This window comes from Nonomuraea harbinensis (assembly GCF_019396385.1).
GTDB lineage: Bacteria > Actinomycetota > Actinomycetes > Streptosporangiales > Streptosporangiaceae > Nonomuraea > Nonomuraea ferruginea.
The window spans coordinates 1-55,309 of the sequence record NZ_JAHKRN010000051.1 but is presented as its reverse complement, the minus strand read 5'-3'; the positions used below and the strand labels follow the sequence as shown (position 1 = coordinate 55,309).

Here is a 55,309-nt window from a genome sequence, read left to right as displayed (position 1 = left end):
AGCCGTCGGTCGCGCCGCTGCTCGCCAAGCTGCTGCACACCCTCGACTCGTTCGTGGAGATCGGGCTGGGCTACCTCTCGCTCGAACGGCCCGCCGGCACGCTGTCGGGCGGCGAGGCGCAGCGCACCAAGATGATCCGCCATCTCGGCTCCGCGCTCACGGACGTGACGTACGTGTTCGACGAGCCGACCATCGGCCTGCACCCGCACGACATCCAGCGGATGAACGACCTGCTGAAGCGGCTGCGCGACAAGGGCAACACCGTCCTGGTCGTCGAGCACAAGCCGGAGACGATCGCGATCGCCGACCACGTCGTGGACCTCGGCCCCGGCGCCGGCACGGCGGGCGGCGCCATCTGCTTCGAGGGCACCGTCGAGGGCCTGCGGGCCAGCGGCACCATCACCGGCCGCCACCTCGACGACCGGGCGTCGCTCAAGCCGGAGGTGCGCAGCCCCACCGGGAAGCTGGAGATCCGCGGCGCCACCCGGCACAACCTGCGCGACGTCGACGTGGACATCCCGCTCGGGGTGCTCTGCGTGGTCACCGGCGTCGCCGGCTCCGGCAAGAGCTCGCTGATCCACGGGTCGATCCCGGCCTCCGCGGGCGTGGTCGCGGTCGACCAGTCGGCGATCAAGGGCTCACGGCGGAGCAACCCGGCGACGTACACCGGGCTGCTCGACCCGATCCGCAAGGCGTTCGCGAAGACCAACGGCGTGAAGCCGGCGCTGTTCAGCGCCAACTCCGAGGGCGCCTGCCCCGACTGCAACGGCGCCGGCGTCATCTACACCGACCTGGGGATGATGGCGGGCGTCGCCACCACCTGCGAGGAGTGCGGGGGGAAGCGCTACCAGGCGTCGGTGCTGGAGTACCACCTCGGCGGCCGGGACATCAGCGAGGTGCTCGCGATGTCGGTGACCGAGGCCGCCGAGTTCTTCGGCGCCGGAGAGGCGCGCACGCCGGCCGCGCACGCCATCCTCGGCAGGCTCGCCGACGTCGGGCTCGGCTACCTCAGCCTCGGCCAGCCGCTCACCACGCTGTCCGGCGGCGAGCGGCAGCGGCTCAAGCTGGCCACCCACCTGGCCGACAAGGGCGGCGTCTACGTGCTCGACGAGCCGACCACCGGCCTGCACCTGGCCGACGTGGAGCAGTTGCTCGGCCTGCTCGACCGGATCGTGGACTCCGGCAAGTCCGTGATCGTCATCGAGCACCACCAGGCGGTCATGGCGCACGCCGACTGGATCGTGGACCTCGGTCCCGGCGCGGGCCACGACGGCGGACGGGTCGTCTTCGAGGGCACCCCCGCCGACCTGGTCGCCGCCCGCTCCACCCTCACCGGCGAGCACCTGGCGGCCTACGTCGGCGCCTGATGCGCGTTCGTAGCATGATTGACATCCGCGCGCAGGACAATGCCTCATGGCCGAACGAGAGCAGCGCACCGGCGACCCCGAGCTCGACCGCGTCATGGCGGAGTTCCGGGCGAACTCCACGGAGCTCGCCGACGTCATGGGCGCGGTCGGCGAGGTGACCGGCCACGCGGCCACCCCGGACGACAAGATCAAAATAAGGGTCTCGGCGTCCGGGCAGCTGGCCGCGCTGCACATCGACCCCCGGGCGATGAGGATGGGCTCACGCGAGCTGGCCGACACGATCGTGGACCTGTCGCGCCGGGCCGCCGAGGACGCGGCGCGACGGCTGGTGGAAGTGACGAGGCCCTACCTCGGCGAGGGCGACCGGAAAGTCACTTGAGTCGCGGGATCAGGCTCCGCGTGCCGTGGACGATGAACTTCTGGTACATCTCCTCCTCGGTCAGCCCGTGCTCGGTCCCGGGCAGGGGGTTGTCGCCGCGCTGCGCGTCCAGGGACATCGAGTACGCGGTCGAGCCGGCCAGTCTGGGGACGAAGTTGCCGGTGTTGAGTGTCGTCCCGTTCGGCAGGGTCAGGTTGGCGGTGACGGCCCGCAGCCCGGGCACCTTCGCCATCAGCGCCGCCGTGCCGTCGAGGACCCCGTTGAAGGTCATGTTGGCCACGAAGTGCTCGCGGAACGCGGTGAGGTTGTGGCCGAGTGACCTGACGTCGTTGCCGGACAGGTCGGTCTTGATGCCGCCCGCGTAGTTGAGCGCCAGGGGCAGCGCCACCTCGCCGGTCGCGTACGACACGCTGTCGGCCACCCAGTAGGAGAAGGTGGGCAGCAACAGGGTGACGAAGCGGTGCGCGCCCAGTCGGAGCAGGATCGCCTGTCTCTTCATGATCGCTTGCAGGAGCTTCCAGGTGAAGACCTGATAACCGATGGTGTACATCATGTCCACGGTCAGGATCCAGCACAGCACGTGCAGCGCGTGGTTGACCTTTTCCACGACGTCGGCGTAGGCCCGGCAGGCGTTGGCCGCGTTGCGGTGTTTGAGCGAGACCGCGAGAACCGCGGGGCCGTATTCCTCCTGCCAGAACTTCTTGAACGCGTCGACCGCCTCGTCGGAGCTTTTCTTCCATACCGTTTCCGCGGCCGTGTTCGCCTCCCGGAAACGCAGGTCGATCGCGTCGGCGAGGTCGTCGAGGACGTCGGCCGCCTGGCGGATCCGTTCGGGGTCGCCTTCGAGATAGGAGATGCCGAACAGCACCTCGGGTGCCAGCGCACCGGCCACGCCGGCGCCGGCCATACCGCCCAGGGCGACCTTGGTCGCGAGGCCGACGGGCATGTCAGGCCCTCTCCACCGGGGTGGTGGGCACGCTGACCTCGTCGTTCTCGCGCTCGGCGAAGGCGACCAGGTCGCGCACGGACGCGTTCCGGTCGACCATGCTCGCCCAGTCGGCCGCCTTGACGTTCTTGCTCATGGCCACGACGGCGGACCCGATGTCCCGGTACGCCTTGCCGAGGTTGTCCACGGCGGTGCTCAGGTCCTCGTAGGCGCTGTCGAAACCGGGGTGACCGTCGGCGCCCCTGCGGAAGATCCGCGCGGCCTCGTCGCTCGCCGGGTTTCCGAAGTAGGGAATGAGCGGCTCCAGTTCGGCGTGGAGCCGGCTGATCTTGCGGGCGAAATCACCATCCTCGCCGTGGATCGCCTTGCCGCTGCTCTCCATACTGGAATGGTCGATATCCAAGGTGGTCGCCTCCTCAGACGGCAATCAGCGGCCAGCCTTCACCTCATGTGTTACTCGTGGATGACTTCTCAGTTTCCGTTTGTGCGCTATCGCGCGGGCAGGACTTCGAGGGCGCCGGAATCGCTACGCAGGGTGATCTTGCGCGGGGCGGCGCCGTCGTGCGCGGCGTCGACGCGCCTGCGGCCCGAGTCGGTGGTGGCGGTGATGTCGTACGGGCCCTCCGGCACGCGAACGACGCTGGAGCCGGAGTCCGAGCTGGTCTCGACCTTGTCCGGCGCCGCGGCGAAGGACAGGGAGATGCCGCCCGAGTCGGTCCCGGCGACGACCTGCTTGCCGGTCAGGTCGGTGGCCTCGATCCGGCCGGAGTCGGAGTTCGTCTCGACCTCGCCGGACAGCCCGCGCAGCGTCACGGCGCCCGAGTCGGTGCCGGCCTTGACGCGCAGCCCGCGGGGGATCTCGACCTTGTAGCCGACGTCGCAGTGGAGCATGCCTCCCCAGCCGGTCGGGCAGGTGTACGCGAGCACCAGCGTGCCGCCCTCGACCTCGTGGGTGGGCTGGGGAGGCCGGTCGCCGGTCCAGGTGAGCGTCTCGGTGACGTGCACGCCCTGCCTGTCGGACTCGATCACCTCGATCGCGCCCCCGTCGGCCCCGACGTCGAGCGCGGTCACCGTGCCGGTGACGTCGTAGGAGGCGGTTTCCGTGTTCTCGGGACCGCCGATGCCGCAGCCCGCCGTCACCGCCGCCAGCCCGAGCAGGCCGGCGATCATCGCTGTTCGCCTGACGTCCATGGGCTCAAGTGTCGTGGGTCAGGGGCCGGGGGACCTCAGGTGACTCCCTGAGACTTCCCCTGAATCCGGCTAGGCGGTCGTCAGGGCTCTGGACCGGTCGGTCGCCAGATGGACGGCCATGCCGCCGAGCACGGTGCCCATGAAGTAGCGCTGGACCCGTACCCAGACCGGGCGGCGGGCGAGGAAGGCGGCCAGGCCGCCGGCCGAGATGACGATGAGCCCGTTCACCAGCGTGCCGACGGCGATCTGGGCGGAGCCGAGCACGAGGCTCTGCAGCATGATGTGGCCCATCGAGGGGTCGATGAACTGCGGCAGCAGCGACATGTACAGAATGGCGATCTTGGGGTTGAGCAGGCAGGTGAACAGGCCCATGGCGAAGAGCCGGCGGGCCGGCTCGACGGGGAGCTCGCGGGGCTCGAAGGCGGAGGTGCCGCCGGGCTTGATGGCGCTCCAGGCGAGGTAGAGCAGGTAGGCGGCGCCCGCCAGCTTGAGCGCGGTGTAGGCGGCGGGGACGTACGCGAAGATCGCCGTCAGGCCGAGACAGGTGGCGGTCAGGTAGACGCTGAACCCGAGGAAGACGCCGACCAGGGAGATGAGGCCCGCCCGCCGGCCCTGGGTGATCGACCGGGAGACCAGGTAGATCATGTTCGGCCCCGGGGTGAGGACCATGCCCAGGGAGACCAGTGCAATCCCTACTATTCCGCCCGTCATAGGGGAAGACTAACGGAACAACATAGGGATGACCATCTGCCCAGGGGGAAGCAGTGATCCACCCCCACGGAAGGAACACCGGGCAATGGACTTCAGGGACGACGTCAATCTAGACCCCTCACAGGTGGAGGACCGCGGCGGCGGGGGCGGCGGCGGCCGGTTCCCCGGCGGCATGGTCGTCGGCGGCGGCGGGATCGTCAGCCTGATCGCGCTCGTCCTGGTCTTCGTGCTCAACAATGTGGGCGGCGTGGACACCGAGCCCGGTCAGGGGCAGCCGCCCGCCAACCTGGCCGAGGAGTGCCGCACCGGCAAGGACGCCGACCAGGCCGGGAAGTGCCAGGTCGTCGGCGTGGTCAACAGCATCCAGGACTACTGGAAGACCGAGCTCCCGGAGTACCGCCTGGCCAAGACCGTCCTGTACTCCGGTGGCGTGCGCACCGCCTGCGGCGCCGCCGACTCCTCCGTCGGCCCGTTCTACTGCCCCGGCGACCAGCGGGTGTATCTCGATCTGACCTTCTTCGACGACCTGGAGACCCGGTTCGGGGCCAAGGGCGGCCCGTTCGCGCAGGCGTACGTGATCGCCCACGAGTACGGTCACCACGTGCAGAACCTGCTCGGCGCCCTCGACTCCGGCAGCTCGGTGGCCGTCGAGCTGCAGGCCGACTGCTACGCCGGGGTGTGGGCGAAAAAGGCGTACGAGGGCGGCTTCTACGCCGCCGAGTTCACCGCGGCCGAGATCGCCGAGGCGCTCGACGCGGCGGCCGCGGTCGGCGACGACCGGATCCAGCAGCGCAGCGGCGGCCGGGTCGATCCCGAGTCGTTCACCCACGGCAGCTCGAAACAGCGGACGGCGGCGTTCCAGCGCGGTTACGACACCGGAAATCCGGGCCGATGCGAGGGCGCCGAGCTGATGTGAGGAGTGCGGAGAACACGAGCGTGCGAAATCCAGCCTAAAATCGGGGGGGTGATCTTCAAGATGGTCGGCGACGGACGCCCTTATCCCGAACACGGATTGTCCAACCGCGATTGGGCCCAGATACCACCGCGGCAGGTCCGGCTCGATTCGCTGATCACCACCAAGGCCATGCTCGACCTGCACTCGCTGCTCGCCGCCGATTCCACGTTCTACGGTGATCTCTTTCCGCACGTCGTGCAGTGGCAGGGCGAGCTCTATCTGGAAGACGGCCTGCACCGGGCGTTGCGCGCGGCCCTGCACCAGCGGTCCATCCTGCACGCCAGGGTTCTCGAACTTCACAGCTAGGGGAAAGCGCGCTCTTTTCTTCCGGGCCGCGGCGGCCCGGTCATTTCGCGCGGCCTGAAAGGCGAAGGGGCCCCCGCTCGACGCGGAGGCCCCTTCGGGTGGCGGTGGTGGTGGGATTTGAACCCACGGATGAGTTGCCCCATCACACGCTTTCGAGGCGTGCGCCCTCGGCCACTAGGCGACACCACCGCCGATGAGCTTACCGGATCCGGCGAGTGCCGAAGAACTTCTTGAGGACGGCCGCGGCCTCCTCGGCCAGCACGCCCATGACGACCTCGGGCCGGTGGTTGAGCCTGCGGTCGCGGACGACGTCCCAGAGCGAGCCCACGGCCCCGCCCTTCTCGTCGACGGCTCCGTACACGATCCTGTCGACGCGCGCCAGGACGGCGGCTCCCGCGCACATCGTGCAGGGCTCCAGCGTGACGACGAGCGTGCAGCCGTCGAGCCGCCAGGCGCCCCTGCGGCGGGCGGCGGCGCGGAGCGCGAGGACCTCCGCGTGGCCGGTGGGGTCGGCGGCGGACTCGCGGTCGTTGCCCGCGGCGGCGAGGACCTCGCCCGAAGGGCCGAGCACCACCGCGCCGACGGGCACCTCGCCGCGCTCGCCGGCGGCGGCCGCCTCGGCGAGCGCCTGCCGCATCGCGGCGGTCCAGGTCACCGCAGGCGGTCGAGCTCGTCGGCGAACGACAGCCGCTCGGCCAGCACCGAGACGATGTCGGCCGGGAGCATGTTCTCTTCCATGCTGAGTTCGAGCAGCTCCTCGGAGCTGATGCCGAGGTCGCTCAGCAGCTCGAAGTCGCCGGCCGGGCGCACCCCCAGCTCGTTGCCCTCCTTGTCGGGCGCCACGCCGGCGAACTCGGCGAACAGCTCACCCAGGTGGTCGGACATGATCGCGTGAGCGTCGGAGAGGAACACCCGGGGCTCGTCGTCCCCGCGGTAGCGCACGATCGCGAACCATTCGTCCTCGACCTCGACGCAGAGCAGGGCCAGCTCGTCGCCGACCAGCCCGAGCGCCTCCGTCACGGCGTCGCCGAAGTCGTCGACGATCTCGGTGGCGGACAGGTCGACCTCGGCGCCGCTCCAGCCGTCGGAGGTCCTGACGAAGGCCGCAGAGAAGGTGTTCGCCGCCATGTGCGCTCCAGGGGTCAGTCGAAGACCGATTCGATGGCACGCTCGAACGGCTCGGAGAACCCGAGCCGCGCCGCGATGCTGGACAGGACCTCGTCCGGCAGCAGGTCGACGTCGCCGGAGAGGATGCCGAGCTCCATCTCGTCCAGCCCGAGGTCCGCGAAGATCGACAGGTCGCCGGCCGGAAGCGCGGTGTCCTCGTCCTGGAGGATCTCGTCGAGCTCCTGCTCGTCGGGCACCGGCACGTCGAGGTAGTCGAGCACCTGCGTAGCCAGCGGGAAGTCCCACGAGGCGGCGATGTCGGAAAGGAAGACATCGACCCGCTCACCCAGGACCCGCAGTGCCACGAAGAACTCATCCCCCACGGCCACGAGGCCAATCGTGCCGCTCTCGCTCGGCTGCTGGCGGAGCGCCTTGACGAGCCCCTGCAGATCGGACGTGAGCGCCACGGGGAGCAGCTCGGCGTCCCAGCGCTCGTCCTCTCGATAGACCACGATGGCGAAATCGAGTGCCTCTTCGTCTGTCATCGCGATCCCCCACCCGACCCTGACACCAGAGTCTTCACAGGTTTCCAATCGTTCCAGACCAGGCTGCCCGTCGTGGGCCGCTCCGACCAAATTGTGATCAAAACCAAGACCGGGACGTGCCGGTACGTAACACACAAGATAGCGTTGTCCCTTATGGAAACCCTCGTCGTCGATCATCCGCTCGTGGCCCACAAGCTCACCGCGCTGCGCGATGTCCGCACCGACTCCCCCACCTTCCGCAGGCTGGCGGACGAGCTGGTGACGTTGCTGGCGTACGAGGCGACCCGCGACGTGCGCGTGACCGAGGTGACGGTGCAGACCCCCGTGTCCCCCGCGCGCGGCCTGCGGATGGCCAAGCCCCACCCGCTGGTGGTCCCGATCCTGCGGGCCGGGCTGGGCATGCTCGACGGCATGACCCGGCTGCTGCCCACCGCCGAGGTCGGCTTCCTCGGCATGATCCGCGACGAGGAGACGCTCCAGGCGGAGACGTACGCCACCCGGCTCCCTGACGACCTGTCGGGCCGGCAGTGCTACGTGGTCGACCCGATGCTGGCCACGGGCGGCACGCTCGCGGCGGCGATCAAGTTCCTGTTCGACCGGGGCGCGGTGGACGTGACGGCCATCTGCCTGCTGGCCGCCCCGGAGGGCCTGGCCTACATGGACAAGGTGTTCGCCAACTCCGGCAAGCCGATCCGGGTCGTCACCGCGGCGCTGGACGAGCGGCTCAACGAGTACGGCTACATCGTGCCGGGTCTCGGCGACGCCGGCGACAGGCTCTACGGCGTGGTCTGACCTGCGCCAATCCCCCACCCAGGGTGGCCACTTCGTTACATACTGTGATTGCATGGGTACGTAGAGCCATGAAAGACACTGGGGTGTGGGGGATCACCATGTGCGTTTGTCCGAGCTCCGGAGTGTGCTCGTGAACGGTCACACCGAGTCGGAGCCGAGCCCGTACGCGGAGGTCGAGGCGGCGCTGTGCGACGAGTTCGCCGGCGTCCACTCCGCGGCCACCGTGACGAGATGTGTCGAGGCGGCACATTACGGCGCGCTGGAGGTCACCGGGTTCGCCCACCCCAACCTTGTGGAGCGGATCGCTCGCAAGCATCTCCACGTGCTCGCCCTCGTGGCCAGCGACCGTGGCTAACAAGATCGGAACCAAACCGTCGAGTCACCTTTACCCCCGCATGGGGGTGGGTAATGTATGAGACGGGTGGAGTGGGTAAGTCGGTTCGGAGGCGACAGTGCAGGTCAAAAAGGTCCTCACATACGGCGGCATCGGTTTTGTCGCCTACTACCTGTTCGCACGGCCCGCTGACGCCGCTGACGCGGTCAGAGGGGCGTTCGACACCGTGTTCACCGCGGCCGATTCGCTGGCCCAATTCGTGAACAACCTCGCATGAGACTTGTGACCCACGGGGACTCTGCTCCGTCGTCGGTCAACCGCTACCTTCTCCCCCACGAGCAACAAGTCATCATGGTGCGGCGCCACCCCGCCGTGCTGCTCCGCCCCGTCGCCGAGGTCTTCGGGGGCCTGATCGTCGCCGGACTCCTCAGCCGGTTCTTCAGCGGCGAGGGCAGCGCCGGCACGGCCCTGGTGGTCGTCTGGTGGCTGTGGCTGCTGCTGTTGATCCGTTTTGTCTGGAAGGTGGCTGAGTGGTCGGTTGACTACTTCGTCGTGACTTCCAAACGGATGCTCTTGACCACCGGGCTGATCACGCGCAAGGTCGCGATGATGCCGCTGGGAAAGGTCACCGACATGAGCTTCCAGCGGTCTCTGCTGGGGCGCATGCTCGGCTACGGTGAGTTCATCCTGGAGTCCGCCGGCCAGGACCAGGCACTCTCCACCGTGGAGTACATTCCGTATCCGGAGACCCTGTACCTGGAGGTCTGCTCGATGCTTTTCCCGGGCAAGGACGACGGAGACGATTAATCTCCAGGTAGAGAATTCTTCACGCGGGTATACCCCATTCGGCTACTTCATGCAATCATTGCGGGGTGTTGACCCTTCCCCGCCTTGAGAGATGAGATGCCGAGTCAGGGAACCATCGGTGACCGCGTCCGAGGATTGCGGCTTAACAGGCGGATGTCGCAGGCCCAGCTGGCCGGACCCGACCTGTCGGACAGTTACGTCTCGCTCATTGAGTCGGGCAAGCGCACGCCGACTCCCGTCGTCGCCCGGCTTCTGGCCGAGAGACTCGGCTGCACCACCGAGTTCCTCCTCCATGGCATAGAGCCCCGCCAGCGCATCGACACCGAGCTCGGCCTGCGTCATGCGGAGCTGGAGCTTCACCACGGTGATCCCGCCGTAGCGGCCGACCGATTCACGGAGATCGTCAAGGCCGCCGACGAGGAGAACGCCATGCTGACGGCGCAGGCCCGCTTCGGCAGGGCTCGCGCGCTGGAGGCCCAGGGCAGGCTCGGGCAGGCCGTCGAGGCCTTCGAGCGGCTGCGCAGGGAGGCCTCGGCCCACCCTGAGCGGCTGGCCGACCTGCCGATCACGGTCGCGCTCAGCCGCTGCTACCAGCGGGCCGGCGACCGGCTGCGGGCCCGCGACCTGGCGTCGAAGGCGCTGGAGCAGGCCGAGCGGATGTCGATCGTGCAGGGCGAGCTCGCCGTCGACCTGGCCTGCGCGCTGGTGGCGCACGCCGGCCGCGAAGGCGACTCCCCCGAGCTCGTCTACGTCAAGAAGGTGCTCGACGTCGCTGGCTTGTCTGATGTTATGGACCGTTCCGGAGAGGTTCGCGCTCTCTGGCGGGCGAGCGGCGAGGCGGCCGCGGGCGAGGACTCCGCGCTGGCGGTGCGCCTGGCCGACGACGCCATCAGCGCAGGTCGCGACGGCCGGATCGCGCTTCAGCTGGCTCGCCTGGGCATGCACTGGGCGCGGCTGGAGTGGGCTCCGGCGGACGAGGCGGAGCGGTTCGCCGCCGCGGCCGCCCGCACGTTCGCGTCGGCGGGCCTCGGTCACGAACGGGGCGAGGCCCTCATCGTGCTGGCCCGGGTCATGCTGCGCGCGGCCGATCCGGACCGCGCGGCCGAGCTCGCCGCCGAGGCGCTGGGGCTGCTCGGCGGCGGCAGCGCCGTGGCCGAGGCACACCTGGTGAGCGCCACGGTGGCCGTCAGGCGCCAGGCCGACCCGGCCGACCACCTCACCGCCGCCCGCGTCGTCCTCGACGGAGCAGGCCGCCAGCCGTACGGCGCCGACCGGGTCTCCGCCCGGTGCTGGCGTGAGCTGGGCGACCTGTTCGGCCAGGTCGGCGACCGGGCCGAACAGACGGCCGCCTACCGTAAGGCCCTGGAAGCCGCCGGGGTGCGCTCGATGATGGCGGGGCTGACCGTCGACACGACGATCGCCCGCTGACCGCCGAGGGGGGTTCCAGACTCGGGCATTCCCGGGTCTGGAATACACTGGGGTTCCAGTCATTGACTCATAGGATGATTGGTTTCCCCAGAGGAGGCGGACTGTGAGTCTGCGTACGGCGCAGCGGGCTTCGCTCGTCGACCAGGTGATCGATCAGCTCAAGGAGCAGATCACCACAGGGTCGTGGCAGATGAACGGCAAGATCCCGACGGAGACCGTGCTCGCCGAGCAGCTCGGTGTCGGGCGCAACACCGTTCGGGAGGCCGTGCGCGCGCTCACCCATGCCGGCCTGCTGGAGTGCCGCCAGGGCGACGGCACCTACGTGCGCGCCACCAGCGAGCTCTCGGGGGCCATGCTCAGGCGCCTGCGTCAGGCCGAGCAGCTGGAGATCTTCGAGGTCCGCCGCGCGCTGGAGGTCGAGGCCGCCCGGCTGGCCGCCACCCGCCGCACCGACGAGGACATCGCGCTCATCGAGGCGGCGCTGGCCGAGCGCGACCATGCCTGGGAGCAGGACGACCCCGCCCGGTTCGTGGAGACCGACCTGGCCTTCCACATGGCCGTCGCCTACGCCACGCACAACCGGGTGCTCATCGACCTGTACGAAGACTTCTCCGCGGCGCTGCGGGCCAGCATCACCGCGGCCGGCACGTCGCTCAACAAGACCTACATCCCGCACGACGCGATCGCCCGCGCCATCGCCGCCGGCGACGCGTCCGCCGCCGAGCGCGCCGGACACGCGTGCATGGAGCACATCCTCATCGCGCTCACCGAGGGCTGAGGCCGGCCCGAGGGCCGGGTCAGCCGCCGAGCCGGTCGGCGTGGTCGGCGGCGAACGCCTCGAACGCGCGGGCTTGGTGTCCCATCACCTCGGCGAAGTCACCGGTCGTGTAGTCCCCCCAGCCGCTCGCGTACGCGCGGGCGTACTCGACGTTGACCGCCGCGTCCCACTCCGGCAGCCCTGCCTGGATCATCGCCTGGCGCGCGTCCTCGGGGCCGACGGGCTGATAGCCGGCGCCGATCCTGGCGGCGGCCTCGCGCAGCGAGATGCTCTCCGGGCCGGTGATCGTGTAGGTCCTGCCGTGGTGTGGCCGCGCGTCGGCGAGCACGCGGGCGGCGAAGGCAGCGATGTCGCGCACGTCGATGAGGCCCATCCTGCCCTCACCCGTCGGGCCGTACAGCGTGCCGGCGTTGACCGACCCGAACAGGTTCTGCATGAAGAAGGCCGGCCGGATGACGGTCCAACTCAGCCCGGAGGCGGCCAGTTCGATGTCGGACAGCACGTGCAGGCGGCCGTTGCGGGTGGGCGCGTCGTGCCCGGCGCCGATGGCCGACATCCGCACCACGTGCCGCACCCCCGCCTCGCGGGCCGCCCACACGGCGTTGGAGCCGGCGTGCGGCGCGTCCGGCCCCATCGCGGTCAGCAGCCATACGGTTTCGACCCCCTTGAAGGCGTCTTCGAGCGTTTCCGGCCTGTGCAGGTCGCCCACCGCGACGTCCACCCCTCGCGGCGCCCGCGCCGGGTCACGGACGAGCACGCGCACGTCGTCGGTGCCGGGCAGGGCGTGCAGCAGCGCGCCGGAAACGGTGCCGGTGGCACCGGTTATCAGCAGAGTCATGTCAGCTCTCCTTCTTCGGTGGAAACCAGGTCGTCGATCAGATCGAAGAAGGCTCGGATGCCGGGCAGGTCGCCGCCCTTGGCGCGCGAGGCGGCCAGGTCGGCGGGGCTGCGCCACTCCACGATGTCCAGCCATTCTCCGCCGGGCAGCCGGACGAGGCGGGCGCCGAGGAAGCCGGTCCGGCCTGTCCGAAAGCCGGCCAGCATGCCGGGGCGGGCGGCCAGCAGTTCGCCGGTACGCTCCGGGGCCACACGGAATCTCGTCAGTTCCACTGTTGCGGTCATGCCGGAAGCCTAATAGTAAAAAATAATGACCGTCAATATTAGTGACTAATTGGAGGATGGCATGCGCCGGAGCGAGCGCAAGAGAAACGAACCCGACCTCGGCATCCTGAGCAGCCGCACCCTCTTCAGCCTGCAGAAGGAGTTGTTCGCGGCGCTGGCCGAGCAGGGGCACCCGCGGCTGCGGCCGCGCCACGGCGCCGTGCTCGCGTACCTGGACGAGGAGGGCAGCCGGGCCACCGACCTCGCCGCCCGCTCGGGGCAGCACAAACAGGTCATCGGCACGCTCGTGGACGAGCTGGAGGAGCTCGGTTACGTGGAGCGGCGGCCCGACCCGGCCGACCGGCGGGCGAAGCTCATCGTGCCGACCGGCAGGGGCCTGGACCAGATGGCGCGTTCGGAGGAGATCCTGGCCGCCATCGAGGAGCGGCACGCCGAGGCGGCGGGCGCGGCCGACTACGCGACGTTCAAGCGGGTCTTCAGGCTGGTCGCCGAGCGCCAGTCAGGTCAGGCGGAGTGACATCACGAGATAGCGGAAGTCGGGGCCGGCGTCGCCGGGCACGTCCTGGACGAGGGCCGGCCGGGTCGTGGACTCCATGTTGATGCGGGCCAGCTCGGTCTCGATGCCGGTGAGCCCGTCGAGCAGGAACTGCGACTGGAACGCGATCTGGATGTCGTCGCCGCGCAGCTCGCAGTCCACCACCTCGGCGCCGCGGCCGATGTCGCCGCCGCCCGCCTGGATGAGCACCTGGCCCTGGCTGAACGACAGCCGGATCGCGGTGTTGCGCTCGGCCACCAGCGCCACCCGCTTGATGGCCGCCACGAACGGCGCCACCCGCACGTCGGCCCTGATCGACCACTGCGAGGTCAGCCTGCCCCGGTAGTCGATGAACTGCTCGTCGAGCAGCCGCACGGTGGTGCTGCGGCCCACGCTCTCGAACCCGGCCACCCCGTCGCCGAGCGCGACCTGCACCTCGCCGCCGCGCAGCGACCTGGCCACCTCCACCAGCACCCGGGCGGGCACCATGGCGGAGACGGCGGCGTCGGGGCTGACAGGCCGCCAGCCGAACTCGCGGGCGGCGATGCGGTAGCGGTCGGTGGCGGCCATCGTCACCGACTCGCCCTCCACGTCGACCCGGATGCCGGTGAGCATGGGCAGCGTGTCGTCGCGGCTCGCCGAGGGCGCCACCTGGCCGACGGCGGAGGCGAACACGCCACCGCCGATGGCGCCGATGGCGGGCGGCATCGTCGGCATGGTCGGGAAGTCTTCGACCGGCATGGTGATCAGGCCGAACTCGGCGCTGCCGCAGGTCAGCACCGCCTCCTGGCCCTCGGTGAGGATCTCCACGTCGTCTTCGGGCAGGCTCCGGCTGATCTCGGCGAGCAGCCGGCCGGGGATCAGCACGCGGCCGGACTCGGCCACGTCGGCGTCGACGGCGGCCCTGGCCGAGACGTCGTAGTCGAACGCGGACAGGCTCAGCTCCTCGCCCGCCTCCAGCAGCAGGCCGGACAGCACGGGGGTCACCGGGCGGCTGGGCAGAACCCTGGCGGCCCAGGCGACGGCGTCGGCCAGCACGTCACGGTTAACCCGGATCTTCACCTGATCGACCCTTTCTTCTCGGCATGCCCTTAGAAGGTATCCGAGGCCACCGACAAAGCCCGCCTAGCGGTTGTTGAGGTAGGCGAGGACCGCCAGCACCCGGCGGTTGTCGTCGTCGGACGGGGCCAGGCCGAGCTTGCCGAAGATGCCCGCCGTGTGCTTGGCCACGGCGCTCTCGCTCAGGTAGAGCCGCTGGGAGATGGCGGCGTTGGAGCGGCCCTCGGCCATCTGCTCCAGCACCTCGCGCTCGCGCGGGGTGAGCGCGGCCAGCGGCTCGTTCTTGGCGTTGCTGGCCAGCAGCTTGGAGATGACCTCGGGGTCCATCGCGGTGCCGCCCGCCGCGACCCGGCGCACCGCGTCGATGAACTGCTCGGCGTTGAACACCCGGTCCTTCAGCAGGTAGCCGATGCCGCCCGAGCCGTCGGCCAGCAGCTCGCGCGCGTAGAGCTGCTCGACGTGCTGCGACAGCACCAGGATCGGCAGCCCCGGCACCTTCTTGCGCGCCTCCAGTGACGCCTGGAGCCCCTCGTCGGTGAGCGTCGGCGGCAGCCGCACGTCCACCACGGACACGTCGGGACGGAGCTCCAGCAGACCCTTCAGCAGCTCGGGGCCGCTCTCCACGGCGGCGACCACGTCGAACCCGTGAGCCTGCAGCAGGTGGACCAGCCCGTCTCTGAGCAGGTAGAGGTCTTCGGCGACGAGCACCCTGTTCATCAGCAGAACCCTACGCCCTCAAGCGGGTTGCGGGGCGCCAAGGGGTGGTCCTTGTGGTGGGCCGGGATGGCGACCGCGGTCGCGTACATGGCCGTGCCGAGCAGGATCATGAAAGCGATGCAGGGCCACTGCCACGCATCGGGCAGGTGCAGCGCGAGGAACCAGGCCTTCTCGTCGAAGCCGACCAGTTTGAAGATGCCGGCCACGACGCCCTGTGGGAACAGCGGGCACCAGGCCGTCCCGTACAGGGCGATCACGGTGGCCAACTTCCAGCGAGGCAACTTGGCCACGTCTCCGGCCCAGTGCTGGGGCAGCACCTTCGGCAGCTCCAGGGTCACCGTCGTCGGCCCGCCCGCCGGGCTGTGGATCGCCATCACGCCGTCGAAGGCCGCCAGCCGGCGCTCGATCCCGGTCAGGCCGCTGCCCTTGGACGGGTCGGCGCCGCCCCAGCCGTCGTCGGTGACCGTGATGCGCAGGTTGGCTCCGCTGGTGCTGATGTCGATCTCCACCGACTCGGCCCCGCCGTGCCGGGCGGCGTTGGACAGCAGCTCGCTGACCGCGAAGTACGCCGCCGCCTCGACCGGCGCCTCGGGCCGGTGCGTCAGCTCCACCTGGACCGACACCTTCAGGGCGCTGTCCATCGCCAGCGCCCGCACCGCGTCGCCGAGGCCGCGCTCGGCCAGCACCGGCGGGTGGATGCCGCGGATCACCCGGCGCAGCTCGGTGAGCGTCTCCGCCGACGCCTCCCTGGCCTTGGCCATCAGCGCCCTGGCCGCCTTCGGGTCGGACTCCATGAGCTGCTCGGCGGCCCCGATCGTCATGCCGAGCGCCACCAGTCTGGCCTGCGTGCCGTCGTGCAGGTCACGCTCGATCCTGCGCATCTCGGCGGCCTGCGTGTCGACGGCGAGGTTGCGTGCCCGGTTGAGACTGCTGAGCTGGCCGGCCATCCGGCTGGACGCGGTCGCGGCCAGCAGCAGCTCGCACCAGAGCCCGTACACGCGCAGCCCTCGGCCCGGCAGCAGGATCAGCAGCGGCAGCAGTACCATCTTGACGCCCGGATCGAGCAGCAGCCAGAACCCGTCGCGCCAGGTCGCCGGGTCGGTGAGCATCCACTTCCAGCGGTCGTTCCAGGCCGGCATCCGGGGCGTCTTGTAGAGCGTGCGGTGCGACCGGTAGAGCCCGTCGGGCTGCGGCTGCGGAGGCGGCGGCTTCGGCAGGTACGGCGGCTCGATCACGATCCCGGACGAGGAGCGCACCAGGTAGCGCGTCATCCCGGTCACCCATCTGATCATCCGCACCTGCGGCGGGAACAGGAACACCATGCCCAGGCCGAAGCAGAGGACCAGGCACAGGAACGCCGACACGAGCGTCAGGAGCTGCACGACGACGAGCGCGAGCAGCGCGAGGACGTGACCGATCTTCCGCACCATGACAACCAGTGTGCGCGATGGAGCGGGATGCGCACACTGCACCTAAGTACACCTATGCCCGGCAACCAGCTCGATTCCCCGGCAGAACCGGCGTCCCTAGCGTCGTAGACATGAACGTCATCGAGGTCAAGAACCTCCACAAGCGCTACAAGGACCACGTGGCGGTGGAAGACGTGTCGTTCGAGGTCCGGGCCGGTGAGATCTTCGGCATCCTCGGCCCGAACGGCGCGGGCAAGACCACCACCGTGGAGTGCGTGTCGGGCCTGCGCGTGCCCGACGGCGGCACCCTGCGTGTCGCCGGCATCGACCCCGTACAGGACAGGGACGGGCTCCGGCGCGTGCTGGGCGTGCAGCTGCAGAGCTCCGCGCTGCCCGAGAAGATCAAGGTGTGGGAGGCGCTCGACCTGTACGCGTCCTTCTACCAGGACCCGGCCGACTGGCCGGAGTTGCTGGAGCGGGTCGGCCTGGGCGCCAAGCGCGACGCCATGTTCGGCAAGCTGTCCGGCGGGCAGCGCCAGCGGCTGTCCGTCGCGCTCGCGCTCGTCGGCAAGCCGCGCATCGCGGTGCTCGACGAGCTGACGACCGGGCTCGACCCGCAGGCCCGCCGCGACACCTGGGAACTGGTCGAGCAGGTGCGCGACTCCGGCGTGACGATCGTGCTCGTCACCCACTTCATGGAGGAGGCCGAGCGGCTCTGCGACCGGATCGCGCTCATCGACTCCGGCCGCGTCGCCGCGATCGACTCGCCCGCCGGGCTCGTCGCCCGGGTCGGCGGGGAGCAGAAGGTGCGGTTCAGGCCGTCCGCGCCCGTGGCCGACTCGGTGCTGACGTCGCTGCCCGAGGTCAAGGAGATCAGCCGCACGGGCGACCAGGTGGTCGTCACCGGCATCGGCAACCTCGCCCCCGCCGTCACGCTCGCGCTCGCCGAGCAGCGGATCGTCCCCAACGACCTGCGCATCGAGCAGGCCACCCTGGACGACGCGTTCCTCGCACTCACCGGAAGGAAGCTGGCATGAAGAAGATCCTGCTCGTCGAGACCAAGCTGCTGGCGCGTGACTGGCTCGGCGTCGCGCTCTCGCTGGCGCTCCCGGTCGGCCTGCTGCTGGTCCTGGGGCAGATCCCTGACCTGCAGAAACCCGACCCGAACCTGGGCGGTCAGCGGTTCGTCGACGCCCAGCTGCCGGCCCAGATGATCCTGCTCGCCCTGCTGACGACCGCTTTCACCATCCTGCCCGGCGCCATGGCCACGTATCGGGAGCAGGGCGTGCTGCGCCGGATGTCCACCACGCCGACGCACCCGGCGCGGCTGCTCGGCGCGCAGCTCCTGCTCAACCTGATCATCGCGCTGTGCAGCGCCGTGGTGGTGATCCTCGCCGGGTGGCTGGTGTTCGGCTCGCAGATCCCCGGGCAGCTCTTCGGGTTCCTGCTGGCGTACCTGCTCGGCGCCGCCGCGATGCTGGCGCTCGGCCTGGTGATCGCCGCCATCGCGCCGAACAGCAAGACCGCGCCCGGCATCGGGTCGGTGGCGATGTTCCCGCTGCTGTTCGTGGCCGGCATGTGGATCCCGCGCGAGATCATGCCCGACACGCTGCGCACGATCAGCGACTTCTCCGTGGTCGGGCCGTTCGTCAACGCCATGCGCGACACCTGGGCGGGCGACTGGCCGCAACTGCCGCACCTGGCCGTCATGGTCGGCGGGCTGGTGCTGTTCAGCGGGCTCGCCGTGCGCCTGTTCAAGTGGGAGTAGTTTGTTCCCATGGTGGCCTTCGCACAGATCAGCGACATCCACATCGGCGGCTCGCCGGCCAGCGAGGAGCGAGCCGCCGCCGTCCTGCGCCATGTCGACTCCCTCGGCCTCGACGCGATCCTGGTCACCGGCGACATCGCCGACCACGCGCTGCCCGAGGAGTACGACACCGCCGCCGCGCTGATGCGCGTCGGCACCCCGCTGATCGTCTGCCCGGGCAACCACGACTCGGTGCCCGAGTTCGACAAGCGGATCGGGCCGGCCAACCAGGTGCTCAGGCTCGACGCGGTGACGCTCGCGCTGGCCGACTCCAGCGTCCCCGGCGAGGCGTACGGGTTCCTCGCCGACGAGACGCTGGCCTGGCTCGACGAGGTGCTCTCCGAGCGGCCGGGGGTGCCGGCCTTCGTGGGCCTGCACCATCCGCCCGTCCCGCTCGGCATCCCGTTCGTGGACAGGATCGGCCTGCGTGAGCCGGAGCGGCTCGCAGACGTGCTGGCCCGCCACCCGCACGTGACGGCGGTGCTGGCCGGGCACGCGCACACCGCCGTCCAGGCCCGGTTCGCCGGGCTTCCGCTCGTCGTCGCGCCCGGCGTCGTCTCGACCTGCCTGACGAGCGTGGAGACCGCCGACACGTTCCCTGTCTCGTACGAGCTGCCACCCGCGTTCGCGCTGCACCTGTTCGACGGCGGGAACCTGGTCACCCACTTCAGGCCGGTCGTCCTCAAGTAATGTCGAGGTCGTGACCAAGGTTGCCTGGAACTCCAAGGAACTGACCGTGGGCCAGCTCGCCGAGCGCAGCGGCGTCGCCGTCTCGGCCCTGCACTTCTACGAGGCCAAGGGTCTCATCGCCAGCCGGCGCACGGCCGGCAACCAGCGCCGCTACACCCGCGACACCCTGCGCAGGGTCGCGTTCATCCGGCTCTCCCAGCGCCTCGGCATCCCGCTCAAGACCATCAAGGACGCCCTCACCGAGCTGCCCGAGGGCCGCACCCCCACCAGGGACGACTGGGCCCGGCTGTCGGCCGCCTGGCGCGGCGAGCTCGACGACCGCATCGAGCAGCTCCAGCGGCTCCGCGACGACCTCACCGACTGCATCGGCTGCGGCTGCCTCTCGCTCGACCGCTGTGTGCTCGCCAACCCCCACGACCGGCTCGGCACCGAAGGGCCGGGCGCCCGGCGCATCGACACCCGGATCTGTCCCCCCAGCACCTGCCGCTAGCCCGGCCGGGGACGATACGGCAGGGGACGGCAAAAAGGTCAAATACCTCCTGTCCGGATTATGGGGTGAGGCCGAGGAGAAAAACCGAGAGGTACCGGCATTCACGCCCAAGGAGGAGTCATGGCTGATACCCAGACGCAGCCGTCCACAGCCCAGGACAAGAAGGTCACGCTGGACCTGCCCATGATGTCCATCCAGCTCCACAAGCCCGACATGAAGCTGCCGCACGTCCCGATGCCGCACATCAGCAAGCAGGAGATGGGCCACGCGGTCGACGTCGCCAAGTCGATCCTGCCGCCGCCGGAGCGCGTCGCCTACTACGGGGCGCTCGGCGCGCTCGCGGTGTTCGGCGTCGTCGAATGGCCCGTGGCGGCCGCCATCGGCGTGGGCACCGTCATCGCCCAGCGCGCCCGCAGGAACGGCAACGGCAAGCCCACCTCGGCCCGCAAGCCCGAGAAGCCCAAGCAGAACGAGATGGAGACGAGGCAGAAGACGGCGAGCAAGGCGGCCGAGGCCGCCACCGCGAAGAACAAGGCCGCGGCGGTCAAGAACGCCTTGACCCGGCAGAAGGAAGCGGTCGAGCGCACCCGTCCGAGCAAATAGGCCGAACCAGCCGAGAGAACAGGGGGCGGCATGCCGGCGTTCGGCCTGTTCTCCGCTGACACCTTGCTGGACCTCCTTCCTGAGCCGGTACGCGGCCTCGTCCCACGTCCCCGCCGGGTGCGGGCGTGCCCCGGCGGGACCCGCGTGGAGCTGCGCCACCTGGGCGGGCCGGGAACGGAGGAGCGCGTCCGCGAGCTGGAAGGGCGGCTGCTGGCCCACGGCGCGCGCCGCGCCGAGGTGAACGGGGCGCTCGGCTGCGTGTTCGTCGACTGCCCGCCTGGCGGCGAACTGGACGAGCTCATCGAGCTCATCGAGGAGCACGACACCGAGGGCCCGCCCCCCGCCCGGGTGCTCGACGGTGCGGAGCAGCAGGCCAAGGCCGCCGTGAGCCTCGGGCTCAACCTCGTCGGCGCCGCCCTCGCGCTGACCGGCCAGGTCGCCCGCGTCCCCCGGCTGTCCGACGCGGTGCCCAGCTTCGCCGCGCTGGCCGACGAGATCCCCCGGGTGCGCCTTGAGCTGGAGCGGCGCCTCGGCGCGTCGGCCACCGACGCGATACTCGGCACGACCAGGATCGTCGCCAACGCGCTGGCCGCGCGACCCGTGACGCTGCTCGTCGACTCCGCCGCCGCCGCGGGCCGGTACGCCGCCGCGCACACCGGCCGCCGCGCCTGGGAACGGCGCGAAACGGCGCTCGCCGGCCACGACGGCTCCTACCGGCACATCAGGGCCGAGGAGTCCGAACGGCCCGCCCCGCTGCCCCGCGGCCCGCTCGAACGCTACGCCGACCTCGCGGGCCCCGGCGCGCTGGCCGCGCACGGCGTGACCACGTTCCTCACCCGCGACCACCGGCGCGGGCTTCCCCTGCTCATCTCCGGCACGCCCAAGGCCGGCCGGCTCGCCAGGGACGGCTACGTCAGCGCGATCATGGCCGCTCTGGCCGGACGCGACGCGATGGTGCTCGACCGCCGGGCGTTGTCCCGCATGGACCGCGTCGACACCGTCGTCTTCGACGCCGCCGTGCTCACCTCCGGCCGGTGGGCGATCGAGAGCGTGCTCCCCCTCGTACCCGACGTGGACCTGGACGAGCTGCACGCCTGCCTCTACACGCTGCTCGACCTCACCGACCCGGACGCGCGGCGCGAGCAGGACGGCTGGACCGCCGCCCCCGCCGGCCTGGACGTCGCCCGCTCGGAGTGGGTCGACCAGGGCATCCGCCCCGTCACCGTCTCGAAGGACGGCGCGGAGGTCGCGCTGGTCGGGCTGGCCAGGGAGCCGCATCCGATGGCCGAGGCGCTGGTCTCCGCGGCCAGGAGCGCCGGCACCGTGATCATCGCCGGCGACGAGGACGGCCTCGCCCTCCGGCTCGGTGTCGATCCGTCCCCAGAGTCCGAGCCGGCTGAGCTGGTGCGCGAGCTGCAGGCTGACGGGCACGGCGTCGCCGTGGTCTCGCGGCGCTCGCGGCGCGCGCTCCGCGGGGCCGACCTGGGCATCGGCGTGCTGGAGCCGTCCAGGCGCTTCCCCTGGGACGCCGACGTGGTGGGCGGGCTGGACGCGGCGCACCTGGTGCTGCGATCCCTGCCGGTCGCCAGGAAGGTGAGCACCCGCGGCGTGTGGCTCGCCGCCTCCGGCGCGGTCGCGGGCTCGGGGCTGGCGTTCATCGGCCCGGAGGCGGCCGCCCCACAGCGTGCCGGCTGGGTGCGGGACGCCGTGTCGGCGGTCGCGCTGTTCTTCGGCTACTGGTCGGGCCGCGCCACCGGGCGCGGCACCCCGCCTGTCCAGGCCGACCCCACGCCCTGGCACGCCATGGCCATACCCGACGTGCTCGCCCGGCTCGACACCTCACGCAAGGGACTGACCGAGGAGGAGGCCGCCCGCCGCAGGACCCCGCCCGCCGCGACGGAGGAGGCGCCGGTGTCCCTGACCGGCGCGGCGGTCCGGGAGCTCGCCAACCCGCTGACACCGGTGCTCGCCGCCGGCGCGGGCGTGTCGGCCGCCGTCGGCTCGGTCCTGGACGCCGGGCTCATCGGCGGCGTGATGCTCATCGACGCCTTCCTGGGCGGCGCCCAGCGGACCGGCGCCGACCGGGCGCTCAACCGCCTCTCCGAGATCACCGCGGTCACCGTGCGCGTACGCCGCCCCGGCGGCACGGTCGACTGCGACGCCGGCGTCCTCGTCCCGGGAGACGTGATCGAACTGCGCGCGGGCGACGCCGTGCCGGCGGACGCCAGGCTGATCAAGGCGTCCGGGCTGGAGCTCGACGAGTCCACGCTCACCGGCGAGTCGCAGCTCGTCACCAAGACCATCAGCCCCACGGCGGCGCCCGCCGTCGCCGAGCGCAGCTCGATGGTGTATCTGGGCACCACCGTCGCGGCGGGCAGCGGCCGCGCCGTGGTCGTCGCCACCGGCGAACGCACCGAGGCCGGCCGGACCGCCGCGCTCGCCGCCCTGGAACCGCCACCGAGCGGCGTGGAGCTGCGGCTGCGCGAGCTGAGCCGCAGGATCCTGCCGGCCGCCGTCGGCTCCGGCGTGGTGCTCATGGGCATCGACCTGCTCCGCGGCTCGCCGCTGGCCACCGCGCTCGGGCCCGCCGTGAGCATGATGGTGGCCGCGGTGCCCGAAGGCCTGCCGTTCGTCGCCACCATCGCCGAACTCGCCTCCGCCAAGCGGCTCTCGCAGCGCAACACGCTGGTCCGCAACCCGTCCACGATCGAGGCGCTGGGCAGGGTCGGCGTGCTCTGCTTCGACAAGACCGGCACCCTCACCGAAGGCCACATCAGCCTCGGCCGGGTGTCGGACGGATGGCACCAGAGGTCGCCTGACGAGCTGACCGACGAGATGCGGGCCCTCGTCGGCGCGGCGCTGCGCGCGGGGCCCAAGTTCGGCGACGACCGCAGGATCGCCCACCCCACCGACCGGGCCGTCATCGAAGGCGCGAACGCGCTCGGCATCACCCTCGACGAGGGCCTGAAGTCCTGGAAACGCGTCGACGAACTGCACTTCGAGCCCGCCCGCGGCTACCACGCCGTGCTCGGCACCTCCGGTCCCGGACACCTGCTCAGCGTCAAGGGCGCCCCCGAGGTCGTGCTCGGCCGCTGCTCCACCGTCCTGCGCGACGGCCACCACGTCCCGCTGGACGACCGGATCAGGCTGGAGCTGGGACAGGAGGTGGAGCGGCTGGCCCGGCAGGGCTACCGCGTGCTCGCCGTCGCCGAGCGGTCCGCCTCCAGCCGCGCCGACCTGGACGAGTCCCGCATCGAACGGCTGTGCTTCCTCGGCTACCTCGGCCTGGCCGACCCCATCAGGCCCACGGCCAAGGCGAGCGTGCGGCAGCTCATCGGCGCGGGCGTCCGGGTCATCATGATCACCGGCGATCACCCCAGCACCGCCGAGGCCATCGCCGCCGAGCTGGACGCGATCAACGGCCGGCGGATCATGACAGGGCCCGAGATCGACGCGCTCGACGACGAGCGGCTCGGCGAGGTGCTCTCCGACGTGGCCGTCTTCGCCAGGACCACCCCGGAGCACAAGGCACGCATCGTGACCGTCCTGCGCGACACCGGCAAGGTCGTCGCCGTGACCGGCGACGGCGCCAACGACGTGCCGGCCATCCGCCTCGCCGACGTGGGCGTCGCGCTCGGCTCCACGGCCACCCCGGCCGCCCGGTCGGCCGCCGACATCGTCGTCCTGGACAACCGCATCGAGACCATCATCGACGCGATCGTCGAGGGCCGCGCCATGTGGGGGTCCGTACGCGACGCGCTGGGGATCCTGCTCGGCGGCAACGTCGGCGAGATCGCCTTCACCCTCGGGTCGAGCCTGCTGACCCGGCGCAGCGCGCTGAACGCCCGCCAGTTGCTGCTGGTCAACCTCCTGACCGACATGCTGCCCGCACTGGCCGTGGCCGTGCGGCCGCCCAGCGCCGCCAGCCCGGAGAAGCTGCTGGCCGAAGGGCCGGAGGCCTCGCTCGGCACCGCGCTCACCCGCGAGATCTACCTGCGCGCCGTCACGACCGCGGCGGCGGCCGCCGCCGCATGGCTGCTGGCCAGGATGGGCGGCACCCGCGGGCGCGCCGACACCGTCGGGCTCATCGGCCTGGTCGCCGCCCAGCTCCTGCAGACCCTGGCGCTCGGCCGGCGGGACCGCCTGGTCGTGGCGGCGTCCGTGTCGTCGCTGGCCGCCCTCTTCGTGGTCGTGTCGGTGCCGGGCCTCAGCCAGGTCTTCGGCTGCCGCCCGGTCGGCCCCATCGGCTGGGGGATCGGGCTCACCAGCGCGGCCGCGGCCACGCTGGCCGCCGTCGCGGTCGAGAGCCTCGGTATCAGATAGACATCGATCGTTCACCTTCCGGTCACTCGGACTACAGTTCCCGGCGTGTTTTGTGGTTAATTATGCGAGGAAAGACATATTCGTCCCCGCGAGGTACCTAATGTCCGAATTCCTGGCGTCTCTGCTGGCCAAGGCGGCGGTCATGCTGCTCGAAGCCCTCATCATGCGCCTCGTCCAGTCGATCGTCACGTCGCTCGTGAGCCCTGCCGGAGTGCGCCTGGCCTAGTGTTGCGCCATGTCGACGAAGCGGCTGTAGTGACCCTGGAAGGCCACGGTCACGGTCGCCGTCGGCCCGTTACGATGCTTCGCCACGATCAGGTCGGCCTCGCCCGCCCGTGGCGACTCCCTCTCGTAAGCGTCCTCACGATGCAGCAGGATCACCATGTCGGCGTCCTGCTCGATGGAGTTGTGCAGGCTGATCCCGTTCGCGATGAAGTTGTGCGTGCCCAGCACCGTGGCGTCGAAGACCGGCTGCTCGCCCAACGACTCGACTGAGGCGATCTCATCCCAGAAGACGTCGTTGGTGGCCAGCAGTTCGAGGTCCGAGGCGTCCAGGACCGCGGCGACCCGTCCGAGGCGCTCCCGGCTCGGCGCGTGTTTCCAGAGCGTGGTCCCGCAATAGCTCGTCCCCATGCCGGCGGCGAACTCACGCTGTGACATACCTCGTTCCACCAGCGCTGTGCGGACGCGCGTCCAAACCTCCTTCGGCACCGTGTCGATGTTGGTGTTACCGGTGATCAGCCGTAGGCGCCCGGCGCACTGACGCGCAGCCGTCTCGCGCCCGCCGTGGACACCGATCTCGTCGAGGAAACGCAGCTGGTTCTCCGCTCCGTAGACGAACAGCTGGTAAGAAGGGCGGTGATCGCCCTTGCGGGACTCCTTCACCCGAGTCATCACGTTGAACCGCAGCAGGAGCCGCGCCACGTCGTCCACCAGGCGCCTGCTGGTGGACGCGTAGTAGATGCGCGCCTGCCCGGCCTTCTCGTCCCACCACACGCACCCGTCGGTGGCCCACAGATGCCTGAGGAAGAGCGCGGCCTGCCGCTTCGGCAGCGCGAACAGGCCGTCCGGCATGAACTTCTCATGACTGCGCAGACCGAACAGGCCCAGCCCGTCGAGCCAGGCGGCGATGGGGTTCCGCTTGCCATGGGTCAGCCGATACGGCGCGGGCAGCCGCAGGGAGGTGCACCGAGCCGCGGCGTGCTCGTCCCGCACGGCGGTGATGTGGAAACGCCGGGCGGCCGCCTCCGTGACGACGGCCAGGTTCGCCTCGTCGGTGCTGCTGTAGCGGATCGGCTGCCCGCGTACGAACGAGCCGTCGCCGATCAAATGGGCGAGCAGGACCAACTCGTCCTCGTCCCAAGACTCGACGTCCAAGGGAGCGGGGACGTGTCGCGGCACGGCCACCCGCGCCCCGGCGGCGAGATCCGCCAGGGGACGCCAGCCGTCGTAGGTGAGGAACGGGTGGCTGGCCGTCGCCTCCACCTCTCTGCCTGACCGGAGCCGGACCCGGTAGACCTCCCTGACCCCGCTCGGGAAGACGTGCGTCATCGTCCGGGGCACGAGCTTCAGCCGGTCGTCGAGGGACCAGACCGGGATGTCGCGCGCACCCGATGCGAGCAGATCTCCCAGCGAGACCTCGGCGCCCGTGTCGGCCCGCATGACGCGGGTGGCGGCGGTCAGGCAACCGGACTCACGCAGGTCGCTCACCTGGGGGCGTTTGTCCGTACGCTGCTCCGGGCCTCGGTTGAGCTGGGAGATGGCGATGACGGGGACCTCCAGCTCCTTGGCCAGCAGCTTGATGGCACGGGAGATCTCCGACACTTCGTTCTGACGGCTCTCGGTCTTCTTCGGCGAGCTCATCAGCTGCAGATAGTCGATGACCACGAACCGCAGGTCGTTGCGCTGCTTGAGGCGGCGGCACTTGGCCCGGATCTCCATCATCGACATGTTGGGCGAGTCGTCGATGAACAGCGGCGCCTCCGCCACCTCGCTCATCCGCCGCGCCAGGCGTGTCCAGTCGTCGTCGGTCATCATGCCCGAGCGCATGGCGTGCAGCGCCACCCGCGCCTCGGCCGACAGCAGTCGCATGGTGATCTCGTTGCGCGACATCTCCAGCGAGAAGATGACGGTCGACATGCCGTGTTTGATCGCCGCCGACCGGGCGAAGTCCAGGCCGAGCGTGCTGTTGTGGGTCGGGATCCAGGACCGGCTCGCCAGGTAGAGGTGGTCGGCGTTGTCGACCTGCACGCAGCGTACGGGCCGGGACGGGACGGGGCGCACGTCCACGATGTGGCGGGCCGACGCCTTCGGGTCGGCGCCGCCGACCTGCCCGACGGCCTTCCCGGGGAGCCGGAAGACCTGGTCAGGCGTGGTGAAGCCGATCACGTAGGTGGATGACGCCTTCATCCGCTCGATGCGGACGGCCGGCTGGTAGCCGAGGCTCAGGATCAGCTCGCGCGCGTCGCCGGCGAGGCGCCGGTCCGTCACGGCGAACCGGATCCGGCCTGCGGCGTCGACGCGTCCGCCGGAGTCGAGCAGCCCTGCCAGCAGGGCGCGGCGCTGCCGCTCCGACGCGCGCAGGTAGCTCACGGGGATGTGCCTGTCGTCCAGGACGCCGAGGGAGCGCAGGACACCCTGGAGGCCGGGGCTCACGCTCGCGCCCCGGCCGTCACCCAGCCAGATCCCGAGGGCGTAGGGCGGCAGGGGAAGGTCCGCCTCCTCCCCCTGGAGAGCCGCGGCCACCTCGACGGCGTGGTGGGGCCGCTGATCGGCGGGACACCGCAGGGTGGCGGCGATCTCCTCGGTGGTCACGACCGAGCGGACGGCCGCGCGCGTGCCCCCCTCTCCGCCAGGCCGGGAGAGCGATCGGCGGGAGGCACGGGTCGTGGTGCGCCACTGATGGCCGGCGTCGGCCACGATCACCGTGCCGTCGCTGAACTCCAGCTCGTAGCAGGGCCTGCCGTGCATCACCTCGGTGGCCGCGACCACGCGGGTCGGCCTGCCGTCGGCGCCGATCAGGTCGTCGCCGACCCGGACCTCGCCCATCGTGGTCCAGCCCGTCGGCGTGGGCAGGGGGGTGTCGAGGGCGAGAGCCTTCCCGATGGCCGGCCGGGCGGCGACGACGATCATCTGGCCCGGGTGGAGGCCGTTGGTGAGCTGGTCGAGGTCGGCGAAGCCGGTCGGGACGCCGACCATCTGACCGCCGCGGCTGCCGATGGCCTCCAGCTCGTCGAGGGCGCCGGGCATGATGTCGGCCAGGGCCGCGTAGTCTTCGGACGTGCGGCGCTCGGTGACCTTGTAGATCTCGGCCTGGGCGCGGTCGACGAGGTCGTCGACCTCTTCGTTCTGGCCGCCGTAGCCGTAGGAGACGATGCGGGTGCCGGCCTCGATGAGGCGGCGCAGCACCGCCTGCTCGCGGACGATCTTGGCGTAGAAGTCGGCGTTGGCGGCGGTCGGGACGACGGCCGTGAGGGTGTGGAGGTAGGCGGCACCGCCCACGCGGGCCATCTCGCCGCGTTTCTGCAGCTCGGCGAAGACCGTGACCGCGTCGGCCGGCTCGCCGCGGCCGTAGAGGTCGGTGATGATGTCGAACACCATCTGGTGGGCGGGGCGGTAGAAGTCGTCGGAGCGGATGATCTCGATGACGTCGGCGATCGCGTCCTTCGACAGCAGCATGCCGCCCAGCACCGACTGCTCCGCCTCGATGTTGTTGGGCGGTGTGCGCTCGAACCCCGGGCCCGCACCGATCTCTTCGTCAATGCTCACCGCGCCCCCTCAACTGCTCGCAGCGGTCGAGCCACCCCCAGTTGTAGCCGACCGGTCTGACAGTTTCGCGGCTCTGCGGCCCATCAGCAACGCGGCCTGTGGACAAGGTTGTGGTCAAGCTGTGTACGCAGCCCGCTCAGGGTGTGAAAGGCCTGTGGACGAGCCTGGGGATAACTGTGGACATCATCATCCACATGCCCTCCGACCTGCGGATACGATGTCCACCGGCTGTGGAGGGAAGAAAGTTGGCAACCTGCGTCCCGTAAGGGGCATAATCGATGAATGCCCATTACGCCCCAGGATAGGGAGATATTGCGGCTGGCCGTGCCCGCATTCGGCGCGCTGGTGGCCGAGCCGCTCTTCCTGCTCTCCGACTACGCGATCGTGGGCCACGGGCTGGGCACCACCGCGGTGGGCGCGCTGGGCGTGGCCGGCACGGTCCTGACGACGCTGGTGAACCTCTGTGTGTTCCTCGCGTACGGCACGACCGCGTCGGTGGCGCGGCAGACCGGGGCGGGCCACCACGAGCGGGCGATGCGCCACGGGGTGGACGGCATCTGGCTGGCGCTCGGCATCGGCGCGGCGCTGATCGCGGTCATGTGGCCGCTCGCGCCGCCGGTGGTGGACCTCTTCGGCGCCGCCCCGGACCAGGCCGAGCAGGCCGTGACGTACCTGCGGATCAGCCTGCTGGGCACCCCGGGCATGCTGGTGGTGCTGGCCGGTACGGGAGTGCTGCGCGGCCTCCAGGACACCGTGACGCCGCTGGTGGTGGCGGTCGGCTCGTTCGCGCTCAACGCGGTGCTGAACGCCTGGTTCGTGCTGGGTCTGGACTGGGGCATCGCCGGGTCGGCGTGGGGCACCGTACTGGCGCAGACGCTCGGCGCGACCGTGTACGTGGCGGTCGTGGTCAAGGGCGCGCGGCGGCTGCGCGTCCCCCTGCGGCCGGACCCGGCGGGGGTGCGCCAGGCGGGCACGGCCGGGTTCGCGCTCCTGGTCAGGACCGTGTGCCTGCGGGTGGTGCTGGTGGTCGCCATGGTGATCGCCACCAGGATGGGGCAGGCCGAGCTGGCCGCGTACGCGATCGCCACGCAGGTGTGGACGATGCTGGCGTTCGCGCTGGACGCCATCGCCATCGCGGGGCAGGCGATCACCGGGCGGGCGCTCGGCGCCGGGGACGTCGAGGCCACCCGGCGGGCCACGCGGCGGATGGTGACGTGGGGCGTCTGGTCGGGTGCGGTGCTGGGGCTGCTGGTGCTGGCGGCGCGGCCGCTGCTGCCGGGCCTGTTCGACGCCGACCCGCAGGTGACCGAACAGCTGCTCGCCGTCCTCTGGCCGGTGGCGCTGTTCCAGCCGATCTGCGGGGTGGTGTTCGTGCTCGACGGCGTGCTGATCGGCGCCGGTGACCAGCGTTACCTGGCGTGGGCAGGGGTGTGGACGACGCTGGCGTACCTGCCCGCCGCCGCCCTCGCGTCCGGGATGGACATCGTGGCCCTGTGGTGCGCGCTCGGGGTGTGGATGGTGGCCAGGCTCGTCACCCTGGCCCGTCGCGCCGCCGGCTCCGCCTGGCTGGTGGTCGGGGCTTAGCACCGTGACGCTTCCGTGCTTGCTGTCGCCGGAAGTGGTGAGGCACTGTGGGCGGGTCTCATGAGCGGGGTGTGTCACTTTGTCCGCAATGATGCGACGGCTGCCACCAGCCGAGGCGACCGGCCTCCGCACCGGCGCGCGCCATGCGCTGGCCCAGGTGTACCGGACCTCCGACCTCGTGGTGCTCGGACTCGGCGTGATGATCGGCGCCGGGATCTTCAGCATCGCCGGGCAGATGGCGGCGACGAAGGCCGGTCCCGGCGTCATCCTGTCCTTCATGATCGCGGGCATCGCCTGCCTGCTGGCCTGCCTGTGCTACGCCGAGCTGTCGTCGACGATGCCGACCTCCGGCAGCGCCTACACCTTCACCTACGTCATCTTCGGCGAGATCTGGGCGTGGATCATCGGCTGGGCGCTGATCCTGGAGCTGCAGCTGGCCGCGGCCGTGGTGTCGCGGGCGTGGGCGCAGATCACCGTGGGCGCCATCGGCAACTTCGGCGTGCGGGTCCCCCGGCCCGAGGTGGTCGAGAACGTCCTCGTCCTGGTCATCCTGGTGCTGCTGACCGGGGTCGTGGCGGCCGGCGCGCGGATCGGCCTGCGCGCGCTGTGGGTGATGGTGACCGCGAAGCTGCTGGCCATCGGCGCGGTCATCGTGGTCGGCGCGACGTACGTGGACGTGGCGAACTTCGGCGACTTCCACGCCGAGCCGCAGCCGGTCACCACGCCGACGGCGACCGTGCTGGACCTGTTCGTCGGCCAGGGCCAGACGTTCGGCTGGTCAGGAGTGTTCGCCGCCGCCCCGGTGATCGCGTTCGCCTACATCGGGTTCGACATCGTCGCGACCGCGGCCGAGGAGACGGTGAACCCGCGCACGGTGGTGCCGAAGGGCATGATCCGCAGCCTGGTCGTGGCCACGGTGATCTACATCGCGGTGGCCGCCGTCATGGTGGGGATGGTCCCGTACACGAGCATCTCGGTGGAGGCGCCGCTGGCGAGCGCGTTCCAGGCGGTGGGCGCCGGGTGGATGACGCACGTCATCGACGTGGGCGCGGTGCTCGGGCTGACCACGGTGATCCTGGTGCTGCTCGTGGGGCAGACCCGGGTGCTGTTCTCGATGGCGCGCGACGGGCTCATCCCGCGCCGGTTGGCGGTGATCAGCCGGGCCTACCACACGCCGTCGCGGGTGACGCTGGTGATCGGCGCGGTCGCGATCGTGCTGGCCGAGTTCGTGCCCGTGCTCACGATGCAGGAACTCGTCGTCATGGGGACGCTGTTCGCGTTCATGTTCGTGGCGGCCGGGGTGATCGTGATGCGGCGCAGGATGCCGGAGCTGGAGCGCGGCTTCCGGGTGCCGCTGTCGCCGCTGCTGCCGATCCTGTCGCTGGTCGCCACGTTCTGGCTGATGGTGAACCTGCAGGTGCACACCTGGGCGTGGTTCGCCCTGTGGATGGCCTTCGGGGTGCTGGTCTACCTCGGGTACGGCAGACACCGCAGCCTGCTGGCCGACCCCGGCCGGGCCGCCGCGGCGACGCCCGGACGGGGCAGGCACCGGCGTTAGAACCGGCCCGACTCCAGCACGCTGCCCAGGAAGGCGCGGGTGCGGTCGTGCTCCGGCTCGGTGAAGATCTTCTCCGGCGGGCCCTTCTCCAGCAGCACGCCGCCGTCGAGGAAGCACACGGTGTCGGAGATGTCGCGGCAGAAGGACATCTCGTGCGTCGTCAGGATCATCGTCATGCCCGACTCCTTGAGCTCCCTGATGACGGCGAGCACCTCGACGACCAGCATGGGGTCGAGCGCGGAGGTGACCTCGTCGAGCAGCATCACCCGCGGCTTGGTGGCCAGGGCCCTGATGATGGCCACCCGCTGCTGCTGGCCGCCGGAGAGCCGGTCCGGGTAGGCCCCGGCCTTGTCCGCCAGCCCGAACCTCCGCAGCAGCTCGTGCGCCTCCTCCTCGGCCTGCGCGCGGCCGACCCGGTGGACCTGGCGCGGGGCCAGGGTGATGTTGTCCATCACGGTCATGTGCGGGAACAGGTTGAACGCCTGGAACACGGTGCCCAGGCGCCTGCGCACCGCGTCGACGTCGACCCGCGGATCGGTGATCTCCTCGCCGTCGAGATGGATGGTGCCGTCGTCGGCCGTCTCCAGCAGGTTGACGCAGCGCAGCAGCGTCGACTTGCCCGAGCCGGACGCGCCGATCAGGCTCACCACCTCGTGCTGCTCGACCTCCAGGTCGATGCCGCGCAGCACGACGTTGCCGCCGAAGCTTTTCCACAGGTTGTGGATGGTCAGCACGCTCATGAGCCCTGCCTCTTACGCGCCTTCGCCGACAGGTGGTCGGTGTACCGGGCCAGCGGAATCGTCAGCAGGATGAACAGCAGCGACGCCACCAGGTAGGACGTGTAGTCGAACTCCCGCGAGGCGATGATCTGCGCCTGCCGGACCGCCTCCATGAGGCCGAGCGTGGCCACGAGCGAGGTGTCCTTCTGCAAGGAGATGAAGTCGTTCAGCAGCGGCACCACCACCCGGCGGGCGGCCTGCGGCAGCACCACGAAACGCATGGCCTTGCCATGGCTCAGACCCAGCGAGCGCGCCGCCGCCACCTGGCTGGGGTGGATCGACTCGATGCCCGACCTGAACACCTCCGCGACGTACGCACCGTACGAGAGCGTCAGGGCGATGACGCCGAGAGTGACCAGATCGTTCGGGATGCCTTGCAGCTTCAGTGCCGGGAGTCCGAACCCGACCATGAGGATGACCAGCAGCGTGGGCACGCCACGGAAGACGTCGACGTAGAGCGTGGCCAGCGCCCTGATCGGGAAGAGCGCGGGGCTCCTGGTGCCGCGGGCCAGCGCCACGAGCAGGCCAACGACCAGGATCAGCGGCTCCGCGATCAGGAAGATCTTGATGTTGATCAGGAAGCCATCGGCGACCGCCGGCACCGATTCGAGGAACATCTCCGGATCGAAGAACGTCTCCTGCACCCGGGGCCAGCCGGGTGCGCTGATCACGACGGTGACGACCAGGGCGACGAACAGGATCGTGGAGATCGTCGCGACCGAGGCCGTGCGGCGGCCCTGTGACGCGAGAACCCGCTCGCGTTCGCGCTGGCGTTCGCTCTTGACCCAGACCGGGTCGGCGGTCACTTCAGCTCCGGCGCGCCCGCGGCCTCGCTCAGCCACTGCTGCTCGATCTTGTCCAGGTCACCGTTGGACTTGAGCTTGTCGACGGCCTTGTCCACGCAGGACTTGAGCCCGCTGCCCTTCTCCATGACCAGCCCGAACTCCTCCGGGGTCTCGCCGGTCGCGCCGAACTGGCCGACGATCTTGGAGCCCTCGACCTGCGCCGCCGTCACGTAGAAGGCCGTCGGCAGGTCGAGCACCAGAGCGTCGATCTGCTCGTTCTTCAGCGCGTTGATGGAGTCGATCTGCTCGTTGTAGACGTTCGGCTCCGCGCTGGGCTGGATCACGCTCTTGACGGCGTCCAGCGCGGTGGTGCCGACCTGCACGCCGATCTTGGCGTCCTTGAGCTCGGCCAGCGAGGCGGCGCCGGCGAACTTGCCGTCGCCCAGCGTCACCACGGACTGCTTGACCGTGTAGTAGCCGTTGCTGAAGTCGACGGCCTTGGCCCGGTCGGGCGTGATCGAGACCTGGTTGATGTCGAAGTCGAACCGCTTCTCGCCCGGGGCGAACGCGGTGTCGAACTTGACCGTCTCCCACTGCACCTCGTCGCGGTCGAAGCCCAGCTCCCCCGCGACCGCGTACGCGACGGCGCTCTCGAACCCCTGTCCGTTGGCCGGGTCGTCGTCCTTGAACCACGGCTCGAAGGCGGGCTTGTCGGTGCCGATGGTCAGCTTGCCCTGGTTGACGAGCGTGAGCTGGTCCTTGGTGCACGCCGTGGACGAGGTAGGAGAGGCCGCCGCCGTCGTCGCCGTTTCGTCGACGGGCGCGCAGGCGACGGTCGCGGCCGCCAGCGCACCGAGCGCGATCAGCATCGAGGGACGGGCCATGGGGAGCCTCCAGGGGGAACGCGAGAGGAAGAACGTGAGAATTCTACGCGGCCACGGTGGGGATCAAGTCCCCCCACCTGCGCGTACAGGGCCGCGCGAGCGGCATAGTACGGACACGACCCTACGAGCGCGGCCCTGGCTGCGGCAAAAGGGGGCAAAAGGCAGGCCCCCTCCCCGCCGGAACGGGAAGGGGGCCGGTGAGGCCGGGGCCTGGTGTCAGCCCGCGACGACCTCGACGTCGACGGACGCCGAGACCTCGGGGTGCAGCTTGACGGTGACCTTGTGGGCGCCGGTGCTCTTGATCGGGTTGACGATCTCGATGCGACGGCGGTCGAGGATCGGGCCGCCGGCGGCCTTCACGGCGTCGGCGATGTCGCCCGTGGTGACCGAGCCGAACAGCCGGCCGGACTCGCCGGCGCGGGTGGCCAGGCGCACGCGCAGGGCGCCGAGCTGGCCGGCGACCTCCTTGGCGGTGCCGAGGTCGCGGATCTCGCGGGCGTCGCGCGCCTTCCTGATGGACTCGATCTGGCGCTCGGCGCCACGGGTCCAGCGCATGGCGTAGCCGCGCGGGATGAGGTAGTTACGGCCGTAGCCGTCCTTGACCTCGACGATGTCACCGGGGGTGCCGAGGCCGGAGACCTCGTGGGTGAGGATGAGCTTCATGTCGACAGACCTCCTTAGCGCGCGGTGCTCGTGTAGGGCAGCAGAGCCACCTCACGGGCGTTCTTGATCGCGGTCGCCACGTCGCGCTGGTGCTGGGTGCAGTTTCCCGTCACCCGGCGCGCACGGATCTTGCCGCGGTCGGAGATGAACTTCCGCAGCAGCGCCGTGTCCTTGTAGTCGACGTAGGAGATCTTGTCGTGGCAGAACAGGCAAACCTTCTTCTTGGGCTTGCGCAGTGCCGGCTTGGCCATCGTGGTGCTCCTCTCAGAGCCCCGCTGTCAGAAGCGGGAATGGACTCGGACTGGATTTCTGGTGGGTTAGAAAGGCGGTTCGTCGCTGAAGTCGCCACCGCCGCCGAAGCCGCCGGAGGAGGACCCGCCGCCCTGCTGCTGGCCGCCGCCCTGGTAGCCGCCGCCACCGCCGAAGCCGCCGCCCTGGGGCGGGGCGGGCGTGGCGGACGCCCAGGGGTCGTCGGCCGGGCCGCCGCCGAAGCCGCCGCCGCCACCCTGCCGGGAGGTGCGGTTGACCTTGGCGGTGGCGTTGCGCAGGGACGGGCCGACCTCGTCGACCTCGACCTCGTAGACGGTGCGCTTCTCGCCTTCCTTGGTCTCGTAGGAGCGCTGCTTGAGCCGCCCCTGGACGATGACCCGCATCCCGCGCTGGAGGCTCTCGGCGGCGTTCTCCGCCGCCTGGCGCCACACGTTGCAGGTGAGGAAGAGGCTCTCGCCGTCCTTCCACTCGTTGGTCTGGCGGTCCATAAAGCGCGGAGTGGACGCGATGCGGAACCGGGCCACCGCTTGCCCCGTCGGGGTGAAGCGCAGCTCGGGGTCGTCGACGAGGTTGCCGACGAGGGTGATTACGGTGTCGCCTGCTGCCATGGCTTGCGCTCGCCTTCCTGCACGTCTTCGCTTGGGATTACGGCTCAGACTACGGTCGCGGCCCGACAAAAAGCCGGGCTACGAGCGGCTCCTTCAGTGGTTGTCCGGACGCAGGACCTTGGTGCGCAGAATGCCCTCGTTGAGGTTCATCTGCCGGTCGAGCTCCTTGACCGTGGCCGGCTCGGCGGACAGGTCGATGACGGCGTAGATGCCTTCGGACTTCTTGTCGATGTCGTAGGCGAGACGGCGACGGCCCCAGACGTCGACCTTCTCCACGGTGCCGCCGTCGTTGCGGACCACGGTGAGGAACTGGTCGAGGGACGGTGCCACGGTGCGCTCATCGAGCGAAGGGTCCAGAATGACCATTACTTCGTAACGACGCATGCGGGACTCCTACCTCCTCTGGACTGTTGCGGTCACGACGCTCTGCCGTGACAGGAGGACGCTGACGTCTGACCCGGACGCCCCCTTCGGCGCTCCGGGGTGACGGGTCTCCCATCACAACGCAGCCTGACCAGGTTACCAGCAGCCCGCTGATGGGAAAGCCTGTCAGAAAGCCAAGGAGGTGCTCCGCAGTGCCACACTTCCTCCAGCCCGCCCAGACCGAGCGGTTCCGGCTCACGCTCAACACCGACGGCCGCCGGCATCCGGTGGAGAACACCCTCGCCGTGGCCGCGGTGGTGTGCGGGCTCGTCGCGTTCGCATCCCTGTTCTTCCCCGGCGGGCACGTCGTCGCTTCCTGGGCGGGCACGCTCGGTCTCGGCATCGGCTTCTACTCGCAGTACGTCTCGGTGACCACGCCGCAGCGTTCGCTCAACATCGTCGGCATGGTGTCCGCGTTCGTCGGCGTCGCGCTCGGCATCGCGGGCGGCGGCTACCTTCCGTAAAGCGAACGGCCCGGGCCGGAGCCGGGGCCGTTCGGTGATATCGGTCATCCTCCGATGTGCAGGTCCACGCCGAGCAGGACCAGGAACCAGAGGAAGATGGCGAGCAGCGCCTCGGCGACGTCCCTCAGGATGGCCGGGGTGATGTAGTCGTACACCCACGCCACGTAGATGCCGATGATCACGTAGACGAGCAGGATCAACGACCGCCAGCGCCAGCGGGTCATATCGTCTCCTCGGGGTAGGGGGTGCAAGCCGACTGCCCCGCCGCAGGTCAGTCAAACGGATAGGCTCCATGACATGGTGCGCATCGGAGCTCACGTCCACCAGGACGACATCACGGCCCACGCCGAGGCCGTCGGCGCCGAGGTCGTGCAGTTCTTCCTCGGCAACCCCCAGGGCTACAAGAAGCCCGTGCTGCCCGCCCAGCCGGTCGAGGGCGTCGACATCTACATCCACGCCCCCTATCTGGTCAACGTCGCCACGACCAACAACCGGATCAGGATCCCCAGCCGCAAGCTGCTCGCCCAGCACCTGGAGGCGGCGGCGAGCATCGGCGCCAAGGGCCTGATCGTGCACGGCGGCCACCTCGGCAAGGACGAGGACCCGCAGGTCGGCTTCGACAACTGGCGCAAGGTGTTCGAGCGCATGGAGTGCCCGATCCCGGTGCTGATCGAGAACACCGCGGGCGGCGACAACGCGATGGCCCGCAGGCTGGAGAGCATCGCCCGGCTGTGGGACGCGCTCGACGGCTTCGACGTCGGGTTCTGCCTCGACACGTGCCACGCGCACGCGGGCGGCGAGGAGCTGCTCGGGCTGGTCGACCGGGTCAAGGCGATCACCGGCCGGATCGACCTGGTCCACTGCAACGACTCGCGCGACGACTTCGGCTCGGGCGCCGACCGTCACGCCAACATCGGCAACGGGCGGATCGACCCGGAGCTGATCCTGGAGGTGTGCCGGATGGCCGGGGCCCCGGTCGTGGTGGAGACTCCGGCGGAGGGCCAGGCGGACGACATCGCGTTCCTGAGGAAGAATCTGTAGACGATGTACACAACCTGTGGATAACTTCCCTGGATTACCGATGCCGTCTAACGGGTATAGAGATCAGCCCGCCCAGGCGCCTTCCAGGAACCGGGCCGTGTTCAGCACCATCAGCGGCCCCGAGACCAGCGCGTACGCCACGATCACCCACCGTCTCCTGGTGGCGAGCAGGGCCAGCGCCACCCAGAGCGGAAACCACAGCAGCAGCGAGCGCGGCACCGACAGGTAGTACGCCGACGTCATGAGCGCGGCCGCCTGCAGCCCCGTGTAGACGGCCTCGCTCCACCTGCGCAGCGCCAGCAGCCAGATCAGCCCGATCACCGCCACCACGGCGCCGGCGATCTCCATCCGGAAGGCCGGCGCCATGTCGCCGCCGCCCATCGCGTTGTTCCAGGTGACCGCCCAGGCGTCCCAGGGCCACACCATCTCGCGCCCCCAGCCGGCCTCCTGCGCGTGCTTCCACGCCAGCCAGTCGCCGGTACGGGTGTAGTGGTAGAAGGAGTAGCCGGCCAGCGGCAGGAACGGCACGGCCAGCCAGGGCGCGCGGCGCAGCGGGGCCCTGCTCAGGGCGAACTCCGCGATCAGCGCCGCGGCCAGGAACAGCCCGGTGATACGTACGCACGAGGCGCCGGCGGCGAGGGCCGCGGCCGCCGGCCAGCGGCCCTGCCGGGCGGCCAGCCAGGCGGGGATCGCGAAGGCCAGGAACAACGACTCGCTGTAGCCGGCGCTCAGGAACACGGCGGCGGGGAAGAGCACCAGCCCCAGCACCGCCATCCAGCCCTGCGCGCCCTCGTGCTCGGCCAGCCTGGCCAGCGCCACCATGGCCACCGCCCCGGCGACGAGCGAGACGATCAGCCCGGCCGCCGACCAGTCGGGCACCACCAGGTGGACCAGGCGCAGCGCCGCCGGCAGGCCGGGGAAGAAGGCGGGCAGCCCGTCGTCGGCCGGCCGGGCCGGGTCGCCGTCGTAGCCGAAGCGCGCGATGGTGACGAACAGGTGCGCGTCCCACCGCTCCCACCGGCCGAGATACTCGTGCAGCGACACGCCCAGCAGCGTCGTCACGAGCAGGCCGATCCGCGAGCCGAACCAGATCAGCAGCGCGTCCCGGCCGGCCGAGCGGGTGATCATCGGAAGGCTAGGCTCCGCAGCGTGAACCGGTCAGGCGCCTCGTCGAACACCCCGCCGATCTGGTCGTCCACACCTCCCTGGCGCACCAGGTCCTTGTCCGGGCGCAGGATGTCGCGTACCACGAACGCCATCATGATCCCGATGGTGATGACCCGTCCCCACACGGCGGTGAAGTACGTGTCGTCCCCGATGCCCAGGTCGGTCCGGGAGAGCGGCGCCTGGTTGAGCAGGTAGAGCCAGATCGCGAAGAAGTACCAGACCTCGGCCACCTGCCACAGCGCCAGCGGCTTCCAGTTCGGCCTGGCGAGCACCGCGAGCGGCACCAGCCACAGCACGAACTGCGGCGACCACACCTTGTTCGTCATCATGAACGCGGCCAGCGCCAGGAAGCAGATCTGCGCCAGCCGGGGCCGGCGCGGCGCGGTCAGCGTGAGCACCGCGATGCCCAGGCAGAGCAGCGCCAGCGAGACCATGCCGAGCGTGCTGACGTCGGTCTCGCCCAGGATCGGCCAGCCCTTGTTGTGGAAGAACAGCCACGGCGAGCCCCAGTCGACGCCACGCTCCTGGGAGAAGACGTAGAACCGGCGCCAGCCGTCCCAGGCGAAGACCATGAAGGGCAGGTTGACCGCGAGCCACACGCCGGCGGCGTAGCCCATGGTGACCAGGAACGGCCGCCATCGCCCCGTACGCCAGGTGAGCAGGAACAACGCCCCCACGAACATCAGCGGGTAGAACTTCGTGGCGATGGCCAGCCCCAGCAGCACGCCGGCCAGCACCTGCCGCTTGCGCGCCCAGGCCAGGAGCATGCCCACGGACAGCGCGCCGGCGACGAGGTCCCAGTTGATGTAGGCGGCCAGCACGACCGCGGGCGCGAGCGCGTACCAGACGGCGTCCCAGCGGCGGGTCGGCCCGGCGGCGGCGGCCATCAGCAGCACGCCGGCCACCAGGCAGAGGCCCATGAGCACGACCGTGATGTCGTAGAAGCGCGCGGCCTGTGCCGCTATCGCCTCCTGGGTCACGCCCGGCTCCAGCCACCGCGCGATCCAGGCGACCACCTGCATCACCTCGCCGAGCACCACGGGGTACTCGACGTGCTTGTCGAACGGGACGTCGGCGAAGTAGGGGTTCTGGGTCGCGAGCTGCCGGTCGAAGTAGAGCGGGTAGATGTCGGTGTAGCAGAAGTTGGTGTACGTGGCGGTCTGGTCGTTCCAGCCGCCGTTGCGGCACGGCAGCCGCATCACGTACGCGAGCGTCGCCCCCAGGACCGCGAACAGCCCCAGGGGGAGATACGGCACGACCCGCGCCATGGACGGGCCGCGCCTCAGTATCGCCGTCACCGTTCCTCGCGCCTGCCCGGCGGGGAGTCCTGCCCGTTCCTGCTCCCGCCCATGAAGCCGTCGTCCACCGGGATCTCGTCGTCCTGGTTGGGGTCGACCGACACGTTGCCGTCGTCGTCGGAGCACGGCCCGATGACGCAGTCCTGCTCGGTGCCCTGCTGGTCGTTGTCGAACGGGTCGCCGGTGTCGAGCTCCAGCGAGTCCTCCGTGGGCGTCGGGGTCGGGGTCGGCTTGGGCACGAGGTCCTCGGTGACACCGGTGTCGGCCCGCTCGGGGAACGGCACGACCTTCTGGCCCTTGGTGGCCTCGGTCATGAACGACTTCCAGATCGCCGCCGGGTAGGTGGCGCCCTGGAACCCGGAGCCCAGCGGGATCTCGTACGGCCTGGAGTACGGGTTCTCCATGGTGTACTTCTTGCTCTTGCCGCGGGCCCAGGGGCAGTTGTCGTTCACCGGCTTGACGACCTTGCCGCTGTCGGTACGGCACTGCTGCCTGAACAGGCCGACCGCGGTCGACACCTGCGGGGTGAACCCGACGAACCAGGCTTCCTTGTTCTCGTTGTTGGTGCCGGTCTTGCCGGCCACCGGGCGGTCGTAGAGCGCGGCGTTGCGGCCGGTGCCCTGCTTGACCACGGCCTCCAGCGCGATGACGGCGTCGGCGGCGGCCTCCGGCGAGATGACCTGGGCGTAGCTCTTCTTCTCGGTGAGCACGGTGTCGCCGTGCTTGTCCTTCACCTCGATGACGACGTGGTTGTCGTAGTGCCTGCCCTGGTTGGCGAAGATCGAGTAGCCGCCCGCCTGCTCCACCGCCGACACCGTGCCGCTGCCGATGGTGATCAGGTAGTGGTGCTGCTCCATGGCGGCCTCGAGCCGCTTCTTGCTGAGGCCCGACTTGCTCGCGATGTCGATGACCTTGTCGAGGCCGACCTTCTCCCCCATCTTGGCGTAGGCGGTGTTGACGGAGCTGGCCGTGGCGCTCACCACGTCGACGCCCGGAGCCTTGAACGCGTGGTCGTTGTCGATCGGGGTGGTGCCGGGCAGCTTGACCGGGCCCTTGGTGGGCACGTAGCTGCGCAGGCTGTAGCCGGCGTCCAGCCAGGCGGCCAGCACGTACGGCTTGAACGCCGACGCGGCCTGCTTCTGCGACTGGAAGGCGTCGATCCACTGGTCCTTGGCGTAGTCGGCGCCGCCGTAGAAGGCGAGGACCTGCCCGTTGCGCGGGTCGACGGCCGCCAGGGTGGTGTTGATCTCCGGGTCGAGGCTGCCGGTGTGCTTGTCCACCGCGGCCTTGGCGGCGCGCATGAGCTTGAGGTCGAGCGACGACTTGATCCTGTAGCCGCCCTTCTCGACGTCCTCCCTGGGGATGTCCAGCGACTCCAGCTCGTCCAGGACCACCTGGACCATGTAGCCCTTGATGCCGTTGAACGGGTTCTTCGGCTTGTACTTGGTCCGCTTGGGAGCCGTGGGCGACTTGGCCGGGAGTGCGCCGTAAGCCTGCGGGTCGAGCTTGGCCATCTGCCCGAGCGCGTAGTCGTAGCGCTCCTCGGTCGGGGCGAGGTTGCCCGCCTTCTCCTCGCGGTCGAAGCGGTCCGGGTTCTGGATGCGGCCGGCGAGGTAGGCGCCCTGCTCGGGCGTGAGCTTCTCCACCTTCTTGCCGAAGAACGCCTCGGCTGCCGCGCCGATGCCGTGGGCGCCCCGGCCGAAGTAGATGGTGTTGAGGTACTGCTCCAGGATCTGCTCCTTGGAGATCTTGTCGCTCAGCTTGACCGCGACGAAGATCTCCTTGACCTTCCGCTGGATCGTGCGCTCCTGGGACAGGCCGTCGTAGTAGGCGCGGGCCATCTGCTGGGTGATGGTGGACGCGCCCTGCACCTGCTGGCCGCTGACCGTGCTGTAGAGGGAGCGGACCATGCCGCTGAAGGAGATGCCGGAGTCATCCCGGAAGGTGTCGTTCTCGGCGGCGATGACCGCGTCCTGCACCGCGCGCGGCACCTGGTCGTAGGTGACCGGGATGCGCTTGGTGCCGAGCCTGGCCAGCTCGGTGCCGTGCCGGTCGACGATGATGCTCTCCTGGTCCTCCACACCGTCTTGGACCTGGTCCTGGGTGGGAACGGGAGTGTTGGCGTACGCGACCGCGATCATGCCGAAGACGCCCGCGGACAGCACCACGAAGCTGGCCACGACGAGCTTCCAGCTCGGCAGGAACTTGCGCCACTTGGGGCGGTCGTCGCCGCCCTTCGGCGGGCCGTCCGGCGGCTCCGACGGGCCGCCGGGCCCGCCGCCGCTCCTGCGCGCGCGCCGGGGCGCGTCGCTGACCATCGTCTCCTGGTTGCTGCGGGCCCGGGTCTCCTGCTCGGGAGCCCGGCGGCGGGAACCGGCCGCGCGCCTGCGACCGGGCTGGCCCGGAGCGCCCGGCTGCTGACCGGGCTGAGGGCTCGGCTGGCGGCTGGGCTGCTGACCGGGACCGGGCACGCCCGGCTGGGCGGGCGGCGCCGAGCGCGGGTTGGCGCGGGTGGGCGGGTCGTTGTACGGCTGCGCGGCCATCGCGCCGGTCTGCTCGTACGCGGCCTCGGGACGACGGGCGGGCGGCCCGCCCCAGCTGGACTCGCCGGTTTGCGGCGGCGGCTCCTGGGGCACGGAACGAGTTGAGCCGGAGCGGCGGCGCCTCCCCGGACGGGCCGTCCCTTCGTTGCTGCTGTAACTCACGCGTCCTCGCATCGTCGTCGGATAGCACGGCGGATTGGGGCGTGACTCCTCGCCGTCCTCGGTTCTGTCGTGCGGCCGTTTGCCCTAGCTCCGGCCGACGAGGCCCGGCGGCCCGTTCCCGAGGACGAACGAGACCGTCAGGTGATTCCAGGAACAACCTTGGCAGACCTCGACCACGTACACCCGGAACTCGTCGTAATCATGAGCCATCTCGGTCAGGTCTGAGGTCACCTTTGCCTGACCGGCATGGCGTCCGAGCGAGTCCCCGTACACATAGGTCACGTTGGTGACGTTCTCCCGCTCGCACATCGGGCAGAGGCGATCGGTCGGCTCGCCGAAGTGGCGGGCCGCCCGGAGGAGGTACGGCTGTGCGTCGCAGACGTCGCCGGGCGGAGTCCGCCCCGCGCGCACGGCGTGGACGACCGCCCGCTTGGCGAGCCCGTAGTCCACCACCCTTCGCTGTGACCACATGGGCGCCAGACTACGGCTTTTTTCCGATTGATCCCAACGACTTGGGGAAGTCGTCAATTGCTCGATATAGCGGCGCGACGTATCCTCTGGATGTATCGGCTCGATACATCGACGCGAGAGGAGGGCGGTTCCCATGGCCGGCGGACAACGCAGGGTGCTGGAACTGGCCGTGCTCGGGTCGCTGCACGAGACGCCGCTTCACGGCTACGAGCTGCGCAAACGGCTCAACACGCTACTCGGCATGTTCCGCGCGTTCTCCTACGGGTCGCTGTATCCCTGCCTGCGCTCTCTGCTGGAGCAGGGGCTCATCGCGGAGGAGCAACCGGCCCAGGCCACGATCGTGGGCGGCCGATCGAAGATCGTCTACAAGCTCACGGCGGAGGGCAAGGAGCGACTGCAGGAGCTGCTCACCCAGGCCGGCCCGTCGGCCTGGGAAGACGAGAGCTTCGGCGTCCACTTCGCGTTCTTCCGCCACACCGAGGCCGAAGTCCGCCTGCGCATCCTCGAAGGCCGGCGCAGCCGGCTGGAGGAGCGCCTCGACAGCGTGCGCACCGCCCTGGCCCGCACCAGGGAGCGGCTCGACAGCTACACCCTCGAACTCCAGCGTCACGGGCTCGAGTCCGTCGAGCGCGAGGTGCGCTGGCTCAACGAGCTGATCGCCACGGAAAGACGGGCCTCAGAGCGGGGCCCGGCAACAGACACCACATCAAGTGATGAGTAAGGGAGCGAGTGCGATGGGTTCGGTTCGCGTGGCCATTGTCGGTGTCGGCAACTGCGCGGCGTCACTGGTCCAGGGCGTTCACTACTACAGGGACGCCGACCCGGCCGCGCGCGTGCCGGGCTTGATGCACGTGAAGTTCGGCGACTACCACGTGGGCGACGTCGAGTTCGTCGCGGCCTTCGACGTGGACGCCAAGAAGGTCGGTCGCGACCTGTCGGAGGCGATCGTCGCCAGCGAGAACAACACGATCAAGATCACTGATGTGCCTCCGACGGGGGTGATCGTCCAGCGTGGCCACACCTACGACGGCCTGGGCGAGTTCTACAGCGAGATCATCGAGGAGTCCGACGAGACTCCCGCCGACGTGGTCCAGGTGCTCCGCGACAACCGGGTCGACGTGCTCGTCTCCTATCTGCCCGTGGGCTCCGAGGACGCCGCCCGGTTCTACGCGCGGTGCGCCATCGAGGCGGGGGTGGGCTTCGTCAACGCGCTGCCCGTGTTCATCGCCTCCGACCCCGAGTGGGCGGAGAAGTTCACCGAGGCGGGCGTGCCGATCGTCGGCGACGACATCAAGTCGCAGGTCGGCGCCACCATCACGCACCGCGTCATGGCCAAGCTGTTCGAGGACCGCGGGGTCGAGCTGCTGCGCACCTACCAGCTCAACTTCGGCGGCAACATGGACTTCATGAACATGCTGGAGCGCAAGCGCCTCCAGTCGAAGAAGATCTCCAAGACGCAGTCGGTGACCTCGCAGATCCCGCACGAGATGGCCAAGGCCGACGTGCACATCGGGCCGTCCGACCACGTGCCGTGGCTCGACGACCGCAAGTGGGCCTACGTGCGACTCGAAGGCCGCTCGTTCGGCGACACGCCGCTCAACCTGGAGTACAAGCTCGAGGTCTGGGACTCTCCCAACTCGGCCGGCATCATCATCGACGCCGTGCGCGCGGCCAAGATCGCCCTCGACCGCGGCATCGGGGGCCCGATCCTGAGCGCTTCTTCGTACTTCATGAAGTCGCCGCCCGTGCAGTACTCCGACGACGAGGCCCGCGAGCAGGTGGAGAAGTTCATCCGCGGCGAGGTCGAGCGCTGACCCCGGTCTTCGCGGCGCGTTTCTAGGGGGCGTACGGCTGGCGCGCGGCGGGCGGCAGCTCGTCCTCCGAGGCCGTCGGCCACTGGAGCGGGTCGGGGCCGAGCGCCGACAGCAGCGGCATCTGCTCGCGGCACCACGGCGAGATGGAGATCAGCTCGCTGAGCACGCCCTCGGCGAACTCGGGCCACGGCATCCACCTCGTCTCCCCCACCTCGTCGGGGTTGGGGCTGGCGGAGCCGTCGACCAGCACGCGGTAGACGGGGCACAGCTCGTGCTCGACGATGCCGTTGCCCATGACCGCGCGGTAGGAGAAGCCGGGCAGCACCAGGTCCGCCCGCTCGACGGACAGGCCCAGCTCGAAGGAGAGCCGGCGCAGGACCGCCTGGTCGAGCCGCTCGCCCGGCAGCGGGTGGCCGCAGCAGCTGTTGGTCCACACCCCCGGCCAGGTGAGCTTGTGGCCGGCGCGCCTGGTCAGCAGCACGCGGCCGTCGCGGTCGAAGGCGTAGCTGGAGAAGGCCAGGTGCAGCGGAGTCTCCCGGCCGTGCACGGACAGCTTGGGCGCGGTGCCGAGCGCGTGGCCGGAGCCGTCAACGAGTACCACGTGTTCCACAGTCGTCACGCTATGAAGCGTATGTGATCACGTGCTTCCCCTGAACCCGTTCGCCCACCTGATGCGCCAACCTCTTGTGTCCCCGCGCATCACAGGCTCAGGGCTAGGCTGACGGGGTGTCATTCGTCGCCGATCTGCGCGTGGTCCTCCGAGGCCGGGATTTCCGGCGGCTTTTCGGCACGAGACTGGTCTCCCAGTTCTCCGACGGGATCTTCCAGTTCGGCGTACTCGGGTTCGCCTTCTTCAACCCGGAGAGCCAGACCACCGCCCTGGGCGTCGCGGCCGGTCTGGCGGTGCTGCTGTTGCCGTACAGCGTGCTCGGGCCGTTCGTCGGGGTGTTCATCGACCGGTGGTCGCGGCGGCAGATCCTGATGATCGCGCCGATCGTGCGCGGCGCGCTGCTGCTCGGCGCGGCCGCCCTGGTGGCGGCCGACGTGCCCGACCCCGTCTTCTACATGGCGGCGCTGGCCGTGCTGGGCGTCAACCGGTTCTTCCTTGCGGCGCTGGGCGCCTCGCTGCCGCACGTGGTGCCGAGAGACCAGCTGATGGCCGCCAACGCGGTCACCCCGACCTCCGGGACCGTCGTCACCTTCGTCGGCGTGGGCGCCGGGTTCCTGCTGCGCGAGCTGTTCGGCATCGGCGACACGGGGGTGGCGTGGCTGCTGGCGACCTCCGGCGTGGTGTTCGGGCTCAGCGCGCTGATCGCGCGCACGATGGAGCGCTCGCTGCTCGGCCCCTCCCACGACCCGGACCGGCCGCAGACGCGCGAGGCGCTGCGCAACGTGGTGGCCGGGCTCGCCGACGGCGCCCGCCACCTGGTCGGACACCGGGTCGCCGCCGCCACGATGGGCGCGATGGCCGCGCACCGGTTCTTCTACGGCATGGCGACCGCGCTGGGCATCATCCTCTACCGCTACTACTTCACCGACGGCGATCCGGAGGCGGCGCTGAACGGGGTCAGCCTCGTGGTGGCCACCTCCGGCGTCGGCTACTTCCTCGCCGTGATCATCACCCCGTACGCGACCGAGTGGTTCACCATCACCCGGTGGGTGCCGATCGCGCTGACGTCCGCGGGCGTGCTCGCGGGCGTGCTCGTGGTGCCCTTCCAGGAGTGGGGGCTCCCGGTGGCCGGGTTCGTGCTCGGCCTGGCCGGGCAGAGCGTCAAGATCTGCGCCGACACGACCGTGCAGCGCGACCTCGACGACGTCTATCTCGGCCGCGCGTTCTCCGTCTACGACATGCTCTTCAACGGCATGTACGTGCTCGCGGCGGCCCTGTCGGCGGCCATCCTGCCGCCCGACGGCAAGTCGTACGCCGCCGTGGTGATCATCACGGCCGGCTACCTGGCGAGCGCGCTGGCCTACCGGATGATCACCCGGACGCGCGAGACGGTCAGCCCGTGACGACGCCGTTGGATTCGGCCCAGTCGAGCAGCGCGGCCGTGGCCTCCTCCTTGCCCAGCACGCCTTTGTCGAGCCGCAGGTCGAGCAGGAACTTGTAGGCCTTGCCCACCACCGGGCCGGGGCCGACGCCGAGCACCCGCTGGATCTCGTTGCCGTCGAGCTCGGGGCGGATCTTGGCCAGCTCCTCCTCCTCGGCCAGCCGGGAGATGCGCTCCTCCAGCTGGTCGTACGTGCGCGACAGGGCGGCCGCCTTGCGTTTGTTGCGCGTGGTGCAGTCAGCCCTGGTCAGCTTGTGGAGGCGGGTCAGCAGGTGGCCGGCGTCGCGCACGTAGCGGCGCACCGCGCTGTCGGTCCACTCGCCGGTGCCGTAGCCGTGGAAGCGCAGGTGGAGCTCCACCAGCCGCGACACGTCGGCGACGACGTCCTTGGGGAAGCGCAGCTCGGTCATCCGCTTCTTCGTCATCTGGGCGCCCACGACCTCGTGGTGGTGGAACGACACCCTGCCGCCGGGCTCGTGACGCCTGGTCTTGGGCTTGCCGATGTCGTGCAGGAGCGCGGCCCAGCGCAGGATGCGGTCGGGCTGGCCGTCGTCCTCCTGGGCGATCGCCTGGTCGAGCACGGTCAGGCTGTGCTCGTAGACGTCCTTGTGGCGGTGGTGCTCGTCGATCTCCAGGCGCAGCTTGGGCAGCTCGGGCAGCACGTGGGCGGCCAGGCCGGTGTCGACGAGCAGGCGCAGGCCGTCGCGCGGGTGGACGCCGCAGACCAGCTTGTCGAGCTCGTCGCGGATCCGCTCGGCCGAGACGATCTCGATGCGCCCGGCCATCTCCGTCATCGCGGTCACCGCCGCCTGGTCGACGGTGAAGCCGAGCTGCGAGGCGAACCTGGCGGCGCGGAGCATGCGCAGCGGGTCGTCGCCGAAGGAGCGCTCCGGCGGGCCGGGGGTGCGCAGCCGCTTGGCGGCCAGGTCGGGCAGGCCGCCGTAGGGGTCGACGAACTCGTTGGAGGGCAGCCGTATCGCCATCGCGTTGACGGCGAAGTCGCGGCGCTCCAGGTCGGCGTCCAGGGTGTCGCCGTACATGACCTCGGGTTTGCGCGACTTGGGGTCGTAGCTCTCGCTGCGGTAGGTCGTGATCTCGATCAGCCAGCCGCCTTTGCGCAACCCGACCGTGCCGAAGTCGATGCCGATCGTCCAGACGGAGTCGGCCCAGTCGCGCACGATGTCGAGCACCTGTTCGGGCCGCGCGTCGGTGGTCAGGTCGAGGTCCTTGCCGACGCGGCCGAGCAAGAGGTCGCGCACGGGACCGCCGACCAGGGCCAGCTCGTGGCCGTGGTCGGCGAACACGCGGCCGAGCTCGTCGGCCACGGGGGCGATCTTGCGGAACAGGTCACGCATGGCCCGCTGCTGCGTTTCGGTCAGATTTGAGTCGGACAAGCTGGGTAGGTCCTTCGATTCCGGAACATATCCCCCGAGCCACACCGGGTCCGGGTTACCTTCGGTCAGGGGACCGACGGCGCGATGGAACGAGGCAAGGAGGTCTCATGAAGGACGCCCTCGCGATCCACCGCTGGCTCCTCGCACACCAGGTCCACCATGAGATCGTACGCCTTCCGCGCCCCATCACTTGCGCGGACGAGCTTCCCGAGACGATCTCCGCCGCGCCCGAGAGGTGCGTGACGGTCACGGTGTTCGAGGTCGCTCCGAGGATAGGGCGCGAGTTCGTCGTCGCCGTCGTCCACCCTCTCGCCACTCCCCCGGGACCGGCCGCCGTCGGCGGCCTGCTCGGTGTCCGTACGGTACGCCTCGCGCGCGCGCACGTCGTCAACAGGGCCACGGACTACGCGGCCGGGCTGGTCGGCCCGCTGCTGCTGCCCGACGAGCTGCCGCTGTTCATCGACGACCGCCTGAGCGCCGACACCGAGCCGGTCTTCTCCGCCACCGGCGAACGCCACGCCGTGCTCAGCATGCGCGCCCTCGACCTGCTCACACTCGTGTCGGGGAAGACCGTCGACCTCCGCGTGCCGCAGCCCCGCGGAAGCCTGGAGGCGGTCGCGCCGGGGCACTGAGCCCGTACCATTGCGGGCGTGTGTCGTAATCCAGCCAGGGCGCAGGCGTGATCCGGAAGGCCACGCTGCTCGCCGTGCTCTCGGCCGCGCTGCTCGTCCCCTCCACGGTGGCGGCGGCGCCGGGCGCGGCTGCCGCGAGCGCCGCCGCGCGGCAGGGCATCGACCTGACCCTCACCTCCGTCACGCCCGATTACGCCACCGAGCGGGCGACCGAGATCAAGATCACCGGCACGGTGCGCAACAGCGGCTCCGTCGCCACGCCGGGCCTGCGGGTCAGGGTGCGCTACTCCTCCCAGCGCTTCGCCGACCGGGCCGCGATGGCCGCCTACGCCGACGACACCACGACGGCCACCCAGCCGCCCAACGTCTCGACCCAGTCGAGCATGGTCATCTCCGAGCTGGCCGCCAGCGCCTCCCAGGACTTCGAGCTGACCATGACGCCCGCGCAGTTCGGGCTGACCTCGTTCGGCGCCTACCCGCTCGCCGTCGAGGTGGTGCAGTGGGACGCCGTGCAGCTCGCCTCCCAGCGCACCTTCCTCACGTACGCGCCCGCGACCGGCCAGCAGCAGCCGGTGCGCAACCGGCTGGCGCTCGTGCTGCCCGTGATCGACCAGCCGCGCCGGTCCGACGACGGCACGTTCGTCGACGACGAGCTGGGCGCCGAGCTCACCGGCAAGGGCCGGCTGGCCGACCTGGCGCGCATCGCCGAGATCTCGCCCTCCAGCGTGACCTGGGTCGTCGACCCGGCGCTCTTCGACGACGTCCAGGCCATGACCAAGCCGTTCCGGGTCAAGACCGGCGACGGCAAGCCCGAGGAGCGGCCCGCCGACGCCGCGGCCTCCCAGTGGCTCGTCGGGATGCGCGCGGCGCTGGCCGACAATCCCGTCATCGCCACCCCGTACGCCGACCCCGACGTGACCGCGCTGGCCCACCGGGGCCTCGACCGGCAGCCGGGGCGCGCGCTGGAGCTGGCCGCGAAGAAGGCCGCGCTCATCAAGAGCGACGTGTCGACCTCGACCTACTGGCCGGTCGGCGGCATGCTCGACGCCGACGCGCTCGACCTGCTCGCCGTCGGCGCGCCCGGCGCCACCCGGGTCGGCAAGGTCCTGCTCGACCCGGCCAGCCTGCCGACCCAGCAGGCCGCCTCCGCGGCGACCGTGCTCCCCGCCGTCACCCCCGACGCCGCCACCACGCTCGACACCGTCATGGGCCCCGTCACCGCGCTGGTGGCCGACGCCGAGCTGAGCCACGTGCTCGAACCCACCCCCGGCACCCGCGGCTCGATCCTGCTGAGCAGGCAGCGGTTCATCGCCGAGACCGCGATGATCTCCGTCGAGCCGGGCCAGACCCGCGCGCGTTCCCTCGTCATGGCCCCGTCCCGGCGCTGGAACCCCAGCCCGACGCTCGTCTCGACGCTGCTGAAGACCGCGGGCAAGCTCCCGTGGCTGTCGCTCACCCCGCTCGACTCGATCAAGGTGCCCCGCGACCGGGTCCCGCGCGCCGGGCTGACCTACTCCGACCGCGACCGCAAGCAGGAGCTCAGCGGCAAGTACCTGGAGCCGGTCCGCGAGGTCGCCGCGCAGGCCCAGCTGGCCGCGGAGGTCACCGGCCAGCAGCAGTCGTCCTTCGACGCCGCGGTGCTCAGGCTCGCCTCCTCCGCCTGGCGCGGCGACACCAAGGCCGGCCGCGCCGTCACCGAGCAGGTGAGCGAGGCGGTCAAGGACCGCATCGGGAAGGTGTCGATCACCGGCGCCGGCCCCGACCAGCCGCGCACCCTCGCGGGCAGCGACGGCGAGGTCCCGATCAGCGTGAAGAACGAGCTGAGCACCCCCGTCTCGCTGTACGTCGACGTCAAGTCCGACGACCCGGGCCTGCTCGAAACCCATCTCCCGCAGCTGGAGCCGCTGCAGATCGACGGCGAGCAGAGCGGCACCGTCCAGATCCCCATGACCGTGACCTCCTCCGGCGGCGGCGACGCCTCGGTGACCGTCCAGCTGCGCACCGCCGACGGCCGGGCCTACGGCGAGCCGGTCAAACTGATCGTGCGCACCACCGGCTACACCGGCATCGCGCTGGTCATCGTGGGCGGCGCGCTGACCGTCATGCTGGCGGCGGTGGTCACCCGGATACTCCGGCGCAGGTCGCAGCGGCGGGTCGCACGGGCCGCCCGGACACGTGAGAGTGAGGCCATATGAGCCGCCTGCTGCGTGCCAGCGCCATCATGGCCGCCGGCACGATGGTTTCGCGCGTCACCGGGTTCGTCCGCACCATGGTGCTGGCCTACGCCATCGGCACGGCCGCGCTGGGCGACGCCTACAACGTCGCCTACGCCATCCCCTACAGCATCCTCGACCTGCTGCTGCTCGGCGTGCTCAGCAGCGTCGTGGTGCCGATGATCGTCAAGGCCCAGCAGCGCGACGCCGACGGCGGCCGCGCCTACGAGCAGCGGTTGCTGACGCTCGCCACCATCGCGCTCATCGTCGTGGCCGCGCTGGCGGTGCTGGCCGCCCCGCTGATCATCGACCTCTACACCGACTGGGACCGCGGGGAGCGCAAGTTCGAGGTGGCGGTGCGGCTGGCCCAGTTCATCCTGCCGCAGCTCGCCTTCTTCGGCATCGGCGCGGTGGCCGGGGCGATCCTCAACACCCGTGACCGGTTCGCCGCCCCGATGTGGGCGCCGGTGGTCAACAACCTGGTCGTCATCTGCGTCATGGTCGCCTACGCGATCATCGTCACCAACGGTTCCGACGTCGACGCCGTCACCAACGGCGAGCTGGCCCTGCTCGGCCTCGGCACCACGGCCGGCATCGTGGCCCAGGCAACGGTGCTGGTGATCGCGCTGAAGCGGGCCGGGTTCCGCTTCGTCGCCCGCTTCGACCTGCGCAACGCCCGCCTCGGCGAGATGGCCAAGATGGGCGTCTGGACCATCGGCTACGTGGTCGTCACCCAGCTCGGGTTCCTGCTCACCACCAACCTCGCCAGCGCGGCCGGCGACGTGGTCAGCGGTCACGGCGTCTCCCCGTACACCCTGGCCTTCCAGCTCTTCCAGCTTCCGTACGGGGTCGTCGGCGTCTCGGTGATCACCGCGATGCTGCCCAGGATGAGCCGGGCCGTGGCCGAGGGGCGCTTCGACGAGGTGCGGTCCGAGTTCGGCTCCAGCGTGCGGCTCGTCGGGGCGGTGATGGTGCCGGTGTCGCTGCTGCTCATGGTGCTCGGGCCGGCGATCGCCGTGCCGCTCTACGGCCACGGCGCCAACACCGTCGCCAACGCCGTCTACATCGGCAACGTGCTGCAGGTCTACGGCCTCGCGCTGGTGCCGTTCGCGGTCTTCCAGCTGCTGTTGCGGGTCTTCTACAGCTTCGGCGACACCCGCACGCCCGTCTTCGTCGGCGCCGGCACCACCGCCGTCAACGCCGCCCTGATGGTGCTGCTCTACAACCTGCTGCCGGCCCGCTACGCGGTCATGGGGCTGGCCCTGGCCTACGCGATCGCCTACGCGCTCGGCGCGCTGCTGGCCTGGGTGCTGGCCTCCCGCCGGGTCGGCGGGCTGGGCGGCTGGCAGGTCTGCATGTCGATGACCAGGATGTATCTCGCCGCCCTGCCCACGGCGGTGCTGGCCCTGGCCACCGTGTGGAGCATGCAGGAGATCTTCGGGATGCCCGGCTTCCTCGACTCGGTGATCACTTTGGCCGTCGGCGGCGGGCTCGGGATGATCCTTTACCTGTGGGTCGCCCACCGCGCGCGCATTCCCGAGGTCAGCTCGGTCGTTGGGATGGTCGCCGGGCGGGTACGCCGCTAAAGAGCGCGGGGAGCAACCGGCTCGGGCACTAGCATGGTGCCGACACGCGCGAATGGAAGCAGGAGGGGCGTGGGCGGATCCATCCGGCATAGCGTGCCTGCGCAGGACACCGCCAGGCAGGCACGTCGAGCCGTGACCAGGGATGATCGGGCGAGCGAGGTGAGCCAGTGAGCACATCGGCGATCGAGCCCGGCACCCGCCTCTCCGACCGGTTCCGGCTGGAGGACCGGGTCAGCGAATCCGACGGCGCCACCTACTGGAAGGCCATCGACGAGATCCTCGCCCGCCCCGTCGCGGTGCTGACCTTCGCGCCCGACTTCCCGCGCGTGCAGGAGGTCGTCACCGCCGCCCGGGCCGCGAGCAGGCTCACCGACCCCCGACTCACCCAGGTGTTCGACGCCGCCCAGGACGACGATCGCGCTTACGTCGTCAGCGAGTGGGTGACCGGCGACACCCTCGCCGACCTGCTCTCTTCCGGTCCCCTGGATCCCGAGCGGGCCGCAGGGCTGGTGGCCGAGGCCGCCGAGGCGCTCGCGCACGCCCACGAGGCCGGCCTCTACCACCTGTGCCTGCGCCCCGGCAACCTGGTGTGGACCACCGGAAACACGGTCAAGGTGCTGGGCGTGGCCGTCGACTCGGCGCTCTACGGACTGACCACCGACCAGCCCGGGCTCGACGACGCCGAGGGCCTCGGCCGCCTGCTGTACGCGGGGCTGACCGGCCACTGGCCCGGCGACGAGGAGGAGGGCACGCTCCCGGCCGCGCCGATGACCGACGGCCACTTCTGCACCCCCCGCCAGGTGACCGCCGGCGTGCCCGGTTATCTCGATACGGTCACGATCCGGGCCTGCCTTCCCGAGTCGCGCCGGGGGCAGGGCGCGCTGTCCAGCCCCGCCGAGATCGCCGAGGCGCTCGCCGACGTGGCCAGGCCGATGCCGATCTCGATCCCGTACGGATCCGCGCCGTCGGTGACGACGTCGGCCTCACCCAGTGAGGGCCTCGACACCGACCGGCGCAGGCTCACGGCGCCGCAGCACCTCCAGCCGGCCGTCCAGACCGGGCCGCAGGGCGGCGGCAACGTGCTCAACCGGGCGCTGATGACCGCGGTCGTGCTGCTGGTGATCGTCGCGGTGGGCGTCGGCGCCTGGACGATCGGCCGCAGCCTCGGCAGCCCCGACGGCCAGGAGGCGCAGCCCACGCCGACCACCGCCACCACGTCGCCGCCCGCCCAGGCGCAGGCGGTCAAGGCCGAGAAGGCGACCGGGTTCGACCCGCTCGGCGACCAGGAGGAGAAGGCCGAGCTGGCGGCCCTCACCATCGACGGCAAGCCCAGCACGTTCTGGAAGACCGACAACTACAACAGCGCCGCGCTGGGCAATCTCAAGGACGGGGTGGGCCTGCTCCTCGACATGGGCAAGTCCATGCAGATCAGCGACGTGGTGGCTACGCTGGGCGAGGCCCCCGGCGCGACCGTCGAGCTCAAGGTCGGCGACCAGGCCGACCTGTCGTCGCTCAAGACCGTCGCCCGGGTGAAGGGCGCCTCCGGCAAGACGACCTTCAAGCCGGAGCAGACTGCCAGCGGACAGTACGTTTTGATCTGGTTTACCCGTCTTCCGGCGGACGCGGGCAAGTTTCATGGCACCATCTATGAAGTAGTCGTGCACTCTCCAGGATCGGCATAACCAGGAATCCCTCTTGTGAACTCCCCACCCGAGACCCCCTCACCAGCGGATCGGCCTGCGGTCAGCGACGCCGATCTGCTGGCCGCGCACATCACCGGGGATCCTCACGCCTTCAGCGAGATCGTCAAGAGGCACCGCGACCGGATGTGGGCCGTCGCGCTGCGCACGCTCGGCGACCCCGATGAGGCCGCCGACGCCGTCCAGGACGCCTTCGTCTCCGCCTACCGCAAGGCCGGCTCGTTCCGCGGCGAGGCCGCCGTCACCACCTGGCTCCACCGCATCGTCGTCAACGCCTGCCTCGACAGGATGCGCCGCAAGTCCGTGCGCCCGGTGGCCGACGACGAGCTGATCGAGGCCGCCGAGCGCGACGCCCAGCTGCCCGACCAGACGGTCGAGCGTGAGGTGTCGATGGAGGTCTCGGCCGCGCTCAAACTGCTCCCCGCCGACCAGCGGGCCGCGCTCGTGCTGGTCGACATGATGGGCTACTCCGTCGAAGACGCAGCTCAGGTGCTGCAGGTGCCCAGCGGGACGGTGAAGAGCCGATGCGCCAGGGGCCGCGCGAAACTTGCCCCGATTCTTTCGCATCTGCGGAACCGATCTGACTTGAGTCGCGTCTCATCCGCGAAGGGAGACAGAACTTCGTGACGGGTGAAACGCACTACGATCTGGACGCCCTCGCCGATTTCGCCGAGGGCCTCCTAGACGCCGACACGGCCGGCCTGGTCCGCGACCACCTCGCGGTCTGCCCCCCATGCGGGGAGCTGCTGGCCGATCTAGCGGCGGTTCGAGAGGTGCTCGCGGCGACTCCCACGCCGGCCATGCCGATGGGTGTCGCACTGCGCATCGACAAGGCGCTGGCCGCCGAGGCGGAGTCCCAGCGCGGCGGAGTCGGCCTGGCGGATGCGCCGGACTGGGACAAGCTCATGCGTGACGCTCCATGGGAGCGGCAGGAGCCGGAGCCCGTGCGACTCGGGGTGGTCTCCGACGACGGCACGGTCGTCCCGGCCCGCACGCGCACCGCCCGGCGGCGCCGGTGGGCGATGCCTGCGGTGGCGGCGGGCGCCGCGG

General features: G+C 70.4%; 58 protein-coding genes and 1 tRNA gene (1 of these 59 cut by a window edge). 31 read left to right on the top strand and 28 right to left on the bottom strand.

Features of this window, described 5'->3' with window-relative positions; genetic code table 11:
• Window positions 1–1,367: the 3' portion of an ATP-binding cassette domain-containing protein gene (locus tag KME79_RS36195; RefSeq protein ID WP_219549834.1), read on the top strand. Its footprint begins 1,018 nt before the window's first position; only the last 1,367 of its 2,385 coding nucleotides appear in the window; its start codon lies beyond the left edge, outside the window; its stop codon occupies window positions 1,365–1,367.
• A 46-nt stretch (window positions 1,368–1,413) separates the two neighbouring features.
• Complete coding sequence (locus KME79_RS36190) at window positions 1,414–1,746, top strand: YbaB/EbfC family nucleoid-associated protein (protein ID WP_148035991.1); 333 nt, start codon at window positions 1,414–1,416, stop codon at window positions 1,744–1,746.
• On the opposite strand, the gene KME79_RS36185 is transcribed toward KME79_RS36190, so the two are convergent.
• The 4 genes from KME79_RS36185 to KME79_RS36170 all read right to left on the bottom strand — a co-directional run bounded on the left by KME79_RS36185 (window position 1,739) and on the right by KME79_RS36170 (window position 4,552).
• A complete protein-coding gene (locus KME79_RS36185; RefSeq protein WP_219549832.1) occupies window positions 1,739–2,692 on the bottom strand; it encodes a hypothetical protein in 954 nt (317 codons plus the stop codon). The genes KME79_RS36190 and KME79_RS36185 overlap by 8 nt on opposite strands.
• Window position 2,693: 1 nt before the next feature.
• Window positions 2,694–3,074: a hypothetical protein gene (locus KME79_RS36180; RefSeq protein WP_219549830.1), complete on the bottom strand. Its 381-nt coding sequence runs from the start codon at window positions 3,072–3,074 to the stop codon at window positions 2,694–2,696.
• A gap of 107 nt (window positions 3,075–3,181) precedes the next feature.
• Complete coding sequence (locus KME79_RS36175) at window positions 3,182–3,883, bottom strand: DUF4097 family beta strand repeat-containing protein (RefSeq protein ID WP_219549828.1); 702 nt, start codon at window positions 3,881–3,883, stop codon at window positions 3,182–3,184.
• 69 nt (window positions 3,884–3,952) lie between these two features.
• A complete protein-coding gene (locus KME79_RS36170) occupies window positions 3,953–4,552 on the bottom strand; it encodes a LysE family translocator (protein WP_246640995.1) in 600 nt (199 codons plus the stop codon).
• Window positions 4,553–4,679: 127 nt separating this feature from the next.
• Here KME79_RS36170 and ypfJ point away from each other — a divergent pair, with 127 nt between their 5' ends.
• Complete coding sequence (gene ypfJ, locus KME79_RS36165) at window positions 4,680–5,510, top strand: KPN_02809 family neutral zinc metallopeptidase (protein ID WP_148035986.1); 831 nt, start codon at window positions 4,680–4,682, stop codon at window positions 5,508–5,510.
• Window positions 5,511–5,558: 48 nt separating this feature from the next.
• On the top strand, window positions 5,559–5,855 hold the full coding sequence (locus tag KME79_RS36160; RefSeq protein WP_148035985.1) for a type II toxin-antitoxin system VapB family antitoxin: 297 nt from the start codon (window positions 5,559–5,561) through the stop codon (window positions 5,853–5,855).
• Window positions 5,856–5,954: 99 nt separating this feature from the next.
• Here KME79_RS36160 and KME79_RS36155 read toward each other — a convergent pair.
• The 4 genes from KME79_RS36155 to KME79_RS36140 form a co-directional block, all read right to left on the bottom strand.
• Window positions 5,955–6,044, bottom strand: a tRNA-Ser gene (locus KME79_RS36155).
• A 10-nt stretch (window positions 6,045–6,054) separates the two neighbouring features.
• The gene (locus KME79_RS36150) at window positions 6,055–6,492 is read right to left on the bottom strand and encodes a nucleoside deaminase (protein WP_219549844.1); all 438 of its coding nucleotides are present in this window, start codon (window positions 6,490–6,492) and stop codon (window positions 6,055–6,057) included.
• A gap of 14 nt (window positions 6,493–6,506) precedes the next feature.
• Window positions 6,507–6,983 (bottom strand): tRNA adenosine deaminase-associated protein, encoded by a 477-nt coding sequence (locus KME79_RS36145; protein ID WP_148035984.1) that lies wholly within the window; start codon window positions 6,981–6,983, stop codon window positions 6,507–6,509.
• Between the two features lie 14 nt (window positions 6,984–6,997).
• The gene (locus KME79_RS36140) at window positions 6,998–7,507 is read right to left on the bottom strand and encodes a tRNA adenosine deaminase-associated protein (protein ID WP_219549826.1); all 510 of its coding nucleotides are present in this window, start codon (window positions 7,505–7,507) and stop codon (window positions 6,998–7,000) included.
• A 153-nt stretch (window positions 7,508–7,660) separates the two neighbouring features.
• Between KME79_RS36140 and upp the strand changes: the two genes are divergently transcribed.
• The 6 genes from upp (at window position 7,661) to KME79_RS36110 (ending at window position 11,646) form a co-directional block, all read left to right on the top strand.
• Window positions 7,661–8,299, top strand: a complete 639-nt coding sequence (upp, locus tag KME79_RS36135) for a uracil phosphoribosyltransferase (protein WP_219549824.1) — start codon at window positions 7,661–7,663, stop codon at window positions 8,297–8,299.
• Between the two features lie 130 nt (window positions 8,300–8,429).
• On the top strand, window positions 8,430–8,654 hold the full coding sequence (locus KME79_RS36130; RefSeq protein ID WP_148035981.1) for a three-helix bundle dimerization domain-containing protein: 225 nt from the start codon (window positions 8,430–8,432) through the stop codon (window positions 8,652–8,654).
• Between the two features lie 97 nt (window positions 8,655–8,751).
• Window positions 8,752–8,910, top strand: a complete 159-nt coding sequence (locus KME79_RS36125) for a hypothetical protein (protein ID WP_187281558.1) — start codon at window positions 8,752–8,754, stop codon at window positions 8,908–8,910.
• Window positions 8,907–9,440: a PH domain-containing protein gene (locus KME79_RS36120; protein WP_148035980.1), complete on the top strand. Its 534-nt coding sequence runs from the start codon at window positions 8,907–8,909 to the stop codon at window positions 9,438–9,440. Before KME79_RS36125 ends, KME79_RS36120 begins: the two co-directional genes overlap by 4 nt.
• 96 nt (window positions 9,441–9,536) lie before the next feature.
• The gene (locus KME79_RS36115) at window positions 9,537–10,868 is read left to right on the top strand and encodes a helix-turn-helix domain-containing protein (protein ID WP_219549822.1); all 1,332 of its coding nucleotides are present in this window, start codon (window positions 9,537–9,539) and stop codon (window positions 10,866–10,868) included.
• A gap of 103 nt (window positions 10,869–10,971) precedes the next feature.
• A complete protein-coding gene (locus tag KME79_RS36110) occupies window positions 10,972–11,646 on the top strand; it encodes a FadR/GntR family transcriptional regulator (RefSeq protein ID WP_148035978.1) in 675 nt (224 codons plus the stop codon).
• A gap of 19 nt (window positions 11,647–11,665) precedes the next feature.
• Here KME79_RS36110 and KME79_RS36105 read toward each other — a convergent pair whose 3' ends face one another.
• Together KME79_RS36105 and KME79_RS36100 are read right to left on the bottom strand one after the other, a co-directional pair.
• Complete coding sequence (locus KME79_RS36105; protein WP_219549820.1) at window positions 11,666–12,484, bottom strand: NAD(P)H-binding protein; 819 nt, start codon at window positions 12,482–12,484, stop codon at window positions 11,666–11,668.
• A complete protein-coding gene (locus KME79_RS36100; RefSeq protein WP_219549818.1) occupies window positions 12,481–12,768 on the bottom strand; it encodes an antibiotic biosynthesis monooxygenase in 288 nt (95 codons plus the stop codon). Before KME79_RS36100 ends, KME79_RS36105 begins: the two co-directional genes overlap by 4 nt.
• Before the next feature lie 61 nt (window positions 12,769–12,829).
• On the opposite strand from KME79_RS36100, the gene KME79_RS36095 reads away from it, so the two are divergent.
• Window positions 12,830–13,285, top strand: coding sequence for a MarR family winged helix-turn-helix transcriptional regulator (locus tag KME79_RS36095; RefSeq protein WP_219549816.1), 456 nt, complete (start codon window positions 12,830–12,832; stop codon window positions 13,283–13,285).
• Here KME79_RS36095 and dnaN read toward each other — a convergent pair.
• From dnaN to KME79_RS36080, 3 genes are all read right to left on the bottom strand, one after another.
• Window positions 13,268–14,365: a DNA polymerase III subunit beta gene (dnaN, locus tag KME79_RS36090; protein ID WP_219549814.1), complete on the bottom strand. Its 1,098-nt coding sequence runs from the start codon at window positions 14,363–14,365 to the stop codon at window positions 13,268–13,270. The two genes, KME79_RS36095 and dnaN, sit on opposite strands and share 18 nt — an antisense overlap.
• A 63-nt stretch (window positions 14,366–14,428) precedes the next feature.
• A complete protein-coding gene (locus KME79_RS36085; RefSeq protein WP_148035973.1) occupies window positions 14,429–15,079 on the bottom strand; it encodes a response regulator transcription factor in 651 nt (216 codons plus the stop codon).
• A complete protein-coding gene (locus tag KME79_RS36080) occupies window positions 15,079–16,509 on the bottom strand; it encodes a sensor histidine kinase (protein WP_219549812.1) in 1,431 nt (476 codons plus the stop codon). Before KME79_RS36080 ends, KME79_RS36085 begins: the two co-directional genes overlap by 1 nt.
• 110 nt (window positions 16,510–16,619) lie before the next feature.
• Between KME79_RS36080 and KME79_RS36075 the strand changes: the two genes are divergently transcribed.
• The 7 genes from KME79_RS36075 to KME79_RS46660 all read left to right on the top strand — a co-directional run bounded on the left by KME79_RS36075 (window position 16,620) and on the right by KME79_RS46660 (window position 24,627).
• Window positions 16,620–17,525, top strand: a complete 906-nt coding sequence (locus tag KME79_RS36075; RefSeq protein WP_148035971.1) for an ABC transporter ATP-binding protein — start codon at window positions 16,620–16,622, stop codon at window positions 17,523–17,525.
• The gene (locus tag KME79_RS36070) at window positions 17,522–18,256 is read left to right on the top strand and encodes an ABC transporter permease (RefSeq protein ID WP_219549810.1); all 735 of its coding nucleotides are present in this window, start codon (window positions 17,522–17,524) and stop codon (window positions 18,254–18,256) included. The genes KME79_RS36075 and KME79_RS36070 overlap by 4 nt, the downstream gene beginning before the upstream one ends.
• Window positions 18,257–18,265: 9 nt before the next feature.
• A complete protein-coding gene (locus tag KME79_RS36065; protein WP_219549808.1) occupies window positions 18,266–18,985 on the top strand; it encodes a metallophosphoesterase in 720 nt (239 codons plus the stop codon).
• A gap of 10 nt (window positions 18,986–18,995) precedes the next feature.
• Window positions 18,996–19,475 carry a redox-sensitive transcriptional activator SoxR gene (soxR, locus tag KME79_RS36060; RefSeq protein WP_148035968.1) on the top strand — a complete coding sequence of 160 codons (480 nt, stop codon included), beginning with the start codon at window positions 18,996–18,998 and terminating at the stop codon, window positions 19,473–19,475.
• A gap of 120 nt (window positions 19,476–19,595) precedes the next feature.
• Window positions 19,596–20,078 (top strand): hypothetical protein, encoded by a 483-nt coding sequence (locus KME79_RS36055; RefSeq protein ID WP_219549806.1) that lies wholly within the window; start codon window positions 19,596–19,598, stop codon window positions 20,076–20,078.
• Between the two features lie 30 nt (window positions 20,079–20,108).
• Window positions 20,109–24,401 (top strand): cation-translocating P-type ATPase, encoded by a 4,293-nt coding sequence (locus KME79_RS36050; RefSeq protein WP_219549804.1) that lies wholly within the window; start codon window positions 20,109–20,111, stop codon window positions 24,399–24,401.
• Window positions 24,402–24,501: 100 nt separating this feature from the next.
• Complete coding sequence (locus KME79_RS46660) at window positions 24,502–24,627, top strand: hypothetical protein (RefSeq protein WP_261808989.1); 126 nt, start codon at window positions 24,502–24,504, stop codon at window positions 24,625–24,627.
• Here KME79_RS46660 and KME79_RS36045 read toward each other — a convergent pair.
• Window positions 24,624–28,169 carry a replicative DNA helicase gene (locus tag KME79_RS36045; RefSeq protein WP_219549802.1) on the bottom strand — a complete coding sequence of 1,182 codons (3,546 nt, stop codon included), beginning with the start codon at window positions 28,167–28,169 and terminating at the stop codon, window positions 24,624–24,626. The two genes, KME79_RS46660 and KME79_RS36045, sit on opposite strands and share 4 nt — an antisense overlap.
• Before the next feature lie 282 nt (window positions 28,170–28,451).
• On the opposite strand from KME79_RS36045, the gene KME79_RS36040 reads away from it, so the two are divergent.
• Window positions 28,452–29,753 carry an MATE family efflux transporter gene (locus KME79_RS36040; RefSeq protein WP_219549801.1) on the top strand — a complete coding sequence of 434 codons (1,302 nt, stop codon included), beginning with the start codon at window positions 28,452–28,454 and terminating at the stop codon, window positions 29,751–29,753.
• Window positions 29,754–29,841: 88 nt separating this feature from the next.
• Window positions 29,842–31,311, top strand: a complete 1,470-nt coding sequence (locus tag KME79_RS36035) for an APC family permease (RefSeq protein ID WP_246640993.1) — start codon at window positions 29,842–29,844, stop codon at window positions 31,309–31,311.
• Here the strand turns inward: KME79_RS36035 and KME79_RS36030 are convergent.
• The 7 genes from KME79_RS36030 to rpsF form a co-directional block, all read right to left on the bottom strand.
• A complete protein-coding gene (locus tag KME79_RS36030) occupies window positions 31,308–32,051 on the bottom strand; it encodes an amino acid ABC transporter ATP-binding protein (RefSeq protein ID WP_219549799.1) in 744 nt (247 codons plus the stop codon). The two genes, KME79_RS36035 and KME79_RS36030, sit on opposite strands and share 4 nt — an antisense overlap.
• Window positions 32,048–32,896 carry an amino acid ABC transporter permease gene (locus KME79_RS36025; protein WP_219549797.1) on the bottom strand — a complete coding sequence of 283 codons (849 nt, stop codon included), beginning with the start codon at window positions 32,894–32,896 and terminating at the stop codon, window positions 32,048–32,050. The genes KME79_RS36030 and KME79_RS36025 overlap by 4 nt, the downstream gene beginning before the upstream one ends.
• Entirely contained in the window at window positions 32,893–33,759 is an 867-nt protein-coding gene (locus KME79_RS36020) for an ABC transporter substrate-binding protein (RefSeq protein ID WP_219549795.1), read from the bottom strand. Before KME79_RS36020 ends, KME79_RS36025 begins: the two co-directional genes overlap by 4 nt.
• A 216-nt stretch (window positions 33,760–33,975) precedes the next feature.
• Complete coding sequence (gene rplI, locus KME79_RS36015) at window positions 33,976–34,422, bottom strand: 50S ribosomal protein L9 (RefSeq protein WP_148035962.1); 447 nt, start codon at window positions 34,420–34,422, stop codon at window positions 33,976–33,978.
• Window positions 34,423–34,436: 14 nt separating this feature from the next.
• Window positions 34,437–34,673 (bottom strand): 30S ribosomal protein S18, encoded by a 237-nt coding sequence (rpsR, locus tag KME79_RS36010; RefSeq protein ID WP_020543048.1) that lies wholly within the window; start codon window positions 34,671–34,673, stop codon window positions 34,437–34,439.
• 66 nt (window positions 34,674–34,739) lie between these two features.
• The gene (locus tag KME79_RS36005; protein WP_148035961.1) at window positions 34,740–35,300 is read right to left on the bottom strand and encodes a single-stranded DNA-binding protein; all 561 of its coding nucleotides are present in this window, start codon (window positions 35,298–35,300) and stop codon (window positions 34,740–34,742) included.
• A gap of 93 nt (window positions 35,301–35,393) precedes the next feature.
• On the bottom strand, window positions 35,394–35,684 hold the full coding sequence (gene rpsF, locus KME79_RS36000) for a 30S ribosomal protein S6 (RefSeq protein ID WP_148035960.1): 291 nt from the start codon (window positions 35,682–35,684) through the stop codon (window positions 35,394–35,396).
• Window positions 35,685–35,875: 191 nt separating this feature from the next.
• Here rpsF and KME79_RS35995 point away from each other — a divergent pair, with 191 nt between their 5' ends.
• Window positions 35,876–36,187 (top strand): hypothetical protein, encoded by a 312-nt coding sequence (locus KME79_RS35995; RefSeq protein WP_148035959.1) that lies wholly within the window; start codon window positions 35,876–35,878, stop codon window positions 36,185–36,187.
• A 44-nt stretch (window positions 36,188–36,231) separates the two neighbouring features.
• Here the strand turns inward: KME79_RS35995 and KME79_RS35990 are convergent, their stop codons facing one another.
• Window positions 36,232–36,411: a hypothetical protein gene (locus KME79_RS35990; RefSeq protein ID WP_219549793.1), complete on the bottom strand. Its 180-nt coding sequence runs from the start codon at window positions 36,409–36,411 to the stop codon at window positions 36,232–36,234.
• Between the two features lie 73 nt (window positions 36,412–36,484).
• On the opposite strand from KME79_RS35990, the gene KME79_RS35985 reads away from it, so the two are divergent.
• Entirely contained in the window at window positions 36,485–37,228 is a 744-nt protein-coding gene (locus KME79_RS35985) for a deoxyribonuclease IV (protein WP_219549791.1), read from the top strand.
• A gap of 63 nt (window positions 37,229–37,291) precedes the next feature.
• Here the strand turns inward: KME79_RS35985 and KME79_RS35980 are convergent, their stop codons facing one another.
• The 4 genes from KME79_RS35980 to KME79_RS35965 form a co-directional block, all read right to left on the bottom strand.
• The gene (locus tag KME79_RS35980; protein ID WP_219549789.1) at window positions 37,292–38,356 is read right to left on the bottom strand and encodes a mannosyltransferase family protein; all 1,065 of its coding nucleotides are present in this window, start codon (window positions 38,354–38,356) and stop codon (window positions 37,292–37,294) included.
• Window positions 38,353–39,693 carry a glycosyltransferase family 87 protein gene (locus KME79_RS35975; RefSeq protein WP_219549787.1) on the bottom strand — a complete coding sequence of 447 codons (1,341 nt, stop codon included), beginning with the start codon at window positions 39,691–39,693 and terminating at the stop codon, window positions 38,353–38,355. The genes KME79_RS35980 and KME79_RS35975 overlap by 4 nt, the downstream gene beginning before the upstream one ends.
• Entirely contained in the window at window positions 39,690–42,329 is a 2,640-nt protein-coding gene (locus KME79_RS35970) for a transglycosylase domain-containing protein (RefSeq protein ID WP_219549785.1), read from the bottom strand. Before KME79_RS35970 ends, KME79_RS35975 begins: the two co-directional genes overlap by 4 nt.
• 153 nt (window positions 42,330–42,482) lie before the next feature.
• On the bottom strand, window positions 42,483–42,869 hold the full coding sequence (locus tag KME79_RS35965; protein WP_148035954.1) for a DUF5318 family protein: 387 nt from the start codon (window positions 42,867–42,869) through the stop codon (window positions 42,483–42,485).
• A gap of 133 nt (window positions 42,870–43,002) precedes the next feature.
• On the opposite strand from KME79_RS35965, the gene KME79_RS35960 reads away from it, so the two are divergent.
• Together KME79_RS35960 and KME79_RS35955 are read left to right on the top strand one after the other, a co-directional pair.
• Window positions 43,003–43,590 (top strand): PadR family transcriptional regulator, encoded by a 588-nt coding sequence (locus KME79_RS35960; protein ID WP_148035953.1) that lies wholly within the window; start codon window positions 43,003–43,005, stop codon window positions 43,588–43,590.
• 13 nt (window positions 43,591–43,603) lie between these two features.
• Window positions 43,604–44,683 (top strand): inositol-3-phosphate synthase, encoded by a 1,080-nt coding sequence (locus KME79_RS35955; protein WP_219549783.1) that lies wholly within the window; start codon window positions 43,604–43,606, stop codon window positions 44,681–44,683.
• 22 nt (window positions 44,684–44,705) lie between these two features.
• Here the strand turns inward: KME79_RS35955 and idi are convergent, their stop codons facing one another.
• Window positions 44,706–45,302, bottom strand: coding sequence for an isopentenyl-diphosphate Delta-isomerase (idi, locus tag KME79_RS35950; protein WP_148035951.1), 597 nt, complete (start codon window positions 45,300–45,302; stop codon window positions 44,706–44,708).
• Window positions 45,303–45,409: 107 nt separating this feature from the next.
• Here idi and KME79_RS35945 point away from each other — a divergent pair, with 107 nt between their 5' ends.
• Window positions 45,410–46,696, top strand: coding sequence for an MFS transporter (locus KME79_RS35945; RefSeq protein WP_219549781.1), 1,287 nt, complete (start codon window positions 45,410–45,412; stop codon window positions 46,694–46,696).
• Here the strand turns inward: KME79_RS35945 and KME79_RS35940 are convergent.
• On the bottom strand, window positions 46,686–48,089 hold the full coding sequence (locus KME79_RS35940) for a CCA tRNA nucleotidyltransferase (protein ID WP_219549779.1): 1,404 nt from the start codon (window positions 48,087–48,089) through the stop codon (window positions 46,686–46,688). The two genes, KME79_RS35945 and KME79_RS35940, sit on opposite strands and share 11 nt — an antisense overlap.
• Window positions 48,090–48,235: 146 nt before the next feature.
• Between KME79_RS35940 and KME79_RS35935 the strand changes: the two genes are divergently transcribed.
• The 6 genes from KME79_RS35935 to KME79_RS35910 all read left to right on the top strand — a co-directional run.
• On the top strand, window positions 48,236–48,760 hold the full coding sequence (locus KME79_RS35935) for an aminoacyl-tRNA deacylase (protein ID WP_219549777.1): 525 nt from the start codon (window positions 48,236–48,238) through the stop codon (window positions 48,758–48,760).
• A gap of 47 nt (window positions 48,761–48,807) precedes the next feature.
• Entirely contained in the window at window positions 48,808–50,955 is a 2,148-nt protein-coding gene (locus tag KME79_RS35930) for a DUF6049 family protein (protein ID WP_219549775.1), read from the top strand.
• Window positions 50,952–52,559 (top strand): murein biosynthesis integral membrane protein MurJ, encoded by a 1,608-nt coding sequence (gene murJ, locus KME79_RS35925; RefSeq protein WP_219549773.1) that lies wholly within the window; start codon window positions 50,952–50,954, stop codon window positions 52,557–52,559. The genes KME79_RS35930 and murJ overlap by 4 nt, the downstream gene beginning before the upstream one ends.
• A 167-nt stretch (window positions 52,560–52,726) precedes the next feature.
• The gene (locus KME79_RS35920) at window positions 52,727–54,241 is read left to right on the top strand and encodes a protein kinase family protein (RefSeq protein WP_219549771.1); all 1,515 of its coding nucleotides are present in this window, start codon (window positions 52,727–52,729) and stop codon (window positions 54,239–54,241) included.
• Window positions 54,242–54,256: 15 nt separating this feature from the next.
• Window positions 54,257–54,886: an RNA polymerase sigma factor SigM gene (gene sigM / locus KME79_RS35915; RefSeq protein WP_148035945.1), complete on the top strand. Its 630-nt coding sequence runs from the start codon at window positions 54,257–54,259 to the stop codon at window positions 54,884–54,886.
• A partial coding sequence (locus KME79_RS35910; RefSeq protein ID WP_219549769.1) for an anti-sigma factor family protein occupies window positions 54,883–55,309 on the top strand: 427 nt, incomplete at its 3' end. The genes sigM and KME79_RS35910, both read left to right, overlap by 4 nt.

Excerpts from the sequence above, each read along its gene's own strand:
- KME79_RS36190 (WP_148035991.1), top strand. The coding sequence starts at position 1,414 with ATGGCCGAACGAGAGCAGCGCACCGGCGACCCCGAGCTCGACCGCGTC.
- KME79_RS36185 (WP_219549832.1), bottom strand. The coding sequence starts at position 2,692 with ATGCCCGTCGGCCTCGCGACCAAGGTCGCCCTGGGCGGTATGGCCGGC.
- KME79_RS36180 (WP_219549830.1), bottom strand. The coding sequence starts at position 3,074 with ATGGAGAGCAGCGGCAAGGCGATCCACGGCGAGGATGGTGATTTCGCC.
- KME79_RS36175 (WP_219549828.1), bottom strand. The coding sequence starts at position 3,883 with ATGGACGTCAGGCGAACAGCGATGATCGCCGGCCTGCTCGGGCTGGCG.
- KME79_RS36170 (WP_246640995.1), bottom strand. The coding sequence starts at position 4,552 with ATGGTCCTCACCCCGGGGCCGAACATGATCTACCTGGTCTCCCGGTCG.
- ypfJ (WP_148035986.1), top strand. The coding sequence starts at position 4,680 with ATGGACTTCAGGGACGACGTCAATCTAGACCCCTCACAGGTGGAGGAC.
- KME79_RS36150 (WP_219549844.1), bottom strand. The coding sequence starts at position 6,492 with ATGCGGCAGGCGCTCGCCGAGGCGGCCGCCGCCGGCGAGCGCGGCGAG.
- KME79_RS36145 (WP_148035984.1), bottom strand. The coding sequence starts at position 6,983 with ATGGCGGCGAACACCTTCTCTGCGGCCTTCGTCAGGACCTCCGACGGC.
- KME79_RS36140 (WP_219549826.1), bottom strand. The coding sequence starts at position 7,507 with ATGACAGACGAAGAGGCACTCGATTTCGCCATCGTGGTCTATCGAGAG.
- upp (WP_219549824.1), top strand. The coding sequence starts at position 7,661 with ATGGAAACCCTCGTCGTCGATCATCCGCTCGTGGCCCACAAGCTCACC.
- KME79_RS36120 (WP_148035980.1), top strand. The coding sequence starts at position 8,907 with ATGAGACTTGTGACCCACGGGGACTCTGCTCCGTCGTCGGTCAACCGC.
- KME79_RS36115 (WP_219549822.1), top strand. The coding sequence starts at position 9,537 with ATGCCGAGTCAGGGAACCATCGGTGACCGCGTCCGAGGATTGCGGCTT.
- KME79_RS36105 (WP_219549820.1), bottom strand. The coding sequence starts at position 12,484 with ATGACTCTGCTGATAACCGGTGCCACCGGCACCGTTTCCGGCGCGCTG.
- KME79_RS36100 (WP_219549818.1), bottom strand. The coding sequence starts at position 12,768 with ATGACCGCAACAGTGGAACTGACGAGATTCCGTGTGGCCCCGGAGCGT.
- KME79_RS36095 (WP_219549816.1), top strand. The coding sequence starts at position 12,830 with ATGCGCCGGAGCGAGCGCAAGAGAAACGAACCCGACCTCGGCATCCTG.
- KME79_RS36085 (WP_148035973.1), bottom strand. The coding sequence starts at position 15,079 with ATGAACAGGGTGCTCGTCGCCGAAGACCTCTACCTGCTCAGAGACGGG.
- KME79_RS36080 (WP_219549812.1), bottom strand. The coding sequence starts at position 16,509 with ATGGTGCGGAAGATCGGTCACGTCCTCGCGCTGCTCGCGCTCGTCGTC.
- KME79_RS36075 (WP_148035971.1), top strand. The coding sequence starts at position 16,620 with ATGAACGTCATCGAGGTCAAGAACCTCCACAAGCGCTACAAGGACCAC.
- KME79_RS36070 (WP_219549810.1), top strand. The coding sequence starts at position 17,522 with ATGAAGAAGATCCTGCTCGTCGAGACCAAGCTGCTGGCGCGTGACTGG.
- KME79_RS36065 (WP_219549808.1), top strand. The coding sequence starts at position 18,266 with ATGGTGGCCTTCGCACAGATCAGCGACATCCACATCGGCGGCTCGCCG.
- KME79_RS36055 (WP_219549806.1), top strand. The coding sequence starts at position 19,596 with ATGGCTGATACCCAGACGCAGCCGTCCACAGCCCAGGACAAGAAGGTC.
- KME79_RS36050 (WP_219549804.1), top strand. The coding sequence starts at position 20,109 with ATGCCGGCGTTCGGCCTGTTCTCCGCTGACACCTTGCTGGACCTCCTT.
- KME79_RS46660 (WP_261808989.1), top strand. The coding sequence starts at position 24,502 with ATGTCCGAATTCCTGGCGTCTCTGCTGGCCAAGGCGGCGGTCATGCTG.
- KME79_RS36040 (WP_219549801.1), top strand. The coding sequence starts at position 28,452 with ATGCCCATTACGCCCCAGGATAGGGAGATATTGCGGCTGGCCGTGCCC.
- KME79_RS36035 (WP_246640993.1), top strand. The coding sequence starts at position 29,842 with ATGATGCGACGGCTGCCACCAGCCGAGGCGACCGGCCTCCGCACCGGC.
- KME79_RS36030 (WP_219549799.1), bottom strand. The coding sequence starts at position 32,051 with ATGAGCGTGCTGACCATCCACAACCTGTGGAAAAGCTTCGGCGGCAAC.
- KME79_RS36020 (WP_219549795.1), bottom strand. The coding sequence starts at position 33,759 with ATGGCCCGTCCCTCGATGCTGATCGCGCTCGGTGCGCTGGCGGCCGCG.
- rplI (WP_148035962.1), bottom strand. The coding sequence starts at position 34,422 with ATGAAGCTCATCCTCACCCACGAGGTCTCCGGCCTCGGCACCCCCGGT.
- rpsR (WP_020543048.1), bottom strand. The coding sequence starts at position 34,673 with ATGGCCAAGCCGGCACTGCGCAAGCCCAAGAAGAAGGTTTGCCTGTTC.
- KME79_RS36005 (WP_148035961.1), bottom strand. The coding sequence starts at position 35,300 with ATGGCAGCAGGCGACACCGTAATCACCCTCGTCGGCAACCTCGTCGAC.
- rpsF (WP_148035960.1), bottom strand. The coding sequence starts at position 35,684 with ATGCGTCGTTACGAAGTAATGGTCATTCTGGACCCTTCGCTCGATGAG.
- KME79_RS35990 (WP_219549793.1), bottom strand. The coding sequence starts at position 36,411 with ATGACCCGCTGGCGCTGGCGGTCGTTGATCCTGCTCGTCTACGTGATC.
- KME79_RS35985 (WP_219549791.1), top strand. The coding sequence starts at position 36,485 with ATGGTGCGCATCGGAGCTCACGTCCACCAGGACGACATCACGGCCCAC.
- KME79_RS35980 (WP_219549789.1), bottom strand. The coding sequence starts at position 38,356 with ATGATCACCCGCTCGGCCGGCCGGGACGCGCTGCTGATCTGGTTCGGC.
- KME79_RS35965 (WP_148035954.1), bottom strand. The coding sequence starts at position 42,869 with ATGTGGTCACAGCGAAGGGTGGTGGACTACGGGCTCGCCAAGCGGGCG.
- KME79_RS35960 (WP_148035953.1), top strand. The coding sequence starts at position 43,003 with ATGGCCGGCGGACAACGCAGGGTGCTGGAACTGGCCGTGCTCGGGTCG.
- KME79_RS35955 (WP_219549783.1), top strand. The coding sequence starts at position 43,604 with ATGGGTTCGGTTCGCGTGGCCATTGTCGGTGTCGGCAACTGCGCGGCG.
- KME79_RS35940 (WP_219549779.1), bottom strand. The coding sequence starts at position 48,089 with ATGCGTGACCTGTTCCGCAAGATCGCCCCCGTGGCCGACGAGCTCGGC.
- KME79_RS35935 (WP_219549777.1), top strand. The coding sequence starts at position 48,236 with ATGAAGGACGCCCTCGCGATCCACCGCTGGCTCCTCGCACACCAGGTC.
- murJ (WP_219549773.1), top strand. The coding sequence starts at position 50,952 with ATGAGCCGCCTGCTGCGTGCCAGCGCCATCATGGCCGCCGGCACGATG.